Annotated in this window: 45 protein-coding genes and 1 pseudogene (1 of these 46 running past the window's edge); 36 read left to right on the top strand and 10 right to left on the bottom strand. The window is 71.6% G+C overall.

Annotated features, from left to right (window positions below; genetic code table 11):
* From ABZX85_RS45600 to ABZX85_RS45585, 4 genes are all read left to right on the top strand, one after another.
* On the top strand, positions 1–208 hold the final stretch of the coding sequence (locus ABZX85_RS45600; protein WP_355883656.1) for an ABC transporter permease. The gene continues 725 nt to the left of window position 1, outside the view; 208 of the gene's 933 nt are visible here — the last part of the coding sequence; its start codon lies off the left edge, out of view; the stop codon is at positions 206–208.
* Complete coding sequence (locus ABZX85_RS45595; protein ID WP_355883653.1) at positions 208–999, top strand: ABC transporter permease; 792 nt, start codon at positions 208–210, stop codon at positions 997–999. The genes ABZX85_RS45600 and ABZX85_RS45595 overlap by 1 nt, the downstream gene beginning before the upstream one ends.
* 35 nt (positions 1,000–1,034) lie before the next feature.
* On the top strand, positions 1,035–2,459 hold the full coding sequence (locus tag ABZX85_RS45590; RefSeq protein ID WP_355883650.1) for an FAD-dependent oxidoreductase: 1,425 nt from the start codon (positions 1,035–1,037) through the stop codon (positions 2,457–2,459).
* Between the two features lie 136 nt (positions 2,460–2,595).
* On the top strand, positions 2,596–3,048 hold the full coding sequence (locus tag ABZX85_RS45585) for a hypothetical protein (protein WP_355883647.1): 453 nt from the start codon (positions 2,596–2,598) through the stop codon (positions 3,046–3,048).
* 108 nt (positions 3,049–3,156) lie between these two features.
* On the opposite strand, the gene ABZX85_RS45580 is transcribed toward ABZX85_RS45585, so the two are convergent.
* Complete coding sequence (locus ABZX85_RS45580; protein WP_355883644.1) at positions 3,157–4,752, bottom strand: PucR family transcriptional regulator; 1,596 nt, start codon at positions 4,750–4,752, stop codon at positions 3,157–3,159.
* Between the two features lie 80 nt (positions 4,753–4,832).
* Positions 4,833–7,217, bottom strand: a complete 2,385-nt coding sequence (locus ABZX85_RS45575) for an ATP/GTP-binding protein (RefSeq protein WP_355883642.1) — start codon at positions 7,215–7,217, stop codon at positions 4,833–4,835.
* Between the two features lie 258 nt (positions 7,218–7,475).
* On the opposite strand from ABZX85_RS45575, the gene gabT reads away from it, so the two are divergent.
* The 5 genes from gabT to ABZX85_RS45550 all read left to right on the top strand — a co-directional run bounded on the left by gabT (position 7,476) and on the right by ABZX85_RS45550 (position 13,246).
* Positions 7,476–8,810 (top strand): 4-aminobutyrate--2-oxoglutarate transaminase, encoded by a 1,335-nt coding sequence (gene gabT / locus ABZX85_RS45570; RefSeq protein WP_355883639.1) that lies wholly within the window; start codon positions 7,476–7,478, stop codon positions 8,808–8,810.
* Between the two features lie 422 nt (positions 8,811–9,232).
* The gene (locus tag ABZX85_RS45565) at positions 9,233–10,093 is read left to right on the top strand and encodes an alpha/beta hydrolase (RefSeq protein WP_355883636.1); all 861 of its coding nucleotides are present in this window, start codon (positions 9,233–9,235) and stop codon (positions 10,091–10,093) included.
* Between the two features lie 53 nt (positions 10,094–10,146).
* A complete protein-coding gene (locus tag ABZX85_RS45560; RefSeq protein ID WP_355883633.1) occupies positions 10,147–10,791 on the top strand; it encodes a phosphatase PAP2 family protein in 645 nt (214 codons plus the stop codon).
* Positions 10,792–10,863: 72 nt separating this feature from the next.
* Positions 10,864–12,309 carry an aldehyde dehydrogenase family protein gene (locus ABZX85_RS45555; RefSeq protein WP_355883630.1) on the top strand — a complete coding sequence of 482 codons (1,446 nt, stop codon included), beginning with the start codon at positions 10,864–10,866 and terminating at the stop codon, positions 12,307–12,309.
* A gap of 232 nt (positions 12,310–12,541) precedes the next feature.
* A complete protein-coding gene (locus tag ABZX85_RS45550; RefSeq protein ID WP_355883627.1) occupies positions 12,542–13,246 on the top strand; it encodes a hypothetical protein in 705 nt (234 codons plus the stop codon).
* Here the strand turns inward: ABZX85_RS45550 and ABZX85_RS45545 are convergent.
* On the bottom strand, positions 13,214–16,093 hold the full coding sequence (locus ABZX85_RS45545; protein ID WP_355883624.1) for a glycoside hydrolase family 3 C-terminal domain-containing protein: 2,880 nt from the start codon (positions 16,091–16,093) through the stop codon (positions 13,214–13,216). The genes ABZX85_RS45550 and ABZX85_RS45545 overlap by 33 nt on opposite strands.
* A 335-nt stretch (positions 16,094–16,428) precedes the next feature.
* On the opposite strand from ABZX85_RS45545, the gene ABZX85_RS45540 reads away from it, so the two are divergent.
* The 8 genes from ABZX85_RS45540 (at position 16,429) to ABZX85_RS45505 (ending at position 28,201) form a co-directional block, all read left to right on the top strand.
* Complete coding sequence (locus tag ABZX85_RS45540; RefSeq protein ID WP_355883621.1) at positions 16,429–18,123, top strand: extracellular solute-binding protein; 1,695 nt, start codon at positions 16,429–16,431, stop codon at positions 18,121–18,123.
* 21 nt (positions 18,124–18,144) lie between these two features.
* Entirely contained in the window at positions 18,145–19,185 is a 1,041-nt protein-coding gene (locus tag ABZX85_RS45535) for an ABC transporter permease subunit (protein WP_355883618.1), read from the top strand.
* Positions 19,182–20,117: a carbohydrate ABC transporter permease gene (locus tag ABZX85_RS45530; protein WP_355883615.1), complete on the top strand. Its 936-nt coding sequence runs from the start codon at positions 19,182–19,184 to the stop codon at positions 20,115–20,117. The genes ABZX85_RS45535 and ABZX85_RS45530 overlap by 4 nt, the downstream gene beginning before the upstream one ends.
* A gap of 273 nt (positions 20,118–20,390) precedes the next feature.
* Complete coding sequence (locus tag ABZX85_RS45525; RefSeq protein WP_355883612.1) at positions 20,391–22,586, top strand: 1,4-beta-glucanase; 2,196 nt, start codon at positions 20,391–20,393, stop codon at positions 22,584–22,586.
* A complete protein-coding gene (locus tag ABZX85_RS45520) occupies positions 22,583–24,577 on the top strand; it encodes a beta-galactosidase (RefSeq protein WP_355883609.1) in 1,995 nt (664 codons plus the stop codon). Before ABZX85_RS45525 ends, ABZX85_RS45520 begins: the two co-directional genes overlap by 4 nt.
* A complete protein-coding gene (locus ABZX85_RS45515) occupies positions 24,574–26,781 on the top strand; it encodes a glycoside hydrolase N-terminal domain-containing protein (protein WP_355883606.1) in 2,208 nt (735 codons plus the stop codon). Before ABZX85_RS45520 ends, ABZX85_RS45515 begins: the two co-directional genes overlap by 4 nt.
* A gap of 45 nt (positions 26,782–26,826) precedes the next feature.
* Positions 26,827–27,540: a hypothetical protein gene (locus tag ABZX85_RS45510; protein ID WP_355883603.1), complete on the top strand. Its 714-nt coding sequence runs from the start codon at positions 26,827–26,829 to the stop codon at positions 27,538–27,540.
* Between the two features lie 34 nt (positions 27,541–27,574).
* Positions 27,575–28,201, top strand: a complete 627-nt coding sequence (locus ABZX85_RS45505; RefSeq protein WP_355883600.1) for a chorismate mutase — start codon at positions 27,575–27,577, stop codon at positions 28,199–28,201.
* An 82-nt stretch (positions 28,202–28,283) separates the two neighbouring features.
* On the opposite strand, the gene ABZX85_RS45500 is transcribed toward ABZX85_RS45505, so the two are convergent.
* Both ABZX85_RS45500 and ABZX85_RS45495 read right to left on the bottom strand, forming a co-directional pair.
* On the bottom strand, positions 28,284–30,338 hold the full coding sequence (locus ABZX85_RS45500) for a TIM-barrel domain-containing protein (protein ID WP_355883597.1): 2,055 nt from the start codon (positions 30,336–30,338) through the stop codon (positions 28,284–28,286).
* A 79-nt stretch (positions 30,339–30,417) separates the two neighbouring features.
* Entirely contained in the window at positions 30,418–31,425 is a 1,008-nt protein-coding gene (locus ABZX85_RS45495; RefSeq protein WP_355883594.1) for a LacI family DNA-binding transcriptional regulator, read from the bottom strand.
* Between the two features lie 262 nt (positions 31,426–31,687).
* Between ABZX85_RS45495 and ABZX85_RS45490 the strand changes: the two genes are divergently transcribed.
* Positions 31,688–33,655, top strand: a complete 1,968-nt coding sequence (locus ABZX85_RS45490; protein WP_355883591.1) for an acyl-CoA dehydrogenase family protein — start codon at positions 31,688–31,690, stop codon at positions 33,653–33,655.
* A 93-nt stretch (positions 33,656–33,748) separates the two neighbouring features.
* On the opposite strand, the gene ABZX85_RS45485 is transcribed toward ABZX85_RS45490, so the two are convergent.
* Positions 33,749–34,201, bottom strand: coding sequence for a lamin tail domain-containing protein (locus ABZX85_RS45485; RefSeq protein WP_355883588.1), 453 nt, complete (start codon positions 34,199–34,201; stop codon positions 33,749–33,751).
* 142 nt (positions 34,202–34,343) lie between these two features.
* Here ABZX85_RS45485 and dxr point away from each other — a divergent pair, with 142 nt between their 5' ends.
* The 6 genes from dxr to ABZX85_RS45455 all read left to right on the top strand — a co-directional run bounded on the left by dxr (position 34,344) and on the right by ABZX85_RS45455 (position 41,944).
* Complete coding sequence (gene dxr / locus ABZX85_RS45480; RefSeq protein ID WP_355883585.1) at positions 34,344–35,591, top strand: 1-deoxy-D-xylulose-5-phosphate reductoisomerase; 1,248 nt, start codon at positions 34,344–34,346, stop codon at positions 35,589–35,591.
* 8 nt (positions 35,592–35,599) lie between these two features.
* Positions 35,600–36,892, top strand: coding sequence for a site-2 protease family protein (locus tag ABZX85_RS45475; protein WP_355883680.1), 1,293 nt, complete (start codon positions 35,600–35,602; stop codon positions 36,890–36,892).
* A gap of 170 nt (positions 36,893–37,062) precedes the next feature.
* Complete coding sequence (gene ispG / locus ABZX85_RS45470) at positions 37,063–38,220, top strand: flavodoxin-dependent (E)-4-hydroxy-3-methylbut-2-enyl-diphosphate synthase (RefSeq protein WP_355883582.1); 1,158 nt, start codon at positions 37,063–37,065, stop codon at positions 38,218–38,220.
* 534 nt (positions 38,221–38,754) lie between these two features.
* On the top strand, positions 38,755–39,603 hold the full coding sequence (locus ABZX85_RS45465) for a GNAT family N-acetyltransferase (protein WP_355883579.1): 849 nt from the start codon (positions 38,755–38,757) through the stop codon (positions 39,601–39,603).
* Positions 39,604–39,635: 32 nt separating this feature from the next.
* Entirely contained in the window at positions 39,636–40,202 is a 567-nt protein-coding gene (locus ABZX85_RS45460; RefSeq protein ID WP_355883576.1) for a GNAT family N-acetyltransferase, read from the top strand.
* 41 nt (positions 40,203–40,243) lie between these two features.
* Positions 40,244–41,944, top strand: coding sequence for a proline--tRNA ligase (locus tag ABZX85_RS45455; protein ID WP_355883573.1), 1,701 nt, complete (start codon positions 40,244–40,246; stop codon positions 41,942–41,944).
* 40 nt (positions 41,945–41,984) lie between these two features.
* On the opposite strand, the gene ABZX85_RS45450 is transcribed toward ABZX85_RS45455, so the two are convergent.
* On the bottom strand, positions 41,985–42,401 hold the full coding sequence (locus ABZX85_RS45450) for a hypothetical protein (RefSeq protein WP_355883570.1): 417 nt from the start codon (positions 42,399–42,401) through the stop codon (positions 41,985–41,987).
* A 15-nt stretch (positions 42,402–42,416) separates the two neighbouring features.
* Between ABZX85_RS45450 and ABZX85_RS45445 the strand changes: the two genes are divergently transcribed.
* Genes ABZX85_RS45445 through ABZX85_RS45430 form a run of 4 tightly spaced genes read left to right on the top strand, consistent with a single transcriptional unit; the run spans position 42,417 to position 45,349 of the window.
* A complete protein-coding gene (locus tag ABZX85_RS45445) occupies positions 42,417–43,379 on the top strand; it encodes an FAD:protein FMN transferase (RefSeq protein WP_355883567.1) in 963 nt (320 codons plus the stop codon).
* On the top strand, positions 43,376–43,951 hold the full coding sequence (locus ABZX85_RS45440; RefSeq protein WP_355883564.1) for a ferric reductase-like transmembrane domain-containing protein: 576 nt from the start codon (positions 43,376–43,378) through the stop codon (positions 43,949–43,951). Before ABZX85_RS45445 ends, ABZX85_RS45440 begins: the two co-directional genes overlap by 4 nt.
* On the top strand, positions 43,948–45,138 hold the full coding sequence (locus tag ABZX85_RS45435) for an NADH-ubiquinone oxidoreductase-F iron-sulfur binding region domain-containing protein (protein ID WP_355883561.1): 1,191 nt from the start codon (positions 43,948–43,950) through the stop codon (positions 45,136–45,138). Before ABZX85_RS45440 ends, ABZX85_RS45435 begins: the two co-directional genes overlap by 4 nt.
* Before the next feature lies 1 nt (position 45,139).
* Positions 45,140–45,349: a ferredoxin gene (locus tag ABZX85_RS45430; RefSeq protein WP_355883558.1), complete on the top strand. Its 210-nt coding sequence runs from the start codon at positions 45,140–45,142 to the stop codon at positions 45,347–45,349.
* A gap of 55 nt (positions 45,350–45,404) precedes the next feature.
* On the opposite strand, the gene ABZX85_RS45425 is transcribed toward ABZX85_RS45430, so the two are convergent.
* The 3 genes from ABZX85_RS45425 to ABZX85_RS45415 all read right to left on the bottom strand — a co-directional run bounded on the left by ABZX85_RS45425 (position 45,405) and on the right by ABZX85_RS45415 (position 47,583).
* The gene (locus tag ABZX85_RS45425; RefSeq protein WP_355883555.1) at positions 45,405–46,319 is read right to left on the bottom strand and encodes an aminoglycoside phosphotransferase family protein; all 915 of its coding nucleotides are present in this window, start codon (positions 46,317–46,319) and stop codon (positions 45,405–45,407) included.
* Positions 46,320–46,519: 200 nt separating this feature from the next.
* On the bottom strand, positions 46,520–46,993 hold the full coding sequence (locus tag ABZX85_RS45420) for a ferritin-like domain-containing protein (RefSeq protein ID WP_355883552.1): 474 nt from the start codon (positions 46,991–46,993) through the stop codon (positions 46,520–46,522).
* Positions 46,990–47,583, bottom strand: a complete 594-nt coding sequence (locus ABZX85_RS45415; protein ID WP_355883549.1) for a hypothetical protein — start codon at positions 47,581–47,583, stop codon at positions 46,990–46,992. The genes ABZX85_RS45420 and ABZX85_RS45415 overlap by 4 nt, the downstream gene beginning before the upstream one ends.
* Positions 47,584–47,825: 242 nt before the next feature.
* On the opposite strand from ABZX85_RS45415, the gene rimP reads away from it, so the two are divergent.
* The 8 genes and pseudogenes from rimP to ABZX85_RS45375 all read left to right on the top strand — a co-directional run.
* Complete coding sequence (rimP, locus tag ABZX85_RS45410; protein WP_355883546.1) at positions 47,826–48,356, top strand: ribosome maturation factor RimP; 531 nt, start codon at positions 47,826–47,828, stop codon at positions 48,354–48,356.
* Positions 48,357–48,358: 2 nt separating this feature from the next.
* Positions 48,359–49,357, top strand: coding sequence for a transcription termination factor NusA (gene nusA / locus ABZX85_RS45405; protein ID WP_355883543.1), 999 nt, complete (start codon positions 48,359–48,361; stop codon positions 49,355–49,357).
* 100 nt (positions 49,358–49,457) lie between these two features.
* Positions 49,458–49,754 carry a YlxR family protein gene (locus tag ABZX85_RS45400; RefSeq protein WP_355883540.1) on the top strand — a complete coding sequence of 99 codons (297 nt, stop codon included), beginning with the start codon at positions 49,458–49,460 and terminating at the stop codon, positions 49,752–49,754.
* 147 nt (positions 49,755–49,901) lie between these two features.
* The gene (infB, locus tag ABZX85_RS45395; protein WP_355883537.1) at positions 49,902–53,021 is read left to right on the top strand and encodes a translation initiation factor IF-2; all 3,120 of its coding nucleotides are present in this window, start codon (positions 49,902–49,904) and stop codon (positions 53,019–53,021) included.
* 203 nt (positions 53,022–53,224) lie between these two features.
* Positions 53,225–53,518, top strand: coding sequence for a DUF503 domain-containing protein (locus ABZX85_RS45390; protein WP_355883534.1), 294 nt, complete (start codon positions 53,225–53,227; stop codon positions 53,516–53,518).
* 46 nt (positions 53,519–53,564) lie between these two features.
* Complete coding sequence (gene rbfA, locus ABZX85_RS45385) at positions 53,565–54,011, top strand: 30S ribosome-binding factor RbfA (RefSeq protein ID WP_355883531.1); 447 nt, start codon at positions 53,565–53,567, stop codon at positions 54,009–54,011.
* The gene (truB, locus tag ABZX85_RS45380; protein WP_355883528.1) at positions 54,008–54,913 is read left to right on the top strand and encodes a tRNA pseudouridine(55) synthase TruB; all 906 of its coding nucleotides are present in this window, start codon (positions 54,008–54,010) and stop codon (positions 54,911–54,913) included. The genes rbfA and truB overlap by 4 nt, the downstream gene beginning before the upstream one ends.
* A gap of 258 nt (positions 54,914–55,171) precedes the next feature.
* Positions 55,172–57,671: pseudogene (locus ABZX85_RS45375) on the top strand (hypothetical protein); the annotation flags it as partial.

Genomic DNA, 57,671 nt, shown 5'->3' with positions numbered 1-57,671 from the left:
GACGTTCATCCCGGCGTCCGGCGACTACGTCAACGCCGAACTCCTCGGCTCGACCGACACCCGGATGATCGGGAACGTCATCCAGACGCAGTTCCTGCGCGTCCTGGACTATCCGACGGCCGCCGCGCTGAGTTTCCTCCTCATGGCCGCGATCCTGTTCATGGTCACGTTCTACATTCGCCGCTCCGGGACGGAGGATCTCGTCTGATGTCCTGGCTCAAGCGCCATTTCGTCGTCATCGCGGGCCTGTGCACGCTGGCTTATCTGCTGCTGCCGAACGTGGTCGTCACGGTCTTCTCGTTCAACAAGCCGAAAGGCCGCTTCAACTACGAGTGGCAGAATTTCTCGCTGGACGCGTGGAAAGACCCGTGCGGGGTCGCCGGAATGTGCGGATCGCTCTCCGTGAGCCTCCAGATCGCGTTCTGGGCGACCCTCGGGGCGACCGCGCTCGGCACGATGATCGCCTTCGCGCTGGTCCGCTACCGGTTCCGCGCGCGGGGCGCCGTCAACTCGCTGATCTTCCTGCCGATGGCGATGCCCGAGGTCGTCATGGCCGCCTCGCTGCTCACCCTGTTCCTCAACATGGGCGCCCAGCTGGGCTTCTGGACGATCCTCATCGCGCACATCATGTTCTGCCTCAGCTTCGTCGTGACCGCCGTCAAGGCGCGCGTCATGTCGATGGACCCGCGCCTCGAAGAGGCCGCCCGGGACCTCTACGCCGGACCGGTGCAGACGTTCCTGCGGGTCACCCTGCCGATCGCGGCCCCCGGAATCGCCGCGGGCGCGCTGCTCGCCTTCGCGCTCTCCTTCGACGATTTCATCATCACCAATTTCAACGCCGGGTCGACCGTCACCTTCCCCATGTTCGTCTGGGGTTCGGCGCAGCGCGGTACGCCCGTGCAGATCAACGTCATCGGTACGGCGATGTTCCTCGTCGCCGTTCTGCTGGTGCTGGCCTCGATGGCCGTCGGGAAACGCCGTAACAGACAAAAGGCATGACGCCTTCGAGAAATGCCCTGTAGGGAGTTGAAATCATGGCCCCTAGCGCCATGAGCCGTGGCACACACACGAAGTCCCTCTCCGAAGCCCAGCCGGTCCCGTACTGGCTGGAAGACCCCGGCAGGCCCGCCCCCGAGCCCGCGCTGACCGCCGCCGAGACCTGCGACCTGCTGGTCGTGGGCGGCGGCTACAGCGGGCTGTGGACGGCGCTCGTCGCCAAGGAACGCGACCCCGCGCGGGACGTCGTCCTGCTGGAGGCCCGCGAGGTGGGCTGGGCCGCCTCGGGCCGCAACGGCGGCTTCTGCGCCGCCTCCCTCACCCACGGCCTCCCCAACGGCCTCGCCCGCTGGCCCGACGAGATCCACCGCCTCGAAGAGCTCGGCGCCCGCAACCTCGACGCGATCGAGGAGTCCCTGAAGCGCCACGGCATCGACTGCGACTTCGAGCGCACCGGCGAGATCGCCGTCGCCACCGAGACCTACCAGGCGTGGGAACTGCGCGACTGGTACGAGCGCATCGCGCGCGAGGGCCTCGCCGACGGCATGGAGTTCCTCGACACCGACGCCGTACGCGATCGCGTCAACTCCCCGACCTTCGAGGCCGGTCTCCACGACCGCCGCGGCGTCGCCATGCTCCACCCCGCCAAACTCGCCTGGGGCCTCAAACAGGCGTGCCGCGAACTCGGCGTGCGCGTCTACGAGCACACCCCGGCCCTGGACCTCGTCACGTACGGCGCCGGAATGGCCGTGAAGACGCCGTACGGCCGTGTGCGGGCCCGCCAGGTCGCCCTGGGCACGAACATCTACCCGAGCCTCGTCAAGCGCGTACGCGCCTACACGGTGCCCGTCTACGACTACGCCCTGATGACCGAGCCGCTCACCGCCGCGCAGCTCGCCGAGATCGGCTGGCGGGGCCGCGAGGGGCTCGGGGACTCCGCGAACCAGTTCCACTACTTCCGGCTCACCTCCGACAACCGCGTCCTGTGGGGCGGCTACGACGCGATCTATCCCTACGGCGGCCGGGTCCGCGCCGAGTACGAGGACCGCCCCGAGACCTACGCCAAGCTCGCGGAGCACTTCTTCACGTGCTTCCCCCAACTGGACGGCACCCGCTTCACGCACGCGTGGGGCGGCGCGATCGACACCTGCTCACGCTTCTCCGCCTTCTTCGGTACGGCCCACCGAGGCCGAGTGGCGTACGCCGCCGGATACACCGGGCTCGGTGTCGGCGCCACCCGCTTCGGCGCCGAGGTCATGCTCGACCTCCTCGCCGGGGAGCCCACCGAACGGACGTCGCTGGCCATGGTCCGCAGGAAACCGCTCCCGTTCCCGCCCGAACCGTTCGCCTGGACCGGGATCGCGCTCACCAAATGGTCACTGGCGCGCGCGGACGCGCGTGCGGGGCGCAGAAACCTCTGGCTGCGGGCCATGGACCGGGTGGGGCTCGGCTTCGACAGCTGACATGTGATCCGGTTCACTCCAGATCACCGGCCGAACCCGCGTAATGCTCACCGGAAAACCTCCCTCTCTTCCTCGTGACGCGACCGCAAGAGGCGAGCGCGTCGACGACAGAGACGACAGAAAGGGAGGTCCACCGATGACTGGGGCCAAGACCGCGGTCGAATGGCTGGCGTCCGTCGCGCCCGACCCCGACGCCTGCCGCTGGGAGTGGGAGCGCAACCCCCTCGGGGTGGCGCTGCTGCCCGCCGGCCGCGCCTGGGACGTCCTCATCCTGCCCGGCGACCTGGGCTATCCGACCCTCGACATCCTGACCCGCATCCTCGACCGGCCCGGCCCGGTGCTCGCCGACTTCGGCGACAACCGGATGGGCTTCTTCGTGCCCCCGGGCACCGCCGCCCGCTGGCTCGGCACCGGCATCCGCAGCGCGGGCAACGGCACCTGGATCGTCGTCCCCTACCCGGGACGCTCCACCGGTGCCGTCCGCTGGCTCGTCCCGCCGGACGGCACCGGCACGCTCAACGACCCCGCGCTCCTCGAACTCGCCATGCACGAGGCCGCTGCGGGGCTCGCCGCGGGGGAGGAGGCGTGATCATCCGCTGACCCGTCGGCGAGCACACCTCCGCGTCCCCCATTCCGGGGAGGGTGCCCGCGCGTGAACACGCACGTCGGCCGCCCGTGCGGCCGACGCGGTCGTGGCTCACGGCGCCGTCGTCGCCTTGAGCGCCAGCCACAGCTCCATCCGCACGTCCGGGTCGTCCAGCGAACGGCCCAGGATCTCCTCCACGCGGCGCATCCGATAGCGCAGCGTGTGCCGGTGCACTCCCAGATCGGCGGCGGCCGAGTCCCACTGGCCGTGCCGGGAGAGCCACGCCCGCAGCGAGGCGACCAGATCGCCCCGGCCCGTCGCGTCGTGCTCGTACAGCGCCCGCAGGAGACCGTCCGAGAACGCCTTCACCGCGTCGTCCGCGAGCAGCGGCAGCACCGAGCCCGACGCCAGCCGGTCGTGCTCCACGAAGACCCTGCCCCGGCGGCGGGCGACCGACAGGGCCTGCTCCGCCTGCTTGTGGCCCACGGCGGCCGTGCTGGGGCCCGCCGGACCCGACAGGCCGATCAGCAGGGCGTGGCCCTCCGTCGAACGGTCCGCCTCCACCTCCGCCGCGTACTCCACCGTCTCCGCCAGCGCCGCGCCGTCGTCCACCGCCACGACCACCAGCCGCCCGTCCTCCGGGACGACCAGGACCGGTTCGCCCGCGCGGGCCGCCGCGGACTCCAGGGCCTCCGCGAACTCCTCCAGCGGGCCGTCGTCGGACACGCGTGAGGGCGAGGGGGGCGGGGTTTCGGAAGGCACGCGCGCGTGGGGGCCCGGTTCCGCGACGAGCACCCGGAACGGGGCGTCCAGGAGACCCTCGTACAGATCGCCCGCCACCGCGCGCGCGTGGTCCGGTTCGGCCGCGAGGAGCATGTGCAGGACCGCCGCGCCGACGCGCTGTTCGGCCGCCTGGAGGGAACGGGAGCGTTCCGTCGTCAGGGTCAGGAGGGCGATCGCCGAGTGGACGGCGTACCGCTCGGCTGTGCCGGGGGCGGCGGCCGTGCCGACGGCGAGCGCCGCGCGGGGGCGGCGGCCCGTGCCCAGGGAGTGCAGCTCCACCCGGTCCTCGCCGTCGATCACCGAGGAGGCGGGGGCGGGGCGGTCGCGCAGCCGGGAGACGTCCACCGTGAGGCGGGCCGCCCTGCGCCACGCCCACTCCGGGGCCGCCGCGACGACCGTGCCCGCCGCGTCGTACAGCGCCGCCCAGCCGTCCACCTGGGCCGCCAGCGCCGTCAGCAGCCCCTCCGGGCCGGCCGTCAGAGTCTGCCGGGTCAGCTCCCGCTGGGCCGCGAAACCGTCCGTCACCGCGCGGTACTGGTCCGCCGCGATCGCCGCCGAGACGGCCTTGCTGATCGCGATGAACGGGGTCCTGCGCGGCACTTCGAGCAACGGGAGGCCCTCCGCGCGGGCCGCCTCCACCAGCGCGTCCGGGATGTCGTCGTAGTTGACGCCCACCGCGAACCCGAGCCCCACCACCCCCGCCTCCACCAGCCGCCGCACGTACCTGCGCATCGCCGCCGGGTTCTCCGCGTCCAGCTTCAGCGCGGTGATCAGCAGCAGCTCCCCGCCCTCCATGTACTCCACCGGGTCCGGCAGCTCGCTCACGTGCGCCCACCGCACCGCCACCCCGAGCCGTTCCTCCCCCGCGCGGACGACCAGTTTCAGCGCCGAGTGACGGACGAGCGAGGCGAGGGTGGGGGGCATGGCGCCTTCAGGTGGTGGGTGAAGCAGGCGGGGCAGTGCCGATTGTGCCTCAGGGGGCACCGTCCCCGTACGCCCTCCGCTCAGCCCCGCAGGTCCACCAGCATCGGCGGCGCGTGTTCGCCCTTCACGGTCGTCAGGGAGAGCACCGCGTGGCCCGGGGGGATCTCGTGGGCGAGCTGGGAGGCGGACCAGCGTTCACGTTCGACCTGGCGGACGGTGACGGCGTCGGTGGTGACGGCCTTGCCGGTGACGAGCTTGCGCAGGGCGTGGATCGCCCGGGTCATCGGCTGGTCGGCGAAGACGGTGTGCTTGGCGACCTCGGTCGTCTCGATCCACTCCGTGCCCCACGTCTGGGCGAACCGGTTGCCGTCCCACGTGGTGACACCGGAGTACGCCATCCGGCACCCCACGGCCCCGTACAGCGGCCCGTGCAGCGCCTCCGGGACGTCGCCGACGCTCCGCAGGGCCAGCACCACGCCCGCGTCGCGCGACCGCAGCCGCTGGATGTGCCGGACGGACTCCGCGGTGACCGCCCCGGTCGCGTCGTCCAGGACGAGGCACGCGAAGTGACCGCGCCGGCCCTCCCGGACGACCGCGTGGAACTGGGCCAGCACCAGCCGGGTGAGCAGCCGCCCCGCCTCCTCGTGCCCGCGCGCGGGCAGGTCGACGCGGACGCGCAGGGGGTGATCGGCGAGGGCGCGCAGGGAGAACGCCCGGTGCGGCGCGCCCCCCTCGCGGGCCCCGCCGAAGAACTCCGCGAACACCGGCCTGCTCAGCAGCGCCAGCCGGTCCGCCAGCGCCCGCCCCACGTCCCCCACGGCCCCCGTCTGCCTGATCCGCGCGTCCAGCTCCCGGCGCAGCACCTCGTCCCCGGCGAGCGCCTCCCGCAGGGCGCCCAGCGCCTCGGCCCCCTCCAGCAGCTCGCGCAGGACGGGAAAGGCCGGGAAACGGCCGTGGACGGCCCTGTACGGGCCGAGGAGCTGCGCGAGGGCCGTCGTGGCCTGGGGGGCGTCCAGATCGCCCACGAGGGCCTCGGAGAGGATCGCGGCGGCCTCGTCGGGGTCGTCCGATCCGGCGTACGGGTCGAGGTCGTGCACGGACGACGGGTCGCCGATCCGGACGATCACGTCGAAGGAGTCGTCGGAACCGAGCGGCGCCCCCGGGGACGACACCGCGACCACCGCGCACGCGCCCGTCAGCGCCCGCAGCGCCAGCGCCTCCGTCACCGGCTCGACCAGCGTCCGCGTCTTCCCCGCCCCGGACGGCCCGACCGCCAGCAGCGACGTCCCCAGCACGTCCGCGCCGAGCGCGGCTCCCGCGTCCCGGTAGGCCACCGGCGCCCGCTCGGCGGACACCCACCGCCCGATCCGCACCTGCCCGGCGAGCAGGTCGTGCCGCGCGGTACGCCGCGACAGGTCACGCGCCCCCGAGGGATGCGTCCACGCGGCACCCCCCTGCCGCAGCACCGTCTCCCGGAACGCCCCGAGCGACGCGCCCGCGCGGGCCGACGCGAACGCGTGCTCCACGCGCGCGCAGTCGACGTCGTTCATCCGCCCCGCGACGACCTCCCCGGTCAGCAGGTCCGCCGCCTCCTGCTGCCCGGCGTCCCGCAGAGCCGGCCACTGCGCGCGCGGGCGCTCCACGACGGCCTCCGCAGGAACGTCCCCCCTGCGGGCCGCCAGCAGCTCCTTCGCGTACGGCCACCAGCCCCCGACCTTCGCGAACGGCCACACCACCAGCGCGGTGATCACGGCGTACAGCGAATCGGTGAACAGGGCGGACGTGAACAGTTCATAGCTCCCGGAGATCAGCACGACCAGCGAGAACAGCGGGTCCACGACGGGCAGCGAGTCCCAGCCGACCAGCGGGAACGCGTCCGGGAACACGAAACTGAGCGCCACCAGCGCGGCGAACAGCGCGAACAGCGCGCGCGTGGGCTGCGGCCGGCGCCCGACGAAATGCCGCACGGCGTCCGGCCAGCTCCCCAGCCGGCCCATCGTGTACATGAGGACGGCGAAGAACAGCCCGTCGTACACGACCCGCGCCTCCGCGCCCTCCGTCGTCTTCGCGGAGGCCATCGTCCCGCCCCACCACCAGTCGCCCGGCGTGAACAGCCGCAACACCGTGAACTGGTAGGGGAACGAGCCGCGCCGCCACAGGGACCACAGGACCAGCGCGACGACCAGCGGGATCAGCAGACCGACGACGGTGACCGGGGAGAGGCGCTCGCCGTCCCGGGAGGTGTCCTTCGGCGGCCGGAAACCGAACCGCCAGATACCGGGGCGGACCTCCGGGCGAGGGGTGTCGAGCCACTCGGAGACGGCGCTCACCGCGGGGGTCTTGTCGTACGTCCCGGGGGCGTGGGCCGGCCTCGGCGGCACTCCCGTGCCCTCCGGGGGGCCCGCGGGGCGCGGCACAGGGCTCGCATGCGTACCGCGCGCGTCCTGCGTCCCGTCGCTGTTCATCGCCCTGCCCCCTGACCAGCCGATCCGTCCACCGTCAGCCGTCAATCTAACGCGCCCGCAAAGGGAGTTCACCGCTCCCGCGCCCGGCGGCGCCGACACCGTCGTACGACACCACTGTCCATCGCGGACAAGGCGCCGTCCCGAAGGTGCCCACATGGAGCATGCCCAGCTTGTCCACCCCGTCCTAACCTGCGAGAAAACGGAGGCAGCGAGAAAAACGACGCCCCGGTACGCAGGACGCACCCCCTAGGAGCCCTCATGACCGACCTTCCGCAGGAGCGCCGGATCGTCACCGCCATCCCCGGCCCCAAGTCGCAGGAGCTTCAGGCCCGTCGCCTCGCCGCCGTCGCGCAGGGCGTGGGTTCGGTGCTGCCGGTGTTCACAGCGCGCGCGGGCGGCGGAGTCATCGAGGACGTCGACGGCAACCGGCTGATCGACTTCGGCTCCGGGATCGCCGTCACCAGTGTGGGCGCGTCCGCCGAGGCCGTCGTACGCCGGGCGAGCGCGCAGCTCGCGGACTTCACGCACACCTGTTTCATGGTCACGCCCTACGAGGGGTACGTGGAGGTCGCGGAGGCGCTCGCCGAGCTGACGCCCGGTGACCACGCGAAGAAGAGCGCGCTGTTCAACTCCGGCGCCGAGGCCGTCGAGAACGCCGTCAAGATCGCGCGGGCGTACACGAAGCGCCAGGCCGTCGTCGTCTTCGACCACGGCTACCACGGCCGGACCAACCTGACGATGGCGCTGACGGCCAAGAACATGCCGTACAAGCACGGTTTCGGGCCGTTCGCGCCCGAGGTCTACCGGGTGCCCGTCGCGTACGGCTACCGCTGGCCGACCGGTCCCGAGAACGCGGGCCCCGAGGCCGCCGCGCAGGCCATCGACCAGATCTCCAAGCAGGTCGGCGCGGACAACGTGGCCGCGATCATCATCGAGCCGGTCCTCGGCGAGGGCGGGTTCATCGAGCCCGCGAAGGGCTTCCTGCCGGCGCTGAGCAAGTTCGCCGCCGACAACGGCATCGTCTTCGTCGCGGACGAGATCCAGTCCGGGTTCTGCCGCACCGGCCAGTGGTTCGCCTGTGAGGACGAGGGGATCGTCCCCGACCTGATCACCACCGCCAAGGGCATCGCGGGCGGCCTCCCGCTCGCCGCCGTCACCGGCCGGGCCGAGATCATGGACGCCGCCCACGCGGGCGGCCTCGGCGGCACCTACGGCGGCAACCCCGTCGCCTGCGCGGGCGCGCTCGGCTCCATCGAGACGATGAAGGCGCTCGACCTCAACGCCCGCGCGAAGGCGATCGAGGTGACGATGAAGGCCCGGCTGCACGCCATGGCCGACAAGTTCGACGTCATCGGCGACGTGCGTGGACGGGGCGCGATGATCGCGGTCGAGCTGGTCAAGGACCGGACGACCAAGGAGCCGCACCCGGAGGCGACGGCCGCCCTCGCCAAGGCGTGCCACCAGGAGGGGCTGCTGGTCCTGACCTGTGGAACGTACGGGAACGTCCTTCGGTTCCTGCCGCCGCTGGTCATCGGGGACGACCTGCTGAACGAGGGCCTCGACATCATCGAGGGCGCGCTCGCGGCCGTCTGACGGCTGTGTGAAGAACGTGTGCGGGGAGGATGGCGGCTCCGGGATCGGCCTGTTTTCGGGGCTCCCGCTGCCGTAGTTTCTCCAGTGAAGAGAGATACACCCGCTCACGGGCGACCGTGGACGGTGCCGGGCCGGGGCCTCCCCAGCTTCGACCTGGTCGTGCCTCGCGCACACATCCGGTGCCACCGGCTCCGGAATCTCCTCACCGATCGGACCGTCGTCCGCCCCAAACCCCCCGGGGCGGCGGCACCCCGATCCGGACGGCCGTCCCGGAACCACCCCCCCCTGTTCCGGGACGGCCGACCTCCTTCTCCAGAGGTGCGCACCACACGCAGGACCCCGATTCACCGAATCGGGGTCTTCTTTTTCGGGGATTGACGATACGATACGTCTCGTCTCGCCAGTTCTTCTTGGAGGTCCTCATGGAACGCTTCGTCGACGTCGCCCCCGGCACCCGCCCGCATACCCGCCTCTGGGCCGAGGAGCGCGGCGCCCCCGACGCGCCCCCGCTGCTGCTCGTCATGGGCGCCCAGGCGTCCGGCCTCGGCTGGCCCGACCCCTTCACGGACCTGCTCGCCGCCCGCCACCGCGTCATCCGCTACGACCACCGCGACACCGGCCGCTCGCCCTGGGCCTTCGACGAACGGCCCTACCCGATCACCGCGCTCGCCGAGGACGCCGTCGCCGTCCTCGACGCGTTCGGCGTCGACCGGGCGCACGTCGTCGGGCTCTCGCTGGGCGGGATGCTCACGCAGCTCCTGCTCGCCGACCACCCGGACCGGCTGCTCAGCGCGACGCTCATGGGGACCGGCGCGCTCAGCGAGACGCCGTACGCGGGCGGGGAGCTGCCCGGGATCGAGCCGGAGGTCCTCGCGCTGTGGGCCGAGCCGGTGCCGGACGACCTCACGCCGGAACAGGAGCTGGACCGGCGGGTCGCGCACTGGCGGCTGCTGCACGGCGATCTGCTGCCGTTCGACGCCAGTCACTACCGGGCGCTGGAAGCGGCGATCATCGCGCACACCGGGCATCACCGCGTGAACACCGCGCACGGCAGGGCGGACAGCGACGGGATGCTGCGGACGGAGGCGCTCGCGCGCAACGCCGTGCCGACGCTGGTGGTCGAGGCACCGGCGGAACCGGTGTTCCCGCCGCCGCATCCCCGGCATCTCGCGCAGGTCATCGGGGGGACGCGGGTGGTGGAGGTGCCGGGGATGGGGCATGCGTTGCCGCCGGAGGTGTGGGAGCCGCTGGCGAAGGCGATCTTGGGGCACACGGGGGCTTGAGGTGTTCTGGAAGGCGGCGGTGTGCGCGTGCGGCTTCTTGAGAGGCTTGCCCCATGTCGATCAGCCCCCGCCTCCTCGCCGTCCCCGCCGCGCTGCTGGCCCTCCTCACCTGGCAGGTGGCGGTGGACGGTCCGCTGCTGGGCTGGGACGAGCGGCTGAGCAGGGCGCTTCGGCATCCGGACCGGTTCTCGGAACTTCTCTCGGATCTCGGGAACGTTCAGGTGGCGGTGCCCGTTCTGCTGGTAATCGCCGGATACGCGGCCTGGTGGGGGCGCCGGGCAGGAGAGCGGCGGTGGTGGGGGCCGGCCGCCGCGGCCCTCGCGGCGATGGCGCTGGTGCCGCTGATCGTCGTACCGCTGAAGATCTGGACGGACCGGCCGGGCACCCCGGCCGTCCCCCCGGCGACGGGCTACTTCCCCTCGGGGCACACGGCCACGGCGATGATCGCGTACGGCGGCGCGGTGCTGGTGCTGCTGCCGTGGCTGCGGTCGGCGCGGGCGCGGCGCACGGCGGTCGGGGTGGCCGTGGCGCTGGTGGCGGCCGTGTCGTACGGGCTGGTGCGGCGGGGGTACCACTGGCCGTTCGACGTGCTGGCCAGCTGGTGTCTCGGGGCGCTGCTGCTGGCGGCGCTGCGGCTGACGGTCGTCCGGATCGGCGCGCCAAAGCGGAGTGCGGGCGTCCTCCAGTCGGACGAGTAGGACAAACGCCGGATCGGGCGCCCGGCTCTACGGTGGACAGCGACTGTCGACTTTGCGGAAGGGCTTGCCACGATGACTTCCACCCACGCCTTCTGGCTGGCCGGCCGCGCGGCCACCGGCGCGGACACCTTCGACGTGACGTCGCCCTGGGACGGGCGGCTCGTCGGGAGGGTCGGCGTGCCGACCGACGCCCAGGTCGAGGAGGCGGTGGCCGCCGCGTACGCCGTACGGGACGAGTTCGCCGCGACCCCGGCGCATGTCCGGGCCGCCGCGCTCGACCACGTCAGCAAGCGGCTCGTCGAGCGCACCGAGGAGATCGCCCAGCTGATCTCCGCCGAGAACGGCAAGCCGGTCAAGTGGGCGCGAGGCGAGGTCGGGCGCGCGGTCTCGGTGTTCCGGTTCGCCGCCGAGGAGGCGCGCCGGTTCAACGGCGGCGAGGCGCAGCGCCTCGACACGGACGCGGGCGGGCAGGGGCGGCTCGCGCTGACCCGGCGCTTCCCGAAGGGCGCCGTCCTCGGTATCGCCCCCTTCAACTTCCCGCTCAACCTCTGCGCGCACAAGATCGCGCCGGCGATCGCGGCGGGCGTGCCGATCATCCTGAAGCCGGCCCCGGCGACCCCGCTCTCCGGTCTGGTCATCGGTGACCTCCTCGCCGAGACGGACCTCCCGGCCGGCTCCTGGTCGATCCTCCCGGTCGCCAACGACCGCATGCCCGCCCTCGTCCAGGACGAGCGGCTCCCTGTCATCTCCTTCACCGGCTCCGAGAAGGTCGGTTACGCGATCATGGACTCGGTGCCGCGCAAGCACTGCACGCTGGAGCTGGGCGGCAACGGCGCGGCGGTCGTCCTCGCGGACTGGTCCTCCGACGCCGACCTCGACTGGGCCGCGACCCGCATCGCGACCTTCTCCAACTACCAGGGCGGCCAGTCCTGCATCTCCGTCCAGCGGGTCATCGTCGACGCGGCCGTGTGCGACCGGCTGCTCCCGCGCATCGTCGCGGCGGTCGAGGCGCAGGTCACGGGCGACCCGGCCGACTCCGCCACCGACGTCGGTCCGCTGGTCAGCGAGGACGCCGCCAAGCGGGTCGAGTCGTGGGTGGACGAGGCGGTCGCGGCGGGCGCCGCGCTCCTGACGGGCGGCAAGCGGGACGCGGCCTCGTACGCGCCGACCGTCCTGACCGACGTCCCGGCGGACACGACCCTCGCCCGCGAGGAGGTCTTCGGGCCGGTCCTCTCGATCCAGAAGGCCGACACCGAGGAGGCCGCCTTCGCCGCCGTCAACTCCTCCAAGTACGGCCTCCAGGCGGGCGTCTTCACCCACGACGTCCAGGCCGCGTTCCGCGCGCACCGAGCGCTCGAAGTCGGCGGCGTCATCATCGGCGACGTCCCGTCCTACCGCGCCGACCAGATGCCGTACGGCGGGGCGAAGCTGTCCGGGGTGGGGCGGGAGGGCGTGAAGTTCGCGATGGACGACTACACGTACGAACGTGTCCTGGTCCTCACGGGCCTGGCGCTCTGACGCACCTGGACATCTCACCGGCAAGGGTCTTGCTAATGGGAACCATTTTCACATAGGCTCCCTCTCGGCGCTGACCCGCCGTCCCATGAAGAGGCCCGGCACCGATGCCTTCCGGTGCCGGGCCCTTCGCTGTCCGGGTGGCCTGTCCGGATAACCACTGGGGTCTTGATCGGACCGGCCGATAAGCTGAAATCTTCGCCGGTCACCCGGACGGAGTCACTCAGGGGTTGCCATGTCCCCCCAGCAGGAACTCATGTCGGCGCTGGACGTGTTGGAGCGGGTGTTCGCGGGTGAAGAGGCGTTCAGGGTCGAGGGGTGTACGTACTGCTATGCCGAGCGGGATTTCGTGGAGCTGTCGGGGGCGGTGGAGCTGATACCGGAGGATCTGGTGTCGGCGGTGTCGTCGGAGGTGGCGGATCACTGGGATGAGTTTCCGCGGCTCTACAGACGGCTGACTCCGAGGATTCTCAGGGGAGTTGTCACCGGACGGCTGCACACCGACGAGGAGCTGATCGCGACCCGGCTGCTGGAGGCGGGGTGGACGGCGTGGGACCCGCCGTTGGTAGGGGCGGTGCGGGAGGTGTGGGCGGCCTGGTGGCGGGCCACCCTCGCGACGCATCCCAGCGCTGCCAAGCCCAGGAAGGTCCTCGCGCTCGTCACGGCCGCCACCGGCGAACTGCGGCCCTGGCTGGACGTCTGGACCGCCACCCGCACCCCGGCTGCCGACGCCCACCTCGCCGACTTCGTCCACGACGTCCTCTTCGAGTATCAAGTCACCGATCTGCACATGGGTTTCCACGACGAGTACCACGCCACCCCGGAACTCCTCGACTGGCTCCTGAACGACGTCCGGGAGCGCGCCGACGACATCCGGCTCGACGACCTCGTCGAGTACCTCGCGTACTCAGCCGGAGAATCCGATGTGCGCCAGCCGTAGCGGCCCGCGCAGCCTGACGTGGACGTCGTGGACGCCGGTCAGGGTGAGGGGAGCGGTCAACAGGGTGTAGGTGTACGGGGATTCGGTGGGGGAGGAGAGGCTGAGGGTCGTCCGGACCGGGCCCGTCTCCAGGACGACCTCCCCCTCGCCCGCCACCTCGACCGTCACGCCAGTGGTCCCGTTGCCGAAGTCGCAGGCGCGGTAGACCAGTCGGGCCTCGCCCGAGGCCCCCGGCGTCACCGCGTCCCCCGCCCGCTTCGTGCGGTCCACGATCTCCGCGCCGCTCTGCTCGTCGAAGTCGGCGGCGGACAGGCCGAGTTCACGGACGTCGCGCGGCGCGGCGGGCTCGCCGGCCAGCGTCAGCGTCGTACGGAGCCGGATGTCCGTGCTGGACGTGCCTACGAGAAGGTCGTACGCGCCGGGGTCCAGGCGCCAGGAGTTCCGGGAGACGTCCCAGAACGCGAAGGCGGACAGGGGGACTTCGAAGGAGACGGGGGTACGGGCCCCCGGGAGCAGGGTGGTTCGTGTGTGGGCCAGCAGTTCGCGGCGGGGGCGGGGGACGGTCGGGTCCACGGCCCGGGTGTACAGCTGGGGGACCTCGTCGGCGGTGACGTCACCGGTGTTGGTGATCGAGAAGGACACCCGGACGGCCGTCTCCGTCGTCTCCACCGCCAAGTCGCCGTAGGAGAAGGACGCGTAGGACAGGCCGTGCCCGAAGGGGTACAGCGGGGTGCCCTCGAAGTAGAGGTACGTCTGGCGGCTGCCGATGACGTCGTAGTCGAGGAGGTCGGGGAGGTCCGCGTCCGACTCGTACCAGGTCTGGGGGAGCCGGCCGGCGGGGGAGACGTCGCCGGCCAGGACCCGGGCGAGGGCGGTGCCGGCCGCCTGGCCGCCGTGCGCGGTCCACAACACGGCGGGCAGCGGGCCGGGTTCGAGGGCGTAGGGGTAGGAGGAGGTGAGGACCAGGACCGTGCGCGGGTTGGCGGTGCGGGCGGCGGACAGCAGACGGGCCTGGTGCGGGGGGAGGGCCAGCGTCGAACGGTCCTCCGTCTCACGGCCGTTGATGTGCGGGTCGTTGCCCGCGACCACCAGCACCACGTCGGCGTCCGCGCAGACCCGGGCCACCGCCTCCTCGCCGCGCTCCACGACCGTCAGCTCGAAGACCTCCGGATCTTCCTCGGCAACCTTCACCCCGTCGGCGGCGACCCGGACGTGGAGACCTGTGCCGATGTGCCGGAGGAGGTGGCCCTCGCCGTGACTTTCCCCAGACCCCTCGCCGTGACTTTCCCCAGACCCCGTCCCGACGGGTTCCAGGCGGAACGTCTCCTGCACGACCCACCCCCCGGGCTGGTCGGCGGAGGCCCGCAGGTACCCGTCCTCGGCGACGGACAGATAACGCCCGTCGGGCGCGCGCAGGGTGAGGACGCCGTTCCCCCAGTCCGCGAGGGCGAGTTCGGTGCCGTCCTCGGCGGACACCGTCAACGCGGGGATGTCCGTACGGCCCTTGAGCAGCGCCGGGTCCAACGCCCCCTCCGCGCCGCGCACTTCGTCGTCCGACTCGGACTCCGGGACGGTCAGCCAGGCGCCGGCCGACGTCCGCAGCCGGACCCGGTCCACGCCCTCGGCGAACTGCACGCGGTCCGCCCCGAACCGCTCGTACAGACCCTCCAGCGGAGTCGAGCGGTGGATCAACGTGCCGCTGTACCAGTCGAGTTTGCACTCGTCGGCGAGCAGGCCCACCACCGCGATCCGGGTGTCGGGGGCCAGCGGCAGCATGCCGTCGTTGCGCAGCAGGACGATCGCCTGCTCGGCGGCCTCCTGGGCGAGCGCGCGGTGCGCCGGGGTGTCGAAGGCGGCGCCGGACGCGTACGGGTCGTCCGCCGGGTCGAACTCGCCGAGCCGGAACCGGACGGAGAGCTGGCGCCGTACCGCCGTGTCGATCTCCTTCTCCGTCAACAGCCCCTGCTTCAGGGCCCCTTCGAGGCGTTCGACGGTCTTCGACGGGTCCGTGCCGTGGTCGGTGAAGCTGTCCACGCCCGCGACGACTGCCGCCGCCGTCGCCTCCTCGTACGTGTCGAAGTAGTGCTCGGAGTCGACCAGGTTGGAGGGCGCGCAGGCGTCCGAGCAGACGAACAGGTCCGCGTCCGTCCAGGTGCGCAGGTGGTCGTTCAGGTACGGGGAGACGTGGTTGGGGCGGCCGTTGACCAGGTTGTACGCGGGCATCACGCCGGCCACCGCGCCCGCCTCGACCGTCGAACGGAACGCCCGCAGGTCGTACTCGTGGAGCACGCGCGGACGCACCGAGGACGACGAGGTGTCGCGGTCCGTCTCGTTGTTGTGGGCCAGCCAGTGCTTGAGGACCGGCGCCGTCCGCCAGTACACGGGGTGGCCGCCGCGCAGCCCGTGCGTGTACGCCGTCGCGATCGCCGACGTCAGCCGGGGGTCCTCCGAGTAGCCCTCTTCGTTCCGGCCCCACAGCGGATGGCGCAGCAGATTCACCACCGGCGCCCACACGTTGAGCCCCACCCGGTCGTCGCGCGCGCTCATCGCCCGCGTCTCCTCGGCCACCGCCTCGCCCACCCGGCGCACCAGCTCCGCGTTCCACGTCGCGCCGAGCCCCACCGCCTGCGGGAACACCGTCGCCGGGCCCATCCAGGCGACGCCGTGCAGACCCTCCTGGCCGGTACGGAACGCGGCGACGCCGAGCCGCTCGACCGCCGGGGCGTACTGGTGCAGGAACGCCGTCCTCTCGGCCGGGGTCAGCCGCGCGAGCAGATCGTCGATGCGCTTCGCGAACGGCAGGCGCGGATCACGGAAGGGCGGCGTGGAGGGCGTGGATGCGGTCACGTGGGGTTCCCTTTGCGATGGAGCGGGGCGGCTCTTTCGAAGCGCTTCGATGCTCGGCGGACGGCGGTGTGAGTGTCAAGGGACCGCACGGTTATTTCAAGTGGCGCATATAGCAGCTCCGCCCGCTCAGGTCCGAGGAATATTGGGAGCGACCCTTGTGCGCCCCCAGGGCTTCACTTAACCTCACAGCAACATCGAAGCGCTTCGACTAAGGGTCCGTCAGGAGTTCCACGGCATTGGTCGGACGTCCGCTTCGGCTCAGCCAGTTCCACCGATGACACCGCAGCCGACGAGCCACCGCCGGGTGTCCTGGTGCGCCACGAAGGGTTGACGCAATGACGCCGAACGCCGCTTCCGCCTCCTCCGGCCCGAGCCGGAGAGGTTTCCTCGCCTCCACGGCGGTCGCCACCGCCGCGGTCGCGGGCGGGCTGCCCCTGCTGAGCGCCTGCGGCAGCTCGGACAACGGCTCACGCGACGGCACCACCTCGGGCAAGGGCGCGAGGAAGATCCTCCCGGCCTACGTCGCGAACAACGTCGTGACGCCCGACATCCCCGCCAAGAACGGCTCGGCGGCCGGGTTCATCGGCAAGGTCGACACCGCCACCCTCAAGACGTCCGTCGAGAAGAAGCTCGGCAAGGGCGGCAAGCTCACCGCCATGGCGCCGTACTGGGGCTCCCCGCCCAAGGGCGACAACGCCTACTACAAGGCCATGAACGAGCTGATCGGCGCCGACGTCACCTGGCAGAACCAGGACGGCAACACCTACGACCAGAAGCTCGGCGCGGTCCTCGCCTCCAGCGACGTACCCGACATGGTCATCATCCCGGGCTGGAACATGGGCGGGAAGATCCCCAGCGCCATCATCGGGAAGTTCGCCGACCTCGGCCGCTACCTCTCCGGCGACGCCGTCAAGGAGTACCCGAACCTCGCCGCGATCCCCACCGACGCCTGGCAACGCTGCATCTTCGGCGGCCAGTTGCGCGGGCTGCCGCTGCCGTCGTCGTACGTCCCCAACATCGTGCCGTTCTACCGCAAGGACATCTTCGACAAGGAGGGGTACCAAGTACCCACCTCCACCGACGAGTTCATGGCGCTCGCCAAGGAGATCACCAACGCGCGGGCGAAGCGCTGGGCCTGCGGCGACATGAAGTGGACGGCGTTCAACGCGTTCAGCGTCCTGTCCGGCGGCGAGAAGGCGCTCGGCTGGAACCAGGTCGACGGCAAACTGGTCTACCGCGTCGAGACCCAGGAGTACCTCGAAGCCCTGGAGTGGACACGGAAGCTGTTCGCCGCCGAGGTCGTCCACCCCGACGCGCGGCTCGGCAAGAGCCAGGCCGTCGACCCCAGCACCAAGTTCGCGGCCGGCGAGTTCCTCATCTACAACAACGACATCTCCAGCTGGTGGGGCCAGCAGGCCATCCAGCAGGCCCACAACCCCGGCTTCAAGATCTGGGGCATGGACATCTTCGGCACCGGCTCCGGCGCGCCCGCCCTGTGGGCCACCCAGCCCGCCAACATGTTCGCCTTCCTCAACAAGAACGCCTCCGAATCGGTCGTCCGCGACGCCCTAGCCGTCGCCAACGTGGCCGCCGCGCCGTACGGCACGAAGGAGTACATGCTCACCAACTACGGCGTCGAGGGCACCCACTACGACGTCAAGGACGGCGTCCCGGTCAAGACGGACCAGGGCAACATCGACGTCAACAACGCGTACGTCATGGTCGCCGCCCCCGCCCCCACCATCGCCCGCCCCGAGTTCCCCGACATCGGCCGGGGCGCCGTCGAGTGGCAGCAGCGGATGGGAGCGCTCACCAAGAAGTCCGCCTTCTACGGCATGCAGATCACCGAGCCCGCCCGGTTCACCAACCTCTCCAACGACATGGAGCAGTTGGAGGACGACATCATCCGCGGCCGCAAGAAGATCAGCGACATGCAGCAGTGGGTCACCGACTGGAAGAAGAAGGGCGGCGACGGACTGCGCGACTGGTACCAGAAGCTGCTCGACGAGAACGGCACCGCGAGCAGCTGACCCGAGGCGAGGAGAACGGCCGTGTCCCACAGCACGGTGCCTCGGAGCGAGACCGAGGCCGACGAGACGGGGAAGCGGAGTACGGCGACGTCCGGCACCCCTGCCAACTCCCCCAAGAAGAAACGGGATTCAGGGAAACTGAGCGTACGGCTGCGCCTGCGGCGCGACCGCGTCCTCATCCTGATGACGCTGCCGGCCGTGCTGCTGGTCCTGCTCTTCAACTACGTACCGATCCTCGGCAACGTGGTCGCCTTCCAGGAGTACGACCCCTACGTCAGCTCCAACGGCGTCGTCGCCATCCTGCACAGCCCCTGGGTCGGCCTGGAGAACTTCCAACGCCTCTTCGAGGACTCGGCGTTCTGGGACGCGGTCACGAACACGTTGGTGCTGTTCTTCCTCCAGCTCGTCCTCTACTTCCCGATCCCGATCCTCCTCGCGCTGCTCATCAACAGCGTCGTACGGCCCCGGGTGCGGGCCATCTCCCAGGCGATCCTCTATCTCCCGCACTTCTTCTCGTGGGTGCTCGTCATCGCCGTCTTCCAGCAACTCCTGGGCGGCGCCGGGCTGTTGTCGCAGCTCCTGCGGCAACACGGGTACGACGGCATCGACATCATGACCGACCCCGAGACGTTCAAGTTCCTCGTCACCGCGCAGAGCGTCTGGAAGGACGCCGGCTGGGGGATCATCGTCTTCCTCGCGGCCCTCGCCTCCGTCAACCACGATCTGTACGAGGCCGCCGCGATGGACGGGGCCGGGCGCTGGCGGCGCATGTGGCACGTCACGCTGCCCGCGCTGCGGCCCGTCATCGCCCTGCTGCTGGTCCTGCGGGTCGGGGACGCGCTCACCGTCGGGTTCGAACAGATCCTGCTGCAACGTGATGCCGTCGGCCCAGGGGCCTCCGAGGTCCTCGACACGTTCGTCTGGTGGAACGGCGTCCGCAACCAGGACTTCGGGTACGCGGCAGCCGCCGGGCTGATCAAGGGGGTCGTCAGCCTCGGGCTGGTCCTCGTCGCGAACAAGGTGGCCCATCTCATGGGCGAGCAGGGGGTGTACAAGAAATGAGCGCGGTACTCGACAAGTCGGCTCAGAAACCCGTGCGTTGGGCCGCCCCGCCGCGACCCGTCTGGGAGGAGCCGCCCACGAAGGCGGGGATCGCCGGGAAGGGGCTCGTGCTCTCCCTGGCCTGCCTCGCGATCCTCTTCCCGCTGTGGATCGTCGTCGTGACGAGCCTGTCCTCGCGGGAGACCATCGACCGGGCCGGCGGGCTCGTCATGGTGCCGAAGGGGATCACCTTCGTCGCCTATCGCGAGCTGCTCAGCGGGGGGCAGGTGACGCGGGCCGCCGTCATCAGCGTGCTCATCACCGTCGTCGGGACGGCGTTCTCGATGACCGTGTCCGTGCTGTGCGCGTACGGGCTGTCGCGGAGCGGGTCGCTGGGGCATCGGTGGATGCTGATGCTGCTGCTCGCGACGATGTTCTTCAGCGCCGGGCTCATTCCGACGTACCTGCTGGTGCAGTCGCTCGGACTCACCGACACCTACCTCGCGTTGATCCTGCCGAGCGCGGTGAGTGTGTTCAACATCCTCGTCCTGCGAGGGTTCTTCATGGGGATCTCGCCGGAGCTGACCGACAGCGCGCGGATCGACGGTGCCGGGGACCTCCGCATCCTCTGGCAGATCGTGATGCCGCTGTCCCGGGCGGTCCTCGCGGTCATCACCCTGTTCTACGCCGTCGGTTACTGGAGCGCCTGGTTCAACGCGTCCCTCTACCTGAACGACCAGAACATGATGCCCCTCCAGAACGTCATGATCCAGCTCGTCCAGAAACAGGAGGCACCCGTGGGCCTCGGCCAGGCCATCCGCACCGGCGAGCTGTCCGGCCTCGCCGTCCAAATGGCCGTCATGGTCATGGCGTTGCTGCCGGTGGCGGTGCTGTCCCCGTTCGTGCAGAAGCATTTCAAGAAGGGGATGCTGACGGGGGCGGTGAAGGGCTAGTCGTTCGGCTGCGGGTGGGGTGTGGCTGGTCGCGCCCACGCGGCGGTAGCCGCACATCAATACAGCCCCGCGCCCCTGGGCGGGACCAGGTGGCGTAGCTCAAGCAGTACCGCATCTCAGCTGACCGAATTCCTCGGGGCGCGGGGCCGTATCGATATGCGGCTCCGCCGCGTGGCCGCGAGCAACCACAACGCACCCGCACCCGCCCGAACCCCCTCCCCAGTCACGGGCATCCGCGTCGCCCCACCCCCCTCCCACCTGAACGAGGCCCCGATGCACCCCACCCGCCGCACACTCCTCGCCGGCACCGCAGCAGCCGCAGCCCTCAGTGCCCTGCCGCTCACCGAAGCCCAAGCCCGCGCCCAAGAGGGAACCCCCACCCCCGCCACCCCCTACCGCTGGCGCACCGCGGTGATCGGCGGTACCGGATTCGTCACCGGCGTCCTCTTCCACCCCTCGGTCAGAGGTCTCGCCTACGCGAGGACGGACATCGGCGGCGCCTACCGCTGGGAGGACGCCGAGGCCCGCTGGACCCCCCTCACCGACCACCTAGGCTGGGACGACTGGAACCTCCTCGGCGTGGAGGCGATCGCCCTGGACCCGGCGCACCCGAACCGCGTCTACCTGGCCCTCGGCACCTACGCCCAGCCCTGGGCGGGCAACGGCGCGATCCTGCGCTCGAAGGACCGCGGCACCACCTGGACCCGCACGGACCTCCCCGTGAAACTCGGCGCGAACGAGGACGGCAGAGGCGCGGGCGAACGCCTCCTCGTGGACCCCAGGAACAGCGACACCCTGTGGCTCGGCACCCGGCACGACGGCCTCCTCAAGTCGACGGACAGAGGCGCGACCTGGCACCCGGCCCCCTTCCCGGGAACCCCGACCGCGACGGGCCAGGGCATCACTTTCCTGGTGGCGGCCGGCCGCACCCTGTACGCCGCCTGGGCCGACACGGACGGCACGACCCCGAACCTCTTCCGCACGACGGACGGCACGCACTGGACGCCGGTCCCGGACCAGCCCACCGGCACCACCACGAAGGTCCCGATCCGCGCCGCGTACGACCGCCACACCCGCGCCCTGTACGTGACGTACGCGAACGCCCCCGGACCCAACGGCCAGTCCGACGGCGCCGTGCACAAGCTCGCGACCCTCACCGGCAGGTGGACCGACATCACCCCGGCGAAGCCCGACGGCGCGACGGACACCTTCGGCTACGGCGGCGTCGCCGTGGACGCCCGCCGCCCGGGCACGGCCGTCGTCTCGACGAACAACCGCTGGTCGGCGGTGGACACCCTGTACCGCACGACCGACGGCGGCCACACCTGGACGTCCCTCAAGGACACCGCGGTCCTCGACGTCTCCGAGACCCCCTTCCTCAAGTGGGGCGAGGAGAAGCCGAAGTTCGGCTGGTGGATTCAGGCCGTCGCGATCGACCCGTACGACTCCCGGCACATCGTGTACGGCACCGGCGCCACCCTGTACGGCACCCGCGACCTCACCCACTGGGCGCCGCAGATCAGAGGGCTGGAGGAGACGTCGGTCAGACAGCTGATCTCACCCCCGGCCGGCCAGGCGCACCTGCTCAGCGGCTCGGGCGACATCGGCGTCATGTACCACGAACGCCTCACGGCCTCCCCGTCCCGCGGCATGGCCACGAACCCCGTGTCCGGAACGGCGACGGGCCTGTCGCAGGCCGCGCTGAGACCGGCGTACGTCGTCCGCAGCGGCTGGGGCGACCACGGAAACGGCGCCCACTCCACCGACGGCGGCCGGAGCTGGACCCCCTTCGCCGCCCAGCCCTCCCTCGCCAAGGACGCCCCGGGCCCGATCGCCGCCAACGCCGACGGGAGCGTGCTGCTCTGGTCCTTCGTCCACTGGGACGGCACCAAGTACCCCGCCCACCGCTCGACCGACAACGGCGCCACCTGGACCGAGATCCCCTCCTTCCCGAAAGGCGCCGCACCGGTCGCCGACCCGGCCGATCCGACGCGGTTCTACGCGTTCGACTCCGATACGGGAACAGTACGGGCCAGCACTGACAGTGGCCTCACCTTCACCCCCGGCGCGACCGGCCTGCCCTCCGGCGACACCCAGTTCGAGCTGGTCGCGGCCCCGGGACGGTCCGGCGACCTCTGGCTGAGCACCAAGTGGAACGGCCTCTTCCGGTCCACCGACGGCGGCGCGACCTTCACGAAGACGGCGAGCTGCTGGGCGGCGTACACGGTCGGCTTCGGCAAGGCGGCGCCGGGCGCGGCCTACCCAGCCGTCTACCTGGTGGGCTCCGTCGACACCGGCACGGCCGTCTTCCGCTCCGACGACGAGGCCGGGACCTGGGTCCGGATCAACGACGACCGCCACCAGTGGGGCTGGACCGGCGAGACCGTCACCGGCGACCCCCGCGTGTACGGCCGCGTCTACCTCGCGACGAACGGGCGGGGCATCCAGTACGGGGACCCCGTCCGATGAACGCGGCGCAGACACCCGGCCCCGCGAGGAAACCCTCCCTCGCCGACGCCACCCGGGGCCGCGTCCTCTTCGGCGGCGACTACAACCCCGAACAGTGGCCCGAGGAGACCTGGCACGAGGACGCCCGCCTGATGCGCGAGGCCGGCGTCAACTCCGTCACCCTGGGCGTCTTCTCCTGGTCCACCCTCGAACCCCGGCCGGGGGAACGGAACTTCGGCTGGCTGGACACCCTCATGGACCTGATGCACGGCAACGGCATCGGCGTCGTCCTCGCCACCCCCACCTCCGCGCCCCCGCCCTGGCTCGGCCGCCTCCACCCCGACACCCTCCCCGTCACGGAGGACGGCCGCACCGAATGGTGGGGCGGACGCCAGCACTTCTCGCACTCCAGCGCCACCTACCGCCGGTACGCGGCGGCGATCACCGAGGACCTCGCCGCCCGCTACGCCGGCCATCCGGCGCTGACGATGTGGCACATCAACAACGAGTACTGCACGTTCGACTACGGCGACGAGGCCGCCGCCGCCTTCCGCCGCTGGCTCCGCGAGCGGTACGGCACGCTCGACGCCCTCAACTCCGCCTGGGGAACGGCGTTCTGGAGCCAGGGCTACGACACCTGGGACGGCGTCCTCCCGCCGCGCACCCCGCACTACCTCAAGAACCCCACCCAGGTACTGGACTTCAGGCGCTTCACCTCGGACGCCCTCCTGGAGTGCTACCTCGCCGAACGCGACATCGTCGCCCGGCACACCCCGCACATCCCGGTGACGACCAACTTCATGCCCCTGTGGATCGGCCAGGACGCGTGGCGCTGGGCGCGGGAGGAGGACGTCGTCTCGGTCGACCTCTACCCCGACCCGCGCGACCCCTACGGCGCCCAACAAGGCGCCCTCGTACAGGACATGACCCGCTCCCAGGCCGACGGCCCCTGGATGCTGATGGAACAGGCGGCGGGCCCGGTCAACTGGCGTGGCGTGAACCACCCCAAACCCCGGGGCCTCAACCGTCTCTGGTCCCTCCAGGCCGTCGCCCGGGGCGCCGACGCCGTCTGCTACTTCCAGTGGCGCCAGTCCCGCCAGGGCGCCGAGAAGTTCCACTCCGGGATGGTCAGCCACGCGGGGGAGCAGGGCCGTACGTACGCCGAGGTCAAGCAGCTCGGCGGCGAACTCCCCCTGCTGGCACCGCATCTGACGGCCCCTCGGAGAGCGGACGTCGCGATTCTCCACGACTGGCACTCCTGGTGGGCCGGCGCCCAGGACGCCCGCCCCTCTTCCCGTGTCGACCTCCCCGACGTCCTGCGTGCCTGGCACCGCGCCCTCTGGGAGGAGCACCTCACCACCGACTTCGCCCACCCCGAACACGACCTGACCGCCTACAAGCTGGTAGTGGCCCCCCAGCTCTACCTCCTCACCGACGCCGCGATCGACAACCTCCTCGCGTACGCTCGCGGCGGCGGCACCCTCGTCTGCGGCTTCTTCACCGGAGCCGCGGACGAGGACGACCGTGTCCGCCCCGGCGGCATGGACGCCCGCCTGCGCGCGTTGTTCGGCATCCGCACCCTGCACGAGTGGTGGCCCCTCGACGAAGGGGAGAGCGTGGAGTGCGAGGGGTTCCGCGGCACCCTCTGGTCCGAGGAGATCGAACCCGAACCCGGCACCGACCACATCCCCTACAAGGGCGGCGAGTTGGACGCCCTCCCGGCGATCCTGCACCGCGACCGCGCCTGGTACGTCTCCACCCTCCCCGACCCCGCCGCCCTGCGCGCCCTCCTCGCCCGCATCGCCGCCGAGGCGGGCGCCCGCCCCGTCCTCGACGGCCTCCCGGACGGCGTCGAGGCCGTACAGCGCGGCGAGTTGCTGTTCCTCCTCAACCACAACCGCGACAGCGTGACCGTCGACGTCCCGCCGGACCGGCTGGACCTGCTGACCGCGACCCGCACGACGGGTGAACTCACCCTGGCCCGGCACGGAGTGGCGGTGCTCAAGCCGTGACGCGCGGCGAGCCCGTCCACGGGACCTGGGAACCCGCCCCCGCCGACCGCTGGGAGGACGGCTTCCTCAGCGGCAACGGCCGGCACGGCGCCCTCGTCCTCGGCGACCCCCACGACGACCGGGTGATCGTCACCCACCACACCCTCGTCCGCCCCAACGGCTCCGAAGGCGCCCGAGCCCCCGAGCTGGCCGCTCAACTCGCCGGTGTCCAGGACAGGTTGCTCGCCGGAGACCTCACCGCCGCCGAGGACCTCACCGATCATCGCCCCCTCCAGTGGGTCCAGCCCTTCCACCCGGCCTTCCAGACCCGCGTCCGCCGGGACACGGCAGCCGCAGTCACGGATGCGCCCACCTCCACCTCCCCGCCCCACCACTACCGCCGAGCCGTCGACTTCACGACCGGCGAGACCACCGCGTCCGACGCCGACTGGACGAGCCGCGTCCTCGTCTCCCGCGCCGACGACGTCATCGTCCAGCACGTCACCGCACCCGAGCTGACCCTCGGCCTCTCGCTCGACCACCGCCTCCCCGGAGCCCCCGACGGCCTGTCCGTCTCCCGCACCACCGCCCTCACCGCAGAAGGCGCCCTCCTCACCCTCCACGCCCGCTACCCCGGCAGCACCAGGTCCTACACCGGCCGCACCCGGGCCGTCGTCACCGGCGGCACCACCGCCCTCACCACCGACGGCGTCCGCATCGAGGGCGCCGAGTCCGTCCTGCTCCTCACCCGGGTCCACCGGGACCCGACTGACCCCGAACTGCCGGACACGGCCGACTACGACACCCTCCGCGCCCGCCACCTCCCCCTCCACCGCGACGCCTACCGGCGCGTCACCCTCGACCTCCACGCCGACCCGGCGCAACGCGCCCTCCCCGGCTCGGAGTTGCTCAAGACCCCGGCGGAACCGGCCCTCCTGGAACGCCTCTTCGCCGCCGGCCGCCACCACCTCCTCTCCGCCTCCGGCCTCCTCCCGCCCCGCCTGACCGGCCTGTGGACCGGCGACTGGGACACGGCCTGGTCCGGCGCCTTCACCCTCGACGCCAACCTCAACCTCCAGACGTCCTCGGCGGCGAGCGCGGCCCTCCTCGAAGTGACCGACGCCCTGCGCAATCTGATCGAGGGTCAGCTCGACGACTGGCGGGCCAACGCCCGTGCCGTCTTCGGCGCCCGGGGCGTCGTCACCCCCGCCCACACCGACGGCGAGTCCGGCCATTCCTTCCACTTCAGCCGCGCATACCCCCTCCACCTCTGGACGGCCGGCGCGGACTGGCTCCTCAAGCCCCTCGTCGACCACGACGACACGACCGGCGCCCAGGACCCCCGTACGGCCGCGCTGCTGGCCGAACTCGCCGAGTTCTACGAGGACTTCCTCACCCGCACGGACGAGGACGGCCACCTCGTCGTCGTCCCCTCCTACTCGCCCGAGAACCGCCCTGCCAACGGCAGTTGGGGCGCCCTCAACGCGGCGATGGACCTCTCGGCGGCCCGCCACGCCCTCCGCACGGCCGCCGCGTACCACCCCGAGGACCCCGGCCGCGCCGCCCGCTGGACAGCCCTCGCCGACCGGCTCCCGCCCCACCGCGTCAACGCCGACGGCGCACTCGCCGAATGGGCCCGGCCCGGTCTCGAAGACACCTACGACCACCGCCACTTGAGCCATCTCTACGGCGTCTGGCCGCTCGACGAGATCACCCCCTACGACACCCCCGGCCTCGCCGGGGCCGCCCACCGGGCGCTCGAACTGCGCGGCGCGGAGAACGACTCGGCGCACGGCCACCTCCACCACGCCCTGATCGCCGCCCGGTTGAGGGACGCGCCCCGGGTCGGCGCCGCCCTCGCCGCCGTCCTGGACGGCGACTTCTTCCACGCGTCCCTGATGAGCGCCCACTACCCCCACCGGCACGTCTACAACGCCGACGCCGCGCACACCCTCCCCACCGTCCTGATCGAGGCGCTGATCCAGTCGACCCCCGACCGGCTGGTCCTCCTTCCCGCACCGGCCCCGGCCCTCGCCGAAGGGCGACTGCGGGGCGTCCGCACGAGGTTTGGCGCCGAGGTCGACCTCGACTGGGACGCGCACGGCGCCCGGGCCGTCGTCCGGCCCACCCGCACGCTCCACGTGGAGCTGTGGACTTCCACCGGCGCGAGGCCGCTCGGTCTCGTCGCCGGAGAAGACCACGTCCTCACCCTGGGGACGTGGTAACTCCCCCGCACGACACGGCATTTCCCCCCACCCATGGAGGACACCATGGCAACCCGCACACTCACCAGGACCGTCAAGGTCCTGCTCGCCCCCGCCCTCGCCCTCGGCTTCACCGTCGGCGTCGCCTCCGCGCCCGCCTCGGCGGCCGTCTGGAGCACCTGCGACCAGTGGGGCAACACGAACCTGAACGGCTACACCCTCTACAACAACATCTGGGGCTCCGGCGCCGGAAGCCAGTGCTTCTGGGCCAACTCCGGTACGAACTGGGGCGTCAACGCCAACCACCCCAACACCGGCGGCATCAAGTCGTACCCCAACTCCACCAAGGCGATCAACAAGACGATCACCTCGCTGGGCTCGCTGAGCAGCAGCTACAACGTCTCGGTGCCGTCGTCCGGCGCGTACAACACGTCGTACGACATCTGGGACACCAACCACGCCTACGAGATCATGCTCTGGGTCAACAAGACCGGGGCCGTCGGGCCGCTCGGCACCTCTCAGGGGAACGTGACGCTGGGCGGGCACTCCTGGACCGTCTACAAGGGGACCAACGGCTCCAACCAGGTCTTCTCGTTCATCCGGACCTCGAACTCCACCTCCGGGACCGTCCAGATCCTCCCCATCCTGAAGTGGATCAAGGACACCAAGGGGTGGTTCGGGAACGTCACCATCGGTGACGTGCAGTTCGGCTACGAGATCACCAGCTCGTCCGGTGGTCTGAACTTCACGACAAACAACCTCACCGTCAGCAGCAGTTGACCTTTTCATGGCCGGGGTGGGGTTTGATGGGGGTATGCGCAACCACACCCCCCCACACCGCGCCCTGATCACGCTGGCCGTGGCCGCGGCGGTCGCCCTCGGGGCGACCGGCACCGCGGTCGCGGCTCCGGCGACGTTCCGGGCGACCACCGCGACCAGCGCGAAGACCACGGCCGACGCCCCCACCCTGCACACCGTCGCCGACCTCGCCGCCCAGCGCCTCGCCACCGCCGACCTCGTCGCCGCCGCCAAGTTCGGCACCACCAGCCCCATCGACGACCCGGCCCGCGAGCAGCAGGTCCTCGACACGGTCGCCGCCCAGGCCGAGCAGCTCGGCGCCGACCCCGACGCGGTCCGCAAGGTCTTCCGCGACCAGATCGAGGCCAACAAGCTCGTCCAGCGCGCCCTGTTCCAGCGCTGGACCGACCACCCGGACCAGGCGCCCACCACCCGCCCCGACCTGAGCGTCGTCCGCGTCGAGATCAACCGCATCAACACCGCGCTGGTCGAGGCCCTCGCCGCGACCGGCGCCGAGCGCGCCACCTTCGCCTGCTACCCCGAGCTGTACCTCTCCGCCGCCCAGGTCCGCCACGAACGCCACCTGGACCGCCTCCACACCGAGGCCCTGATCCGCGCGCTGCCGTCGGTCTGCGAGAGCTGACACCGGGCACGGACCGCTACGACGACGAGGCCGGCCCCCGCACCCGGGGACCGGCCTCACGTCAACTCACCTCACGCGCGCCTCACTTCACGATCGGCAGCCGCGCCCCGTCCCGCAGGAACAGCGGAATCCGCTCCAACGGCGCCTCGACCGTCACCGTCGTACCCCCCTCGTACGACACCCCCGTCCACGCGTCCGTCCACCGCGCCCCCGCCGGGAGATACGCCGTCCGGACCGTCGCCCCCGCCGTCAGCACCGGCGCGACCAGCAGGTCCCGGCCGAAGAGGTAGGTGTCGTCGACACCCCAACTCGCCTGATCCTGGGGGAACTCCAGGAACAGCGGGCGCATCGGCGGCAGCCCCTCCTCGTGGGCCTCGCGCATCACCTTCAGGACGTACGGCCGCAGCCGCTCCCGCAGCCGCACGTACTCCGCCATGATCGTGCCCGCCTCGGCGCCGTACGACCACACCTCGTTGGGGCCGCCGGTCATGTCCGGGCCCAGCGGCATCCCCGGGTCACGGAAGCCGTGCAGCCGCATCAGCGGCGAGAGGGCCCCGAACTGGAACCAGCGGACCATGACTTCGCGGTACGCGGGGTCGTCCGGGTCGCCGCCGTGGAAGCCGCCGATGTCGGTGTTCCACCAAGGGATGCCGGACAGCGCGGTGTTGAGACCGGCGGCGATCTGCCGGCGCAGGGTCGGGAAGTCGGTGCCGATGTCACCGGACCACAGCGCGGCCCCGTACCGCTGACTCCCCGCCCACGCCGACCGGTTGAGGGTGATGACCTCCTCGCCCTCCGCCGCGAGCCCCTCCGCGAACGTCCGCGCGTTCTCCAGCGGGTAGAGGTTGCCGACCTCAAGCCCGGGGCCCGCCCAGTACCGCAGGTTCTCCGAGAACCCCGGCTTCAGCTCCGGCTCGCACGCGTCCAGCCAGAACGCCGTGATCCCGTACGGGGCCAGGTAGTTGTCGCGGATACGGGACCACAGGAACTCCCGCGCCTCCGGGTTCGTCGCGTCGTAGAAGGCGACCTGGACGGTCGAGGCGACCCCCTTGTCCGGCCAGTCGGCGTGCGCCATCGGGCCGTACTGCGTGCCGATGAGGTAGCCGCGCTGCTCCATCACCGGATGGTTCTCCGACAGCGGCGACACCGACGGCCAGACCGAGACGACCAGCTTGACGCCCATCTCGGCCAGTTCACGGACCATCCCGGCGGGGTCGGGCCACTCCGCGAGGTCGAACTTCCAGTCGCCGAGGTGCGTCCAGTGGAAGAAGTCGCACACGATCGCCGTCAGCGGCAGCCCCCGGCGCTTGTACTCCCGCGCCACGCCCATGAGTTCGTCCTGCGTGCGGTAGCGCAGCTTGCACTGCCAGAAGCCCGCCGCCCACTCCGGCAGCATCGGCGTGCGGCCCGTCACCGCGCTGTAGCGCCGCTGGCCGTCGGCCGGATCGCCCGCGGTGATCCAGTAGTCGAGCTGCCGCGCCGAGTCCGCGACCCACCGCGTCCCGTTGTGCGCCAGCTCCACGCGCCCGACCGCCGGGTTGTTCCACAGCAGGGTGTAGCCCCGGCTCGACGTCAGCACCGGGATGTTGACCTCGGCGTTGCGCTGCACCAGGTCGAGGACCAGCCCCTTCTGGTCGAACTTCCCGTGCTGGTGCTGCCCGAGGCCGTACAGCCGCTCGTCGTCGTAGGCCGCGAAGCGCTGCTCCAGGCGGTGGTGGCCGTTGCCGACGGCGGTGTAGAGCCGCGAGCCCGGCCACCAGAAGTGCGCCCGCTCCTCGGCGAGGATCTCCGCCCCGGAGTCCGTCGACAGGAAACGGATCAGGCCCTCGGCGCTCACCTCGACGGTCAGCGCGCCGGCCGTCAGCCTCCCTACGCCGTCGGCGAGTTTGACGACCGACTCGGAGGGCGGGGGAGTGTCGAGCAGGGCGCCCGGCAGATCCGGCAGGACCGGACCGCCGAGCCGGGCCCGCACCCGGACCGCGTCCGGCCCCCACGGCTCGACACGTACGGTCTCCTGGCGCCCGCTCCACTCCAGCGCGCCGCCCCGCTCACGGAACGTCCCGACGGTGGGGGAGGACTGGGCCAGACTGACCTTGGGCTGCGTCTCGGCGGACAGGTCTTCGGCAGGCAGAGTCATACGGCGTGCTCCTGTGGGGAGGCGTGCGGACCTGGAGGCACCCCGAAGGAGGTGCCCTGTGAAGAGAAGTGACAGAACGTCAGACCGGGCCCGGGCCCGTGCTGGCCCGGAGCGTCAACTCCGGGGCGATCAGCGCCACTTCGGCGCCGCCCCGGCCCTCCAGCTTGGCGACGAGCCGCTCCAGCGCGCGCCGCCCCATCTCGGCCGCCGGGATCGCCACCGACGTCAGCCGGACGGGGGCCTGGACCGCCACCTGGTCCGGGCAGATCGCGACCACCGACACGTCCTCCGGGACGGCCCGCCCCTGCTGCCGCAGCAGCGCGAGGAGCGGCTCCACCGCCGACTCGTTCTGCACGACGAACCCCGTCGTCGCCGGCCGCTCGTCGAAGATCCGGGCCAGCGTCGAGGCCATCGCGTCGTACCCGCCCTCGCACGGCCGGTGCAGGGCGCGCACCTCCAGCTCCCGCGCCCGCGCCCGCAGCCCCTCCAGTGTGCGGACCGCGAACCCGGTGTGCCGCTCGTAGACGCCGGGCGCCTCGCCGATGACGGCGATGTCCCGGTGCCCGAGCCCCGCGAGATGCTCGACGCACAGCGCGCCCGTCGCACTCCAGTCGAGGTCGACGCAGGCGAGCCCCGAGGGGTCGGCCGGCAGCCCGATCAGCACCGACGGACGCTCGGTCGCCCGCAGCAACGGCAGCCGCTCGTCGTCCAGTTCGACGTCCATCAGGATCATGCCGTCGGCCAGCCCGCTGCCGGTCACCCTGCGCACCGCGTCCGGCCCCTCCTGGCCGGTCAGCAGCAGGATGTCGTAGCCGTAGCCGCGCGCGGCCGTCGCCACCGCGATGGAGATCTCCATCATCACCGGCATGTACATGTCCGTGCGGAGCGGAATCATCAGCGCGATGATGTTCGAGCGGCTGCTCGCCAGCGCCCGCGCGCCCGCGTTCGGGTGGTACCCCAGCTCCCGGATGCTCTGCTCGACCCGCTGCCGGGTGGTCGTGGAGATGGACCGCTTGCCACTGAGGACATAGCTCACCGTGCTCGCCGAGACTCCGGCGTGCTGGGCGACCTCGGCGAGGGTGACCATCCAGCTCTCCAAGCTTTGTGAAGCGCTTCGACAGTGCGCGTGCGAACAGGGGCGGGCGACTGGGTGCTTCGACAGTAGCTTCAGTGGGGGTGGGTGTCCATAGGTTGTCGAAGCGCTTCGATAATCACTCCGGAATCACTCCGGGAGGGTCCGGACGGGCGCGCGAGGGGTGGTCGAGACGGCCGTAATCGGGTACACGATCCAGTAGCACCGACCGGTAACCGGCCGTCCCGGACACCCGATACGCGGCGAGGTGATCCTCATGTCCGCACCACACGCACAGCCGTCAGTTCCCTCTGGCCCCTCTGGCCCCTCCGGCCCTTCCGTCTCGGAACGTGAGGCCAGGCGCGTCGCCGAGGCGGCGCGCGAACAGGACTGGCGCAAGCCGAGCTTCGCGAAGGAACTCTTCCTCGGCCGCTTCCGCCTCGACCTGATCCACCCGCACCCCCTCCCGCCCGACGCCGACGTCCGCCGCGGCGAGGAGTTCCTCGCCGCGCTGCGCGACTTCTGCGAGACCAAGGTCGACTCCGCCCGCATCGAACGCGAGGCGCGCATCCCCGACGAGACCATCAACGGTCTCAGGGATCTCGGCGCGCTCGGCATGAAGATCGATACGAAGTACGGCGGCCTCGGACTCACCCAGGTCTACTACAACAAGGCCCTGGCGCTGGTCGGTTCGGCGAACCCGGCGCTCGGCGCGCTGCTCTCCGCGCACCAGTCGATCGGGGTGCCGCAGCCGCTGAAGATCTTCGGTACGCAGGAGCAGAAGGACGCGTTCCTGCCGCGCTGCGCGACGACCGACATCAGCGCGTTCCTGCTCACCGAGCCGGACGTCGGCTCCGACCCGGCCCGCCTCGCGACGACGGCCGTGCCGGACGGGGACGACTACGTCCTCGACGGGGTCAAGCTGTGGACGACCAACGGGGTCGTCGCCGATCTGCTGGTCGTCATGGCCCGGGTGCCGGTGTCCGAGGGGCACAAGGGCGGGATCACGGCGTTCGTCGTCGAGGCCGGGGCCGAGGGGATCACCGTCGAGCACCGCAACGCGTTCATGGGGCTGCGGGGCCTGGAGAACGGCGTCACCCGCTTCCACCGGGTGCGGGTGCCGGCCGCGAACCGGATCGGGCCCGAGGGTGCCGGGCTGAAGATCGCGCTCACCACCCTCAACACCGGCCGGCTGTCGCTGCCCGCGATGTGCGTGGGGGCCGGGAAGTGGGCGCTGAAGATCGCCCGCGAGTGGTCCGGGGTGCGTGAACAGTGGGGGAAACCCGTCGCGTTGCACGAGGCCGTCGGTGCGAAGATCAGCTTCATCGCGGCGACGACCTTCGCGCTGGAGGCCGTTGTCGACCTCTCCTCGCAGATGGCCGACGAGGACCGCAACGACATCCGCATCGAGGCCGCCCTCGCGAAGCTGTACGGCTCCGAGATGGGGTGCCTCATCGCCGACGAGCTGGTCCAGATCCGGGGCGGACGCGGGTTCGAGACCGCAGAGTCCCTCAAGGCGCGGGGTGAACGGGCCGTGCCCGCCGAGCAGTTGGTCCGCGATCTGCGCATCAACCGGATCTTCGAGGGCTCCACCGAGATCATGCACCTCCTCATCGCCCGCGAGGCCGTCGACGCGCACCTCTCCGTCGCCGGCGACCTCATCGACCCCGACAAGTCCCTCGGCGACAAGGCGAGAGCGGGCGCGCAGGCCGGCGCCTTCTACGCCCGCTGGCTCCCGAAACTCGTCGTCGGTGCGGGCCAACTGCCCACGTCCTACGACGACTTCAAGCACGGCGCCGACCTCTCCGGTCATCTCCGCTACGTCGAACGCCACTCCCGCAAGCTCGCGCGCTCCACGTTCTACGCGATGTCCCGGTGGCAGGGGCGCATGGAGACGAAACAGGGCTTCCTGGGCCGGATCGTGGACATCGGCGCGGAACTCTTCGCGATGAGCGCGGCCTGCGTCCGCGCGGAACACCTGCGCTCACGCGGTGAACACGGGCGCGAGGCGTACCAGTTGGCCGACGCCTTCTGCCGCCAGGCGCGGGTGCGGGTCGACGAGTTGTTCGGCCGGCTGTGGGCCAACACGGACGACGTGGACCGGAGGGTGGTGAAGGGCGTGCTGGGCGGGGCGTACGAGTGGCTGGAGGAGGGGGTCGTCGATCCGTCCGGGGAAGGGCCGTGGATCGCGGACGCTTCGCCGGGGCGGTCTGTGAGGGAGAACGTGCGCCGACCTATTCGGTAGGAAGAGGTTGTCGGGCGGGTGCGGAGTCGTCGGGGCCGGTCGCGCAGTTCCCCGCGCCCCTGAGAAGACTCGCGCACCCGCCGTCTCAATTCCTCAGCACCACTTGTGGTCCTTCGTCTTCTTCGTCCACGAGCACGTGTCCACCTTCGACCCGTTCGCCCTGGTCAGGGTCGCCGTGTCGCCGTCGTTGTTCCAGACGTACGCCTTGCGGTTCTGGAACGTGTCCGTCGCGGTGTCCTTGCCGGAGCCGGTGTGGACCTTGACGGTCTTCCCGGCGCCGACGGTGATGTTCTTGAAGACGTACTTGTGGTTGGAGGCGTCCTTGAGGACCCACCCCTTCACGTTGACGGCCTTCTTGCTCGTGTTCTTGATCTGGACCCACTCCGCGTTGAGGCTCGCGTTGGTGCGGGTGTCCTTGCCGGGGCTGTCGAACCAGACGTGGTACAGCTCGACGCCCCCGCCGGCCGCCTGGGCCGGGGTGGAGAGGGCGGTGCCGAAGAGCAGTGCGGCGCCGCCGAGGGCAGCACAAAGGTGCTTCACGCGCATAGAAGAGATCCCCCCTGGATGTCGTATGCGAGAAAGAAGTCCTATCACACGATCTTCACCAGAAACTCATAAGTGGTCATATGAATCACGCCGTGGAGGCGCGGCGGTCCGCCCGCACAGCGGATGCGGCAACAATGGGGGGATGACCGACAGTCCAGCCCCTCTCGCCGATCCGCATCTCGTCTTCGATCCCGTCGCCGGGGGCGGGCCCAAGGATGTGGTGATTCTCGGCTCCACCGGGTCGATCGGCACGCAGGCCATCGATCTGGTGCTGCGCAATCCGGACCGCTTCAGGGTGACGGCTCTGTCCGCGAACGGTGCCCGGGTCGCCCTGCTCGCCGAGCAGGCCCGTCGGCTGCGGGTGAAGGCCGTCGCGGTCGCCCGCGAGGACGCCGTACCGTCGCTGCGCGAGGCCCTCGCCGCGGAGTACGGCGCCGGCGAGCCGCTTCCCGAGATCCTGGCCGGCCCGGACGCCGCCGCGCAGCTCGCCGCGTCCGGCTGTCACACCGTCCTGAACGGCATCACCGGCTCCATCGGCCTCGCCCCGACGCTCGCCGCCCTGGAGGCGGGCCGCACGCTGGCGCTCGCCAACAAGGAGTCCCTGATCGTCGGCGGCCCCCTCGTGAAGGCGCTGGCGAAGCCCGGTCAGATCATCCCCGTCGACTCCGAGCACGCGGCCCTCTTCCAGGCGCTCGCCTCCGGCACCCGCGCCGACGTCCGCAAACTCGTCGTCACCGCCTCCGGCGGACCCTTCCGGGGCCGGACGAAGGCACAGCTCGCGGACGTCACCGTCGAGGACGCCCTCGCGCACCCCACCTGGGCGATGGGCCCGGTCATCACGATCAACTCCGCGACCCTGGTCAACAAGGGACTCGAAGTCATCGAGGCGCACCTCCTCTACGACATTCCCTTCGACCGCATTGAGGTGGTCGTGCATCCCCAGTCGTATGTCCACTCGATGGTTGAGTTCACGGACGGATCGACAATCGCCCAGGCGACGCCCCCCGACATGCGCGGGCCGATTGCCATCGGGCTGGGCTGGCCCGAGCGCGTCCCCGACGCGGCCCCGGCCTTCGACTGGAGCAAGGCTTCCACCTGGGAATTCTTCCCCCTGGACAACGAGGCGTTCCCCTCGGTGAACCTCGCCCGCCATGTGGGCGAGCTCGCGGGAACGGCTCCGGCGGTGTTCAATGCCGCCAACGAGGAGAGCGTGGAGGCGTTCCGCCGGGGCGCGCTGCCGTTCAACGGGATCATGGAGACCGTCACCCGTGTGGTGGAAGAACACGGCGTGGCGGGAACTTCACTCACCGTGGCGGACGTCCTCGAAGCAGAGACCTGGGCACGCGCCCGGGCCCGGGAACTGACGGCGACCGCGGAGGCGCGTGCATGACCGCTCTGATGATGATCCTCGGCATAGTCGTCTTCGTGCTCGGGCTGCTCTTCTCGATCGCGTGGCACGAACTGGGGCACTTCACCTTCGCCAAGCTCTTCGGCATCCGGGTGCCGCAGTTCATGGTCGGCTTCGGCCCGACGGTCTTCTCCCGCAAGAAGGGCGAGACCGAGTACGGCGTCAAGGCCATCCCCATGGGCGGCTACATCCGCATGATCGGCATGTTCCCGCCCGGCGAGGACGGCCGGATCTCGACCCGCTCCACCTCCCCCTGGCGCACCATGATCGAGGACGCCCGCTCGGCCTCGATGGAGGAGATCCAGCCCGGGGACGAGACGCGGATGATGTACACGCGCAAGCCCTGGAAGCGCGTCATCATCATGGCCGCCGGACCCGTGCAGAACCTGATCCTCGCGGCGGTCCTCTTCCTCACCGTCCTCATGGGCTTCGGGATCTCCCAGCAGACCACCACGGTCAGCTCGGTCTCCCAGTGCGTCATCAACCAGAGCGAGAACCGCGACACCTGCAAGACCGGGGACGAGCCCTCGCCGGCCGCCGCCGCGGGCCTCAAGGCCGGCGACAAGATCGTCTCCTTCGACGGCGTGAGGACCGAGAAGTGGGACTCCCTCTCCGACCTCATCCGCGCCAGCGCCGACAAGACCGTCCCGATCGTCGTCCAGCGTGACGGCAAGGAGGTCACCCTCCAGGCGAAGATCGCCGAGAACCAGGTCGCCAAGAAGGACTCCAGCGGGCAGATCGTCCAGGGCGAGTACGTCACGGCCGGGTTCCTCGGGTTCAGCGCCGCCACCGGCATCGTCCAGCAGGACTTCGGCGACTCCGTGACGTGGATGGGCGACCGGGTCGGGGAGGCCGCCGACTCCATCGTCGCCCTGCCCGGCAAGATCCCCGCGCTGTGGGACGCCGCGTTCGACGGGGGCAAGCGCGAGGCGGACTCCCCGATGGGCGTCGTCGGGGCGGCCCGGGTCGGCGGTGAGATCTTCACCCTCGACATCCCGCCGTCCCAGCAGCTCGCCATGGCGCTCATGCTGGTCGCCGGGTTCAACCTCTCCCTGTTCCTCTTCAACATGCTCCCGCTGCTCCCGCTCGACGGCGGGCACATCGCGGGGGCGCTGTGGGAGTCGCTGCGCAGGAACCTCGCGAAGCTGCTGCGCAGGCCCGACCCCGGGCCGTTCGACGTGGCGAAGCTCATGCCGCTCGCCTATGTCGTCGCCGGGGTGTTCATCTGCTTCACGATCCTCGTGCTCATCGCGGACGTGGTGAACCCGGTGAAAATCTCGTAGCCATCCGCTGTTCACGACGGCCGGGCACCCTAGGTGTCCGGCCGTCCTTCGTCCAGCGGGTTTGACAGGGAAAATGTGCCCGGTGGGGGTTGGGTGTCGTAACCTCGGACCCCGGTAGCCCGCGCGCTCTCGGGACCGGCCTTGATCCACGACTTGGGGTTGCACAGCAGATGACTGCGATTTCTCTCGGCATGCCGTCCGTTCCGACCAAGGTCGCCGAGCGGCGCAAGAGCAGGCAGATCCAGGTCGGGTCGGTCGCGGTGGGCGGGGACGCGCCGGTGTCGGTGCAGTCCATGACGACGACGCGGACGTCCGACATCGGGTCGACGCTCCAGCAGATCGCCGAGCTGACCGCGTCCGGGTGCCAGATCGTGCGGGTCGCCTGTCCTACGCAGGACGATGCGGACGCGTTGTCGACCATCGCGCGGAAGTCGCAGATTCCGGTGATCGCGGACATCCACTTCCAGCCGAAGTACGTGTTCGCCGCGATCGAGGCGGGCTGTGCGGCCGTGCGCGTCAATCCCGGGAACATCAAGCAGTTCGACGACAAGGTGCGGGAGATCGCCAAGGCGGCCAACGATCACGGCACGCCGATCCGGATCGGGGTCAACGCCGGGTCCCTGGACCGTCGTCTGCTTCAGAAGTACGGGAAGGCGACGCCCGAGGCGCTCGTCGAGTCGGCGTTGTGGGAGGCGTCGCTGTTCGAGGAGCACGACTTCCGGGACATCAAGATCTCCGTCAAGCACAACGACCCCGTCGTGATGATCGAGGCGTACCGGCAGCTGGCCGCGCAGTGTGAGTACCCGCTGCATCTCGGGGTCACCGAGGCCGGGCCCGCGTTCCAGGGGACCATCAAGTCGGCCGTCGCCTTCGGCGCGCTGCTCTCCCAGGGGATCGGGGACACGATCCGGGTGTCCTTGAGCGCTCCTCCGGTCGAGGAGGTCAAGGTCGGGAACCAGATCCTCGAATCCCTCAACCTGAAGCAGCGTGGTCTGGAGATCGTCTCCTGCCCGTCCTGCGGGCGGGCCCAGGTCGACGTCTACAAGCTGGCGGAGGAAGTCACCGCCGGCCTCACCGGCATGGAGGTTCCCCTCCGGGTCGCCGTCATGGGGTGCGTGGTGAACGGGCCCGGCGAGGCGCGCGAGGCCGACCTCGGGGTCGCCTCCGGCAACGGCAAGGGGCAGATCTTCGTCAAGGGCGAGGTCATCAAGACCGTCCCCGAATCCAAGATCGTCGAGACCCTCATCGAAGAGGCCATGAAGCTGGCCGAGAAGATGCAGGACGAAGGGGTCGCCTCCGGCGAGCCCACGGTAGCCGTCGCCGGCTGACCTTCCTCGCCCCCGCCGCCCCTACCCACCCCGTCCCCCAGGGGCTCCGCCCCTTCGACCCCGGGGGAGGGGGGTTTGGGCGGGCGGTCGGGTGCGGGTCCGTCGTGGCTTGTCGCGCAGTTCCCCGCGCCCCTGAAAAGACCGGGCTGGGGTGAGTGGTCGAGGTATGCGGCTCCGCCGCGTGGGCGCGAATGGCCACGATGTACCCGCGGTTTCCCTCCGACGGTGACCACGTCCTCCAGGGGCGCGGGGCTGTATCAATTTGCGGCTACCGCCGCGTGGGCGCGACCAGCCCCCACGCACCCGCAGTTCACCCCCGACCGCCACCACGTCCTCCAGGGGCGCGGGGCTGTATCGATTTGCGGCTACCGCCGCGTGGGCGCGACCAGCCACCACGAACCCGCAGCCGCCGAACCGCCACACAGCACCCACCCCATGAGGCGCCCCCCGCTCAGCCCCCGGCACGGGGAGGCGGGGCTCAGCTTCCGCAGGTACAGTGCGGGGGATCGAACACCCCACCGTGAGGCCCCGCCCGTGCTGACCCACACCACCTCCCGGGTCCTCGAACCGAGCGACCTGGACGCAGCCCTCGCAGTCCTGGGCCGAGAGCCGGTCGCGAACGCGTTCGTGACGTCGAGGGTGCAGATCGCCGGCCTCGACCCCTGGCGCCTCGGCGGCGAGATGTGGGGCTGGTACGAATCCGGCATGCTCACCTCCCTCTGCTACGCGGGCGCCAACCTCGTACCGATCTGCGCCACCCCCCGAGCCGTACGCGCCTTCGCGGACCGTGCCAGAAGGGCGGGCCGGCGCTGCTCCTCGATCGTGGGGCCCGCCCAGCCGACGGCCGAACTGTGGCGCCTCCTCGAACCGCACTGGGGCCCGGCGAGGGAGGTCAGATCCCAGCAGCCCCTGATGGTCACGGACCGCATGCCGACGGACATCACCCCCGACCCCTACGTCCGCCGCATCCGCAAGGACGAGATGGAAACGATCCTGCCGGCCTGCGTCGCGATGTTCACGGAAGAGGTCGGCGTCTCCCCGCTGGCCGGCGACGGCGGCCTCCTCTACCAGGCGAGGGTCGCCGAACTCGTCGGCACGGGCCGCTCCTTCGCCCGCCTCGACGACCGCGGCCAGGTCGTCTTCAAGGCCGAGATCGGCGCCGCGACCAGGGACGCCTGCCAGATCCAGGGCGTGTGGGTGGCCCCCGAGTACCGGGGGAGGGGCCTCGCCGCCCCCGGCATGGCCGCGGTCCTGCGCTACGCCCTCGCGGACGTCGCCCCGGTCGTCAGCCTCTACGTCAACGACTTCAACACGCCCGCGAGACGGACGTACCGGCGCATCGGCTTCCAAGAGGTCGGCGCGTTCATGAGCGTCCTCTTCTGAACCACGGGGCACACCCCCTGTAGGCTCCCCGCATGGACCTGGTGATCGGCCCCCTGGACCTCTCCGCCCGCGTGGACGAGGCACTGTCGGTCCAGGCCATCGCGTTCGGCCTGGCCCCCGACGAAGTGGCGGTCAGACGCCAGATCGTCCTGCGCCACATGACGAACCCCGGCGCGCGGGCACTCGGTGTCACCACCGCCGAAGGCCGCCTCGCGGGTTTCGTGTACGGCATGCCGAACGACCGCGCGCACTGGTGGTCCACCGTCGTCGAGCCCTACCTCAGGGCGCTCGGCAACACCCACTGGCTGGACGACTCCTTCGTCATCACCGAACTCCACGTCCACCCCGCCTACCAGAACCGCGGCGCGGGCCGCGCGCTGATCACGGCGATCACGGACGACGTCCCGCAGCCCCGCTCGATCCTCTCCGCGATCGACATCGACAGCCCCGCCCGGGCCCTCTACCGCTCCCTCGGCTACCACGACCTGGCCCGCAGGGTCCTCTTCCCGAGCGCCCCCCGACCGTACGCGGTGATGGGCGCCCCGCTGCCCCTCCTGCGGCGGCAGACGGATTTCCGACCATCCCGGGCCGACGGTTAATCTCCTAGCCATCACCTTTATCCGGCAGGAGTACGAGAACCATGGCGAACGCACCGGTCCAGCGCATGTCCCAGCTGATGGCGAAAACACTGCGCGACGACCCGGCCGACGCCGAGGTCCTCAGCCACAAGCTCCTGGTCCGCGCGGGCTACGTCCGCCGCACCGCCGCCGGTATCTGGTCCTGGCTGCCGCTCGGCAAGAAGGTCCTGTCGAACGTCGAGCGGATCGTCCGTGAGGAGATGGACGCCATCGGCGCCCAGGAGGTCCTGCTCCCCGCCCTGCTGCCCCGGGAACCCTACGAGGCGACCGGCCGTTGGGAGGAGTACGGGGCGGAGCTGTTCCGCCTCCAGGACCGCAAGGGGGGCGACTACCTGCTGGGCCCGACGCACGAGGAGATCTTCACCCTGCTGGTGAAGGACCAGGCGTCGTCGTACAAGGACCTGCCCGTCATCCTCTACCAGATCCAGCACAAGTACCGTGACGAGGCCCGCCCCCGGGCCGGCATCCTGCGTGGCCGCGAGTTCCTGATGAAGGACTCGTACTCCTTCGACACGGAGGACGAGGGCCTCGCGAAGTCCTACGCCCTGCACCGCGAGGCGTACCAGAAGGTGTTCGCCCGCCTCGGCCTCGACTACCGCATCTGCGCCGCGACCGCCGGCGCGATGGGCGGCTCGAAGTCGGAGGAGTTCCTCGCCCCCGCCGAGGCCGGCGAGGACACCTTCGCGGACTGCCCGAACTGCGACTTCGCGGCGAACACGGAGGCGGTGAACTTCGCCCTCGTGCCCCAGGAGGCCACGGCCCCCGCGCTGGAGGAGATCCCCACCCCCGACACCCCGACGATCGAGACCCTGGCCGCCGCCCTCGGCGTCCCCGCCTCCGCGACCCTGAAGAACCTGCTGGTCAAGGTGGACGGCGAGATCGTCGCCGTCGGCGTCCCCGGTGACCGCGAGGTCGACCTCGGCAAGGTCGAGGCGCACTTCGCCCCCGCCACCGTCGAACTGGTCACCGCCGAGGACTTCACCGGCCGCCCCGACCTGGTCCGCGGCTACGTCGGTCCGCAGGGCCGGCAGGAGAAGCTCACGTACATCGCCGACCCGCGCGTGGCCCCCGGCACCGCCTGGATCACCGGCGCCAACAAGGACCAGACGCACGCGAAGAACGTCGTCGCGGGCCGTGACTTCGAGGTCGACGCGTACGTCGACGTCGTGGTCGTCCAGGAGGGCGACCCCTGCCCCGCCTGCGGCACCGGCCTCAAGCTGGACCGCGCCATCGAGATCGGCCACATCTTCCAGCTCGGCCGCAAGTACGCCGACGCCCTCAAGCTCGACGTCCTCGGCCAGCACGGCAAGCCCGTCCGCGTCACCATGGGCTCCTACGGCATCGGCGTCTCCCGCGCCGTCGCCGCGCTCGCCGAGCAGACCGCCGACGACAAGGGCCTGTGCTGGCCCGCCGAGGTCGCCCCGGCCGACGTCCACGTCGTCGCCGCCGGCAAGGCCCTCCAGACCGAACTGGCCCTGGAGGTCTCCGAGAAGCTCCGCGAGGCCGGTCTGCGGGTCCTCGTCGACGACCGCGCGGGCGTCTCGCCGGGCGTCAAGTTCACCGACTCCGAGCTGATGGGCGTCCCGAAGATCCTGGTCGCCGGCCGGCGTGCCGCCGAAGGCGTCCTGGAGCTGAAGGACCGCAGGACCGGTGAGCGCGAGGAGCTGACGGTGGACGAGGCGATCGCCCGCCTCAGCGCGTAAACCAACTCCTCAGAAACGTCTTTGGCCGCCTAAAGGGATCTCACAGACTTCTCTCAGGCCGTTCCCCGACCGTAGTGCGTGACAGAACGTCACCACGGAGGGGAACGGTCATGGCGACCAGGGAAGAGGAACGCGGCGCCGCCTCGGCGGTCCGCAGAGGAGCGAGGCGTACGGCGGCCTTCGCGGCGGCGGTGACGCTGGCCGCGGCGGCCGGGATGTTCGCGCTCGTCGGCACGATGCAGGCGGACGCGGGCACGACGGCGAGTTCGAGCACCAACTCGTCGAGCAGCAGCGGGAGTTCGTCCAGCGGCACGACTGACTCGTCCGGTACGACGGACAGTTCCAGCTCCACGACGGACAGCTCCTCGAACTCCGACAGCTCCAGTACCAGCAGCTCCACCACCGACTCCGGCTCCAGCGGCCTCACTTCGTCCTCCGGCGGCTCCTCCGACTCCACCTCGGGAGCGTCGTGATGACCACGTCGCTCGCGCCCCGCGTCACCGCCGCCACCGAATGGCGCGCCCTCGGCACCACGGTCCGCCTCCTCGTCACCGACCCGGCCCTCCTGGACCCCTGCAACCTCCTCCTCGCCCGCCACCTCGCCGAGGTCGACGCCGCGTGCAGCCGCTTCCGTCCGGACTCCGAACTCACCGCCCTGGACGGCACATCGGGCCGCCCGGTCCGGGTCAGCCCCCTCCTCGCCGAGGCCCTCGCGGTCGCCCTGAAGGCGGCCCGCGACACGGACGGCGCGGTCGATCCCACGGTCGGCACCGCCATGCGAGCCCTCGGCTACGACCGCGACTTCACCCTCGTCCGCGAGGACGACCGCCCGGTCCTCCTCACCCTGCGCCGCACACCCGGCTGGCGCACGGTCCGCCTCGACGGCGACACGGTCACCCTCCCCGAGGGCGTCCGCCTCGACCTGGGCGCGACGGCGAAGGCGTGGGCGGCGGACAAGGCGGCCGACACCCTTGCCCAGGCTGCCGGTTGCGGAGTCCTGGTGAGCCTCGGCGGCGACACGGCCGTAGCGGGCGAACCCCCGGCGGGCGGCTGGCAGATCCGCGTCCAGGACATCACGGGCCCGGTGGACGAGACGCCGACGCCGGGTACGTACGACACGGTCGGCCTCACCTCCGGCGGCCTCGCCACCTCCGGCACCACCGCCCGCCGCTGGCGCCGGGGCAGCCAGGACCTCCACCACATCGTCGACCCCCGTACGGGGCTGCCGGTCCGCTCCCCGTGGCGCACGGTCTCGGTGGCGGCGGCGACCTGCGCGGAGGCGAACGCGGCGAGCACGGCGGCACTGGTGAAGGGGGCGGGGGCGGACCACTGGCTGACCCGACAGGGCCTGCCCGCGAGGCTGGTGAGGCACGACGGGGAGATCGTCACCACGCCGGGCTGGCCCGGACCGGCCTCGTGGAGGGCAGCCGCATGACCTCCGAAACCCTCTGGTACGCCAACAGAGCCACCGGCGCCGTAACTCTCGTCCTCTTCACCGCGGTCGTCCTCCTCGGCATAGCGGTGAAACTGCGAACCCGCCTCCCCGGCCTCCCCCGCTTCGGCACCATCACCCTCCACCGCACCCTCTCCCTCTCCGCGACCGCCTTCCTGCTCCTCCACATCACCGCGGCGATCGTCGACACCTACGTCGACATCACCCTCACCGACGCGATCGTCCCCTTCCTCTCCGACTACCAGCCCTTCTGGCTCGGCCTCGGCACCGTCGCCCTCGACCTCATGCTCGCCGTCCTGATCACCAGCCTCCTCCGCGACCGCCTCGGCCACGGCACCTGGCGGACAGTCCACCGGCTCGCCTACGCCTCCTGGCCGATCGCCCTCGCCCACGGCATCGGCATCGGCACGGACACCGGCACCGACTGGATGACCTGGCTGACGATCACCTGCGTCACGACCGTGGTCGCCGCCTTCGCGATCCGCGTCACCCAGGCGGCCCGGGAGTCCCGCCGCACACCGACGACCCTCCTGCACACGGGAGCCCGCTCATGACCGCCACCTTCCCCGACCTCCACATGTCCCCCCGCCTCCTGGCCCCCGGCCACACTCCGGCGGACCTCCCCACCCACCTCCAGCGCTACGGCCCGGCCCGGTACGACGACCCAGAGCGCCTCCTCGCGACGCTCGCGGAGTCCGGCCTCACGGGCCGAGGCGGCGCCGCCTTCCCGGCGTACCGCAAACTCGTGGCCGTCCGGACCAACGGCACCCGCACCGGCCGGCCCCCGGTCGTGATCGCGAACGGCGCCGAAGGGGAACCCGCGAGCCGCAAGGACCGTACGCTGCTCCAGCTCTCGCCCCACCTCGTCCTGGACGGACTCCAGGCGGCGGCCCACGCGGTCGGCGCGGGGGAGGCGTACATCGCGGTGGAGGACGGCGCGACCTGGCTGGAGTCGGCGGTCGCCCAGCGCCGGGACGACCCCCTCCCGACGAAGGTGGTCAGACTCCCCAAGTCCTTCCTGTCCGGCCAGGCATCGGCGCTGGCCCGCTACGTCTCCGGCGGCCCCGCCGTCCCCGCCCACCAGGACCCGCCGGTCCGCGAACGGGGCGCGCACCGGGCGCCGACCCTGGTCCAGAACGTCGAGACCCTCGCCCACCTCGCCCTGATCGCCCGCTACGGCGCCGACTGGTTCCGTACGGCCGGCACCGCCGCCCACCCCGGCAGCGCACTCCTCACCCTGCACGTCCCCGGGAGGGAACCGAGGGTCGTCGAGGCGCCGTACGGCATGCGGATCGGCCGGCTCCTCCCGCTGGCCGACGTCTCGGCGGTCCTCGTCGGCGGCTACCACGGCACCTGGATACCGGCCGCCGAGGCCGCCGAAGTCCCGCTGAACGCCGACCACTTGGGGGCGGGCGTCCTCCTGGCCCTGCCGGTGACACGCTGCGGGGTACGGGAAACGGCGGACATCGTCCGGTACCTGGCCCTCCAGTCGGCCGGCCAGTGCGGACCGTGCCTCAACGGCCTCCCCCGGATGGCCAACGCCTTCGCGGCCCTCGCGACACCGGGCCCGCAGGGCAACGCCCGTACGGACCTGACCCGTTGGGCCGGCCTGGTGGAGGGGCGCGGCGCCTGCCACCACCCCGACGGAACGGTCCGCCTGGTCCGCAGCGCACTCACGACGTTCACCGCGGAACTCGACGCGCACGCCCAGGGACACTGCACGGCGAAGGGGAACCACTGACATGGACCAGCGCATCGACATCGACTGGACGTCCTGCCAGGCACACGGCCTGTGCGCGGAGCTGCTCCCGGAACACGTGCGACTGGACGAGTGGGGCTACCCGCTGCTGAGGGGCGCACCGATTCCGGAGAGCACGGCGAAGAGGGCGAAGAAAGCGGCAAAGGACTGCCCGGCCCTAGCGCTGAAACTAAAGACCAGCCATGTCTTTTAGGGGCGCGGGGAACTGCGCGACAAGCCACGAAGCACCCGCACTCGGCAACGCACCTTCAAAGCCACCCCGCAAATTCCAGCAGCAACTCCGCATCCCCCGCCCGCCCCACCCGCATCGCCCGCACCCCCGACTCCACCGCCCGGAACAGCACCCACCCCCGCAGCCGCTCCTGGTCCACGTCCAGCGCCTCGGCCAGCTTCTTCACCCGCCGCCGCGCGACCGCCGCCCCCGACGGCGACCCCACCAGATCCTCCACCCGGTCCCGGACCAGCCGGGCCAGATCGAACGCGCACTCACCCACCACCGGATCGGGCCCCACCGCCAGCCACGGCGACCGCTCACCCGCCAGCACCTTGCTCTGCCGGAACGTCCCGTGCAGCAACCGCACCTCGGGAGCCGACGCCACCAGCTCCGCCCGCACCCCCAGCGCCGCGTCGACCAACGCCCCCACGGCGGCGTCCCCGTGGTCCGTCGCCCGCATCGCCTCCGCCTGCCGCCCGGTCCGCTCGGCGACCGTCTCGAACACCCCGGCCCCACCGGCGCCTTCCGCGGGCGGCTCCACCCACAGCCGCCGCAGCGCCCCCGCCGCCTCCAGCGTCGCCTTCGCCTCCGGCAGGGTCCGCACCGACACGTCGGGCCGCAGCCGCTCCAGCAGCAGCACGCCCTCGCCCTCACCCGGCAGCACCTGAACGGCCCCGAGCCCACCCCAGTGCGTCAGCGCGGCCAGCTCCGCGCCCGGCCGGAACCGCTCGGGCGCGACCTTCAGCACAGCGGGACTCCCGTCCCCGCGCCGGACGAGCACGACGAGACTGCTGCGCCCCCCGGGCACCTGCACCCGCTCGACACTCACCCCGCACACCGCGACGGCCCGCTCGACGGCGGCCGGCAGCTCCGCCAGCCAGCCGGCAGCCCCCGGCACGCTCTCGGAGAGCGCCCGGACCAACCGCTGAGGCGGCTCGATGTGCGGCATGCGTGAGGTGTTCCCTTCCAGTTCCTGACCAAGCGGACGGGGCCGGCCGGCCCCGCGAGGCCGAGACGCGCCCGGAACAAGCCGAACACGCCCCGCACCCTCCGGCGAACGCAGCCCCCGACGGACCGGGACTCTGCGACCCCGGGAGCCGGAACCCCCGGTGTCCCCGGAACCCCGGCGCCCCAAGACCCGACCGCCGCCTACGCCCCCGACCCCGCCGACGGAGTCGCCCCCGCCGAAGTGGCCGAATCCTTTCCACCCCGCTCGGCGAGCCCAGGGAAGGCTACGTTGTCTCCGCCCCACCGCACCGCCCGCACCGCCGCTTCCCGCAGCGCCCCGGCCGCGTCACCGCGCCGGGTGCCGGTCGTGGCCCGCACCAGGTCGGAGTAGATCCCGGAGATCCGCTCCTCCAGCTCCGCGGCGAGCCGTACGGCGGAATCCGGCCCCTCCACCGGGAACGGCAGCGCGTACCCCGCGTTCGCGGCGACCGGCTCCGCGCCCAGGTCCCGTACGGTCCGCGCCAGCGAGTCCCGGCGGGCCCGGTGGGCGTCCCAGGCGGCCCGCGCCTCGGCACGCCGGGCCTCCCCGATCTGCCCGCCGACGACCCCGTACCCGTACACCGCCGCGTGCTCCGCGGCCAGCGCCGCCTGGACGGCGTCCAGCTCCGCGCTCATCGCGCTCCCTCCGTCAACACGTACGCGTGCACGGCCCCCGCCGCCGCCACCGACGCCAGCAGCCGCGCCAGCTCCCCGGGCACCGTCAGCAGATCGGCGGCCCGCCGATCGGCCAACGCCCGCTCGGCGGTGGCGAGTTGGGCGAGGGCGGTCTTGTCGTCGACGGGAGCGGCATCGGGGGACGCCGATCCCGTAGTACCCGTAGTACCCGTAGTACCCGTAGTACCCGTAGTACCCGCGCCCCCGCTCCCGCCCCCCGAGGACGGCGACGGCGACGCCGACCCCGTAGCCCCCGTACTCCCCCCGAACGCCCCCACATGCCGCGCCACCTCCCCCCGCAACGGCTCCAGCACCCCCGCGAGTCCGGGCCGGGCGGCGAGGACGGCGTCGTACCGGGTCAGCAGGACCTTGCTGTCCTGGGCCGCACGCGCGCGGACGCGTTGGGAGACCGAGGGGGCGCCCGCCGCGGTCTCCTCGGTGGAGGAGTTGGAGGAGCAGCCCGCGAGAAGGGCGGCGGCGCCGGCGCCCGCGCCGGCCAGGAAGGTTCTTCGGCGCGGTCCCGAGGGGGAGCGCGGCGGGGAGTACGGCACGTCAGACGTCCTCTGGATGGTCGTACGAAGGGATGGTCGGGCCCGACTGCGATCACCGTACCGGCGGCCCCCGCCCCCGGCGTCGCCAGGCACTGTCCCCCAGCCGGGGGACAGCCGAGGACAGTCGCGGGGACGGCCGGGGGGACAGCCGGGTGGACGGCAACACACCCCGCGACCGGATACCCTTTGACCAGACACGCGAACCGTTCCACAACAGCACACGCGGCCGAGGAGTCACCCGGATGAGCACCACCCAGAGCGAGAGGCTCCGAGAGCTCCTGGAACCGCTCGTCACCTCCCAGGGGCTGGACCTCGAAGAGATCGCGGTGGAGACCGTCGGCCGCAAGCGCGTGCTGCGTGTCGTCGTCGACTCGGACACCGGGGCCGACCTGGACGCCGTCGCCGATGTGAGCCGCGCGCTCTCGGCGAAGCTCGACGAGACGAACGCGATGGGCGACGCCGCGTACGACCTGGAGGTCGGCACCCCCGGCGCCGAGCGCCCGCTCAAGGAACACCGGCACTACGTGCGCGCCGTCGACCGCCTGGTCCGGTTCCAGCTCACCGACGGCGGTGACGTCACCGCCCGCATCCTCGCCGTGGACGACGAGGGCCTCGACCTGGAGGTGCCCGGCGTGAAGGGCCGCAAGGCCACCGCCCGCAGGCTCGCCTTCACCGACGTCGACAAGGCCCGCGTCCAGGTCGAGTTCAACCGTAAAGACAGCAGCGACACCACCGACAACAGCGACAACAACGAGAAGGAAGAGGAGGCGTAGCCGTGGACATCGACATGAGTGCCCTGCGGGGTTTGGTACGGGAGAAGGAGATCTCCTTCGACCTGCTGGTCGAGGCGATCGAGTCGGCCCTCCTCATCGCCTACCACCGCACCGAGGGAAGCCGCCGCCGCGCGCGCGTCAAGCTCGACCGGGAGACCGGGCACGTGACCGTGTGGGCGAAGGAGGACCCGGACGACCTGGAGGAGGGGCAGGAGCCCCGCGAGTTCGACGACACCCCGTCGGACTTCGGCCGGATCGCCGCCAGCACCGCCAAGCAGGTCATCCTCCAGCGCCTGCGGGACGCCGAGGACGACGCGACGCTCGGCGAGTACGCCGGCCGTGAGGGCGACATCGTCACCGGCGTCGTCCAGCAGGGCCGCGACCCGAAGAACGTCCTGGTCGACATCGGCAAGCTGGAGGCCATCCTGCCCGTGCAGGAGCAGGTCCCCGGCGAGACGTACACGCACGGCCTGCGCCTGCGCTCGTACGTCGTCCGGGTCGCCAAGGGCGTCCGGGGCCCGTCCGTCACCCTCTCGCGCACGCACCCCAACCTGGTGAAGAAGCTCTTCGCCCTGGAGGTGCCGGAGATCGCCGACGGCTCCGTCGAGATCGCCGCCATCGCCCGTGAGGCCGGTCACCGTACGAAGATCGCCGTCCGCTCCACCCGCAGCGGCCTGAACGCCAAGGGCGCCTGCATCGGCCCGATGGGCGGCCGGGTGCGCAACGTGATGGGCGAGCTGAACGGCGAGAAGATCGACATCGTCGACTGGTCGGACGACCCGGCGGAGATGGTCGCCAACGCCCTGTCACCCGCGCGGGTGTCCAAGGTGGAGGTCGTCGACCTCGCCGCCCGCTCCGCCCGGGTGACCGTCCCCGACTACCAGCTGTCGCTGGCGATCGGCAAGGAGGGCCAGAACGCCCGTCTCGCCGCCCGGCTGACCGGCTGGCGGATCGACATCCGGCCGGACACCGAACAGCAGGAACCCCAGGCCGGGGAATAGATCACGCCGGTCAACGGCTGGATCACGTCAGTTATATCGCGGCACGTGTTCGACTCCTGACCCAAAGGGGTGAGGTCGCCGCGGGGAGGTAGACTTAACAGTGTCTGGCCGGACGCACGCCCGAGCATGCCCTGAACGCACCTGTGTGGGGTGCCGGGAGCGAACGGCCAAGACAGGACTGCTGCGCATCGTGGCGGCCGAGGGCGAATGCGTCCCCGACCCTCGCGGTACGCTGCCCGGCCGGGGCGCGTATCTGCACCCCGTCCCTGTCTGTCTCGATCAGGCGGTACGCCGCCGGGCGTTCACGCGGGCCTTGCGAGCCCCGGGTGCGCTCGACACAAAGGTGTTGCGCCAGTACGTCGAGCAGACGACCGTTGCCGATCAGGCGACACCGTAAGGAAGTGGCGCGCGGACCGTCCGCGTGGCCAGGTACCCCGCGAGTTGGAAGTAGGTCGAGATTGCGATGAGCACTCGATGAGCACGCGATGAGTACGCCCATGAAGTAGCGACGGTCCGGACTGAACCCGGACCTCAAAGGAGCGAAGTGGCTAAGGTCCGGGTATACGAACTCGCCAAGGAGTTCGGTGTGGAGAGCAAGGTCGTCATGGCCAAGCTCCAGGAACTCGGTGAATTCGTCCGTTCGGCGTCTTCGACCATCGAAGCGCCCGTCGTACGCAAGCTGACGGACGCCTTCCAGGGCGGCGGCAAGCCCGCCCCCCGCAAGGCTGCCCCCAAGCCCGGCGCGCCCTCCCCGGCGGCGTCGGCACGTCCGGGACCGCCGAAGCCGGCGGCCCCCAAGCCTCTGGCGGCGCAGGCACCCGCGGCTCCGGCCGCCCCGGTGACCCCCGCGCCCGCCCCGCAGGCCCAGGCACCCTCCGCGCCGGCCCCCGCGGCCCAGGCGCCCTCCGCCGGTCCGCGTCCGGGTCCCAAGCCCGCGCCGCGTCCGGCCCCGGCCGTCCCGGAGTTCACCGCTCCGCCGTCGGCCCCGGCCCCGCAGACGCCCGCCGCGCAGGGGCCCCGCCCCGGTGGCCCGCGTCCCGGTCCGGCCCCCAAGCCCGGTTCCCGTCCGGCCCCGCAGGGCCAGGGCGACCGCGGCCAGCGTCCGTCCGGTGACCGTGGTCCGCGCCCCGGTGGCGCTCCCGGTGCCCGTCCGGGCGCCCGTCCGGCCGGTCCCCGTCCGGGCAACAACCCGTTCACGTCCGGCGGCAACGCCGGCATGGGCGCTCCGCGTCCGCAGGGCCCCCGTCCGCAGGGCGCGGGTCCGCGTCCCGGCCCCGGTGGCGCTCCCGGCGCCGGTCCCCGTCCGCAGGGCCCCGGTGCCCAGCAGGGCGGCGGTCCTCGTCCGCAGGCTCCCGGCGGCGCTCGTCCGTCTCCCGGCGGCATGCCGCGTCCGCAGGGTCCCGGTGCCGGTGGCCCGCGTCCCGGCGGTCCCCGTCCCAACCCGGGCATGATGCCGCAGCGTCCGGCTGCCGGCCCGCGTCCCGGCGGCGGCCCCGGTGGCCGTGGTCCCGGTGGCGGTCCCGGCCGTCCCGGCGGCGGTGGCGGTCGTCCCGGTGGCGGCGGCGGCTTCGCCGGTCGTCCCGGTGGCGGCGGTGGCGGCTTCGCCCGTCCCGGCGGCGGTGGCGGTGCCGGTGGTGGCGCCGGCCGTCCCGGCGGCGGTGGCGGCTTCGGTGGCGGTGGCGGCGGTGGCCGTCCCGGCTTCGGCGGCCGTCCCGGCGGTCCCGGTGGCCGTGGTGGCACGCAGGGCGCCTTCGGCCGTCCCGGCGGTCCCGCGCGTCGCGGTCGCAAGTCGAAGCGGCAGAGGCGCCAGGAGTACGAGGCCATGCAGGCCCCGAGCGTCGGCGGCGTGATGCTGCCGCGCGGCAACGGCGAGACCATCCGTCTCTCCCGCGGCGCGTCGCTCACGGACTTCGCGGAGAAGATCAACGCCAACCCGGCGTCCCTGGTCGCGGTCATGATGAACCTCGGCGAAATGGTCACGGCGACCCAGTCCGTCTCCGACGAGACGCTGGAGCTGCTGGCCGGCGAGATGAACTACACGGTTCAGATCGTCAGCCCCGAGGAGGAGGACCGCGAGCTGCTCGGGTCCTTCGACATCGAGTTCGGCGAGGACGAGGGCGACGAGGACGACCTGGTGGTCCGTCCCCCGGTCGTCACCGTCATGGGTCACGTCGACCACGGTAAGACCCGACTCCTGGACGCGATCCGCAAGACGAACGTCATCGCGGGCGAGGCCGGCGGCATCACCCAGCACATCGGTGCCTACCAGGTCGCGACCGAGGTCAACGGCGAGGACCGCGCGATCACCTTCATCGACACCCCGGGTCACGAGGCGTTCACCGCCATGCGTGCCCGTGGTGCCCGGTCGACGGACATCGCGATCCTGGTCGTCGCGGCCAACGACGGCGTCATGCCGCAGACGGTCGAGGCGCTCAACCACGCCAAGGCGGCCGACGTCCCGATCGTCGTCGCGGTCAACAAGATCGACGTCGAGGGCGCCGACCCGACCAAGGTGCGCGGCCAGCTCACCGAGTACGGTCTGGTGGCCGAGGAGTACGGCGGCGACACCATGTTCGTCGACATCTCCGCCAAGCAGGGTCTGCACATCGACTCCCTGCTGGAGGCCGTGGTCCTCACCGCGGACGCCTCACTCGACCTGCGGGCCAACCCGCACCAGGACGCGCAGGGTATCTCCATCGAGTCGCGCCTCGACCGCGGTCGCGGTGCCGTCTCCACGGTCCTCGTCCAGCGAGGCACCCTGCGGGTCGGCGACACGATGGTCGTCGGCGACGCGTACGGCCGCGTCCGGGCGATGCTCGACGACAACGGCAACAACGTGACGGAAGCCGGCCCCTCGACCCCGGTCCAGGTGCTCGGTCTCACCAACGTCCCGGGTGCGGGCGACAACTTCCTCGTCGTCGACGAGGACCGCACCGCCCGCCAGATCGCCGAGAAGCGCGCCGCTCGCGAGCGCAACGCGGCGTTCGCCAAGCGCGTCCGCCGGGTCTCCCTCGAAGACCTGGACAAGGTGCTCAAGGCCGGCGAGATCCAGCAGCTCAACCTCATCATCAAGGGTGACGCTTCTGGTTCCGTCGAGGCCCTGGAGTCCTCCCTGCTCCAGCTCGACGTCGGCGAAGAGGTCGACATCCGGGTCCTGCACCGCGGCGTCGGTGCGGTCACGGAGTCCGACATCGACCTGGCCATGGGCTCGGACGCCATCGTCATCGGCTTCAACGTCCGCGCGGCCGGCCGCGCGGCGCAGATGGCCGAGCGCGAGGGTGTCGACGTCCGGTACTACTCGGTCATCTACCAGGCGATCGAGGAGATCGAGGCGGCCCTGAAGGGCATGCTGAAGCCGGAGTACGAAGAGGTCGAGCTCGGTACGGCGGAGATCCGCGAGGTCTTCAAGTCGTCCAAGCTGGGCAACATCGCCGGTGTCCTCATCCGCTCCGGCGAGGTCAAGCGCAACACGAAGGCCCGCCTCGTCCGCGACGGCAAGGTCATCGCGGAGAACCTCAACATCGAGGGTCTGCGGCGCTTCAAGGACGACGTCACCGAGATCCGCGAAGGGTTCGAGGGCGGTATCAACCTCGGCAACTTCAACGACATCAAGATCGACGACGTCATCGCGACGTACGAGATGCGCGAGAAGCCGCGCGTCTAGTTCTTGGCCGACGGTTCGTGCTGGTCGGCGGGAGTTCGCTTCCGTCGGCCAGCGCGCCGTTGTTTGTGGGGGCTGGTGTTTTCCGGCGTCCCCAGCGGGACGAATATCCGTCGAGCGGCCTCGGCCCTTGCGTGTACGGTTCCCGTATCGGTGCCCGAGCGCGGCGCCCGTACCCCGTACCGGCGGGACATCCGGATACACACATGTACGTGGGGACTCTGTCCTTCGATCTTCTCCTCGGCGATGTCCACTCGCTGAAGGAGAAGCGTTCCGTCGTCCGTCCGATCGTGGCCGAGCTCCAGCGCAAGTACGCGGTGAGCGTGGCCGAGACGGGGAACCAGGATCTGCACCGCAGGGCCGAGATCGGGCTCGCGGTGGTCTCGGGGGACGTGGAACACCTGACCGATGTACTGGACCGCTGCGAGCGCCTCGTCGCCGCGCGGCCGGAGGTGGAGCTGCTCTCGGTTCGACGCAGGCTCCACGGCGACGAAGACTGAACCAAGCGGCAACTCAGCAAGTAGTAGTGACGAAGGAGACGGACCAGTGGCCGACAACGCGCGCGCCAAGAGGCTGGCGGACCTCATCCGAGAAGTGGTGGCCCAGAAGCTCCAGCGGGGTGTCAAAGACCCCCGGCTCGGTACGCACGTCACCATCACGGACGCCCGGGTCACCGGTGACCTGCGGGAGGCGACCGTCTTCTACACGGTGTACGGCGGTGAGGAGGAGCGGGCCGAGGCCGCGGCCGGACTGGAGAGCGCCAAGGGCATCCTGCGCTCCGAGGTGGGCCGCGCGGCCGGCGTGAAGTTCACGCCGACCCTGACGTTCGTCGCGGACGCCCTCCCCGACAACGCCCGCACCATCGAGGACCTCCTCGACAAGGCGCGCCAGTCCGACGAGAAGGTCCGCGAGGCATCGGCCGGCGCGGACTACGCCGGCGGCGCCGACCCGTACAAGAAGCCCGGCGACGAGACGGACGACAGCGCCGAATGACCAGCAAGCCCACCCCGCCCGACGGCCTCGTCATCGTGGACAAGCCGTCGGGCTTCACCTCGCACGACGTGGTCGCCAAGATGCGCGGCATCGCCCGCACCCGCCGCGTCGGCCACGCCGGCACCCTCGACCCGATGGCGACGGGCGTCCTCGTCCTCGGCGTCGAGCGGGCCACGAAGCTCCTCGGGCACCTCGCCCTCACGGAGAAGGAGTACCTCGGCACGATCCGCCTCGGCCAGACGACCGTCACGGACGACGCGGAGGGCGAGATCACGGCGTCGGCCGACGCGTCCAAGGTGACGCGCGAACTGGTCGACGACGGCGTCGCCAAGCTCACCGGCGACATCATGCAGGTCCCCTCCAAGGTCAGCGCCATCAAGATCGACGGCGTCCGCTCCTACAAGCGGGCCCGCGACGGTGAGGACTTCGAGATCCCGGCCCGCCCGGTGAAGATCTCCTCCTTCCAGGTGTACGACGTCCGCGAGGCCGTCGCCGAGGACGGCACCCCCGTCCTCGACCTGGTCGTCTCCGTCGTCTGCTCCTCCGGGACCTACATCCGCGCCCTCGCCCGCGACCTCGGCGCGGACCTCGGCGTCGGCGGCCACCTCACGGCGCTGCGCCGCACCCGGGTCGGCCCCTACAAGCTGGACTCCGCGCGCACGCTCGACCAGCTCCAGCAGGAGCTGACGGTCATGCCGGTCGCGGAGGCGGCCACCGCTGCGTTCCGCCGCTGGGACGTCGACGCGAAGCGGGCCCGCCTGCTGCTGAACGGCGTCCGCCTGGACATGCCCGACGAGTACGCGGGCGCCGGCGCGGTCGCCGTCTTCGACCCCGAGGGGCGCTTCCTCGCGCTGGTGGAGTCCGAGAAGGGGAAGGCGAAGAGCCTGGCGGTCTTCGGCTGAGCCCCTGAGTCCCTGAGCCTGTGGGGCCCGTGGAGCGGCGAGCACGGGGTGTGCCTGCCGCCGCTCCACGGGTTCTCCCCCCTCGGTTCCCCCACCCCTAGGGTTGTCCATCCGCCCCCGTCCATTCACCCGTCCGGGCGGGCGCTCGGAGTGAACCGAGGGAGCGTGAGGGGGCGCGTTCGCCCCGCGATCTGTCCCGCCGATCACCGCCGCCCTACCGTCGGGGTGAGGGCGGACGCGCGGCGGGAGGGGCAGCGGATGGGGGAGCGGGACGATCCGGACGACGTCGGCGTGCCGAGCGCGGACGTCGTCGTCCGTATCCGGGATCTCGCCGGGCGCCCCCGCGGCCTCGGCTTCCTCGCGGACCACCACGGCACGCTGATCACCGCGCACGAAGTGGTCGACGGCCTCCCCAGGATCGTCCTGTACGGCGCTGGCGACCGGACCTGCGTCGTCACCGCCGACGCGGTCACCCCGCTGCCGGAGCTGGACCTCGCGCTCGTCCGCACGGACGGCCTCGGCACGGACCCCCTCCCGGTGACCGTCCGGGACGAGGTGCCCGAGGGCACGTACGTCCGGGTCGCGGCGGGCGCCTGGCGGGAGGCCAGGGTGCTGTGCGCCGCCCAGGTCACCTACACCGCCACCGACCGCTTCCACCTCCTCGACGACGCCCTCGAACTCGCCATCGGCACCACCGGCCGCGACGCGCTGCGCCTCGGCGGCGGGGCGGCGGGCGGGCCCGTCCTCGACGCGGCCACCGGAACGGTCGTCGCCGTCCTCGGCACGGCCCTCCACTCCGCCCACCGCGACGTGGGCTTCGCCATCCCCCTCCGCCCCTCAGCCACCCGCAGCGCCCCCCTCACCACCCTCCTCACCCACAACGCGGCAACAGTCCCCGCCTACGGCCCCGACCTCAACCTCGCGGGCGTCCTGGAACTGACAGCGACATCAGTGGGCTCGGACGGGCCGCAGGGGGCGTTGTCGGGGTGCGTCGGGGGGTGGCCGGGAGAGGCGGAGGGGGAGTACGGGGTGGCTGGGGGCGGGACGACAGGGAAGTACTGGGACGCGGGTGTCGACGGGGGCGGCAGGGCAAGTGGTGTCTGGGGTGGGGGTGTTGGCGAGAGCGGGGAGGCCGGTGCGGGTGTTGGTGAGGGTGAGCAGGTGTGGGCTGCCAGTGGCAGGGGTGTTGACGGGGGTGCTCGGAGCGCCGGCGTCGGTGAGGGTGGGGGGCGTAGCTGGTTCGGTGGGGGAGGGGGGAAGGCGGGCGGTGGTGGGGGGTGGTTCGGGGGCGTCGGTGTCGTACCTGTCGAACGGGCCGTGCCTGTGCGGGAGTTCGCCGCGTTCTCGGCGGGGACGGCGTCCGTGCTCGCGCTGGTGGGGCCGCCCGGGAGCGGCCGTACGACGGAGCTGGCGGCGTTGGCCGCGCGGCGGCACCGAGCTGTCGAGCCGGCGCCGACGCTCTGGCTGAGGGGAGCGGATCTGCGGGACGACGACGAGTCGCTGGCGGACGCGGCGGGCCGTGCGCTGCGCAGGGCCGCGAGAATCGTCACGACCTCCCAGGCACCGACGGCACCCCCCGACCCCGAGACGCTCACCCCCGCCGACCTCTCCCACATCGCCCGCACCGCCGGCCGCCCCCTCTATCTCCTCCTCGACGGCCCCGAGGAGATGCCCCCCGTCCTGGCCCACCGCCTCTCCGCCTGGACGAACGGAACGGTCCACTGGCTCCACGAGACCGGCGCCCGCCTGGTCCTCGCGTGCAGGCCGGAGTACTGGGAGTCAGCGGGCACCCACTTCCCACCGGCCATGCTCCACACCCCCCACCCGAACCCCACCCCCGCACCCCCCTCCGACGCCTCCCACCCGAACCCCACCACCGAGCCGCCCGCCGCCCGGCACCCGAACCGCGCCACCGAGCCGACTTCCCAGCCGTCCGGTGCCCAGCACGCGGACCGTGTTGCTGCGTCGGCGTCTCAGCCCTCCGACGCCCTGCACGTGGACCGTGCTGCTGGGTCGGCTCCGCAGTCGTCCGGCGCCTTGCACCCGACCTTCACCCCTGCGTCGGAGTTTCAGTCCTCGGGCACCCTGCACGCGGACTGCGCTACCGAGCCGCCCGGTGCCCAGCACGCGGACCGTGTTGCTGCGTCGGCGTCTCAGCCCTCCGACGCCCTGCACGTGGATCGAACTGCCGGGTCGGCTCCGCAGTCGTCCGGCGTCTTGCACCCGACCCTCGCCCCTACGTCGGCTTCCCAGTTCTCCGCTGCCCGGCACGCGGACCGCGCCACTGAACCGACCGCGCAGTCCTCCGATGCCTTGCGTGCGGACCCCGCTGCCGAGTCGGCCTCCCAGCCCTCCGGCGCCTTGCATCCGACCTTCGCCCCTGCACAAGCCTCCCAGCCCTCCGACGTCCTGCATTCGACCCTCGCCCCCGCGCCAACTTCCCAGCCCTCCGGCCCCCTACCCCCGACCCTCGCCCCCGCGTCAACCTCCCAGCCCCCCAGCCCCCTCCCCCCGACCCTCGCCGCCTCACCAGCCCCCCAATCCCCCCACCCGACCCCCGTCACCTTGCCAGCCCCCCAGCCTCCCCACGTCTCCCACCCCACCCCGCCAGCCCCCCAGTCCCCCCACCCCACCTCGTCGGCCCCCCAGCCTTCCGAAGCCCCCCACCCCCCTCCACCTCACCCCACCACCCCCACCCACCCCCCAGCCCGTCCGGCGTTTGAGGACAAGGCCCGTTCAGGGCCGGAGCGGGGGCCGG

The organism is Streptomyces sp. NPDC004539 (assembly GCF_040610055.1).
GTDB lineage: Bacteria > Actinomycetota > Actinomycetes > Streptomycetales > Streptomycetaceae > Streptomyces.
This window is presented reverse-complemented; position numbering and strand designations above follow the sequence as displayed.

Coding starts and splice junctions, on each gene's coding strand:
- ABZX85_RS45445 (WP_355883567.1), top strand. CDS start 42,417: ATGACCACGTCGCTCGCGCCCCGCGTCACCGCCGCCACCGAATGGCGC.
- ABZX85_RS45510 (WP_355883603.1), top strand. CDS start 26,827: ATGGCAACCCGCACACTCACCAGGACCGTCAAGGTCCTGCTCGCCCCC.
- ABZX85_RS45580 (WP_355883644.1), bottom strand. CDS start 4,752: ATGCCCCCCACCCTCGCCTCGCTCGTCCGTCACTCGGCGCTGAAACTG.
- ABZX85_RS45565 (WP_355883636.1), top strand. CDS start 9,233: ATGGAACGCTTCGTCGACGTCGCCCCCGGCACCCGCCCGCATACCCGC.
- ABZX85_RS45575 (WP_355883642.1), bottom strand. CDS start 7,217: ATGAACAGCGACGGGACGCAGGACGCGCGCGGTACGCATGCGAGCCCT.
- ABZX85_RS45435 (WP_355883561.1), top strand. CDS start 43,948: ATGACCGCCACCTTCCCCGACCTCCACATGTCCCCCCGCCTCCTGGCC.
- ABZX85_RS45505 (WP_355883600.1), top strand. CDS start 27,575: ATGCGCAACCACACCCCCCCACACCGCGCCCTGATCACGCTGGCCGTG.
- ABZX85_RS45500 (WP_355883597.1), bottom strand. CDS start 30,338: ATGACTCTGCCTGCCGAAGACCTGTCCGCCGAGACGCAGCCCAAGGTC.
- ABZX85_RS45530 (WP_355883615.1), top strand. CDS start 19,182: ATGAGCGCGGTACTCGACAAGTCGGCTCAGAAACCCGTGCGTTGGGCC.
- ABZX85_RS45495 (WP_355883594.1), bottom strand. CDS start 31,425: ATGGTCACCCTCGCCGAGGTCGCCCAGCACGCCGGAGTCTCGGCGAGC.
- rimP (WP_355883546.1), top strand. CDS start 47,826: ATGAGCACCACCCAGAGCGAGAGGCTCCGAGAGCTCCTGGAACCGCTC.
- ABZX85_RS45490 (WP_355883591.1), top strand. CDS start 31,688: ATGTCCGCACCACACGCACAGCCGTCAGTTCCCTCTGGCCCCTCTGGC.
- ABZX85_RS45595 (WP_355883653.1), top strand. CDS start 208: ATGTCCTGGCTCAAGCGCCATTTCGTCGTCATCGCGGGCCTGTGCACG.
- ABZX85_RS45590 (WP_355883650.1), top strand. CDS start 1,035: ATGGCCCCTAGCGCCATGAGCCGTGGCACACACACGAAGTCCCTCTCC.
- ABZX85_RS45520 (WP_355883609.1), top strand. CDS start 22,583: ATGAACGCGGCGCAGACACCCGGCCCCGCGAGGAAACCCTCCCTCGCC.
- ABZX85_RS45420 (WP_355883552.1), bottom strand. CDS start 46,993: ATGAGCGCGGAGCTGGACGCCGTCCAGGCGGCGCTGGCCGCGGAGCAC.
- dxr (WP_355883585.1), top strand. CDS start 34,344: ATGACCGACAGTCCAGCCCCTCTCGCCGATCCGCATCTCGTCTTCGAT.
- ispG (WP_355883582.1), top strand. CDS start 37,063: ATGACTGCGATTTCTCTCGGCATGCCGTCCGTTCCGACCAAGGTCGCC.
- gabT (WP_355883639.1), top strand. CDS start 7,476: ATGACCGACCTTCCGCAGGAGCGCCGGATCGTCACCGCCATCCCCGGC.
- truB (WP_355883528.1), top strand. CDS start 54,008: ATGACCAGCAAGCCCACCCCGCCCGACGGCCTCGTCATCGTGGACAAG.
- ABZX85_RS45460 (WP_355883576.1), top strand. CDS start 39,636: ATGGACCTGGTGATCGGCCCCCTGGACCTCTCCGCCCGCGTGGACGAG.
- ABZX85_RS45585 (WP_355883647.1), top strand. CDS start 2,596: ATGACTGGGGCCAAGACCGCGGTCGAATGGCTGGCGTCCGTCGCGCCC.
- ABZX85_RS45550 (WP_355883627.1), top strand. CDS start 12,542: ATGTCCCCCCAGCAGGAACTCATGTCGGCGCTGGACGTGTTGGAGCGG.
- ABZX85_RS45440 (WP_355883564.1), top strand. CDS start 43,376: ATGACCTCCGAAACCCTCTGGTACGCCAACAGAGCCACCGGCGCCGTA.
- ABZX85_RS45390 (WP_355883534.1), top strand. CDS start 53,225: ATGTACGTGGGGACTCTGTCCTTCGATCTTCTCCTCGGCGATGTCCAC.
- ABZX85_RS45475 (WP_355883680.1), top strand. CDS start 35,600: ATGATGATCCTCGGCATAGTCGTCTTCGTGCTCGGGCTGCTCTTCTCG.
- ABZX85_RS45525 (WP_355883612.1), top strand. CDS start 20,391: ATGCACCCCACCCGCCGCACACTCCTCGCCGGCACCGCAGCAGCCGCA.
- ABZX85_RS45425 (WP_355883555.1), bottom strand. CDS start 46,319: ATGCCGCACATCGAGCCGCCTCAGCGGTTGGTCCGGGCGCTCTCCGAG.
- ABZX85_RS45455 (WP_355883573.1), top strand. CDS start 40,244: ATGGCGAACGCACCGGTCCAGCGCATGTCCCAGCTGATGGCGAAAACA.
- ABZX85_RS45485 (WP_355883588.1), bottom strand. CDS start 34,201: ATGCGCGTGAAGCACCTTTGTGCTGCCCTCGGCGGCGCCGCACTGCTC.
- ABZX85_RS45540 (WP_355883621.1), top strand. CDS start 16,429: ATGACGCCGAACGCCGCTTCCGCCTCCTCCGGCCCGAGCCGGAGAGGT.
- ABZX85_RS45430 (WP_355883558.1), top strand. CDS start 45,140: ATGGACCAGCGCATCGACATCGACTGGACGTCCTGCCAGGCACACGGC.
- ABZX85_RS45555 (WP_355883630.1), top strand. CDS start 10,864: ATGACTTCCACCCACGCCTTCTGGCTGGCCGGCCGCGCGGCCACCGGC.
- ABZX85_RS45560 (WP_355883633.1), top strand. CDS start 10,147: ATGTCGATCAGCCCCCGCCTCCTCGCCGTCCCCGCCGCGCTGCTGGCC.